At 42.8% G+C, this 57,671-nt stretch carries 61 protein-coding genes and 1 pseudogene (1 of these 62 running past the window's edge); 3 read left to right on the top strand and 59 right to left on the bottom strand.

Annotated elements, in window-relative coordinates:
* Positions 1–389: the start of a rhodanese-like domain-containing protein gene (locus tag KV40_RS29215; RefSeq protein ID WP_036488721.1), read on the bottom strand. 1,006 nt of this gene lie to the left of the window's left edge; 389 of the gene's 1,395 nt are visible here — the first part of the coding sequence; it begins with the start codon at positions 387–389; the stop codon falls past the left edge of the window.
* A gap of 22 nt (positions 390–411) precedes the next feature.
* Positions 412–861: a beta-lactamase hydrolase domain-containing protein gene (locus tag KV40_RS29210; protein ID WP_036488719.1), complete on the bottom strand. Its 450-nt coding sequence runs from the start codon at positions 859–861 to the stop codon at positions 412–414.
* A 651-nt stretch (positions 862–1,512) separates the two neighbouring features.
* Here KV40_RS29210 and KV40_RS29205 point away from each other — a divergent pair.
* Complete coding sequence (locus tag KV40_RS29205) at positions 1,513–2,820, top strand: phosphatidylserine/phosphatidylglycerophosphate/cardiolipin synthase family protein (protein WP_036488716.1); 1,308 nt, start codon at positions 1,513–1,515, stop codon at positions 2,818–2,820.
* A gap of 77 nt (positions 2,821–2,897) precedes the next feature.
* Here KV40_RS29205 and KV40_RS29200 read toward each other — a convergent pair whose 3' ends face one another.
* The 57 genes and pseudogenes from KV40_RS29200 to KV40_RS37075 all read right to left on the bottom strand — a co-directional run bounded on the left by KV40_RS29200 (position 2,898) and on the right by KV40_RS37075 (position 55,237).
* A complete protein-coding gene (locus KV40_RS29200) occupies positions 2,898–3,485 on the bottom strand; it encodes a general stress protein (protein WP_052056066.1) in 588 nt (195 codons plus the stop codon).
* Positions 3,486–3,636: 151 nt separating this feature from the next.
* Positions 3,637–4,272 carry a hypothetical protein gene (locus tag KV40_RS29195; protein WP_036488714.1) on the bottom strand — a complete coding sequence of 212 codons (636 nt, stop codon included), beginning with the start codon at positions 4,270–4,272 and terminating at the stop codon, positions 3,637–3,639.
* Positions 4,273–4,349: 77 nt separating this feature from the next.
* The gene (locus KV40_RS29190; RefSeq protein WP_036488710.1) at positions 4,350–4,874 is read right to left on the bottom strand and encodes a hypothetical protein; all 525 of its coding nucleotides are present in this window, start codon (positions 4,872–4,874) and stop codon (positions 4,350–4,352) included.
* Between the two features lie 6 nt (positions 4,875–4,880).
* On the bottom strand, positions 4,881–6,128 hold the full coding sequence (locus KV40_RS29185) for an NAD(P)/FAD-dependent oxidoreductase (protein WP_036488707.1): 1,248 nt from the start codon (positions 6,126–6,128) through the stop codon (positions 4,881–4,883).
* A complete protein-coding gene (locus KV40_RS29180) occupies positions 6,118–6,756 on the bottom strand; it encodes a class I SAM-dependent methyltransferase (RefSeq protein ID WP_036488706.1) in 639 nt (212 codons plus the stop codon). Before KV40_RS29180 ends, KV40_RS29185 begins: the two co-directional genes overlap by 11 nt.
* 34 nt (positions 6,757–6,790) lie before the next feature.
* Positions 6,791–7,750 carry a bacteriorhodopsin gene (locus tag KV40_RS29175; RefSeq protein WP_052056064.1) on the bottom strand — a complete coding sequence of 320 codons (960 nt, stop codon included), beginning with the start codon at positions 7,748–7,750 and terminating at the stop codon, positions 6,791–6,793.
* Positions 7,751–7,815: 65 nt separating this feature from the next.
* On the bottom strand, positions 7,816–8,199 hold the full coding sequence (locus tag KV40_RS29170; RefSeq protein WP_036488703.1) for a hypothetical protein: 384 nt from the start codon (positions 8,197–8,199) through the stop codon (positions 7,816–7,818).
* A 113-nt stretch (positions 8,200–8,312) separates the two neighbouring features.
* Positions 8,313–9,665, bottom strand: a complete 1,353-nt coding sequence (locus KV40_RS29165) for a permease (protein ID WP_036488952.1) — start codon at positions 9,663–9,665, stop codon at positions 8,313–8,315.
* A gap of 325 nt (positions 9,666–9,990) precedes the next feature.
* On the bottom strand, positions 9,991–10,488 hold the full coding sequence (locus KV40_RS29160) for a DUF1269 domain-containing protein (RefSeq protein ID WP_036488701.1): 498 nt from the start codon (positions 10,486–10,488) through the stop codon (positions 9,991–9,993).
* 54 nt (positions 10,489–10,542) lie between these two features.
* Positions 10,543–10,950 (bottom strand): VOC family protein, encoded by a 408-nt coding sequence (locus KV40_RS32765; RefSeq protein WP_052056062.1) that lies wholly within the window; start codon positions 10,948–10,950, stop codon positions 10,543–10,545.
* A 67-nt stretch (positions 10,951–11,017) separates the two neighbouring features.
* Complete coding sequence (locus tag KV40_RS29150) at positions 11,018–12,088, bottom strand: potassium channel family protein (protein ID WP_036488698.1); 1,071 nt, start codon at positions 12,086–12,088, stop codon at positions 11,018–11,020.
* A gap of 18 nt (positions 12,089–12,106) precedes the next feature.
* The gene (locus tag KV40_RS29145) at positions 12,107–13,018 is read right to left on the bottom strand and encodes a hypothetical protein (RefSeq protein ID WP_036488696.1); all 912 of its coding nucleotides are present in this window, start codon (positions 13,016–13,018) and stop codon (positions 12,107–12,109) included.
* A 28-nt stretch (positions 13,019–13,046) separates the two neighbouring features.
* Complete coding sequence (gene fldA, locus KV40_RS29140; protein WP_036488693.1) at positions 13,047–13,559, bottom strand: flavodoxin FldA; 513 nt, start codon at positions 13,557–13,559, stop codon at positions 13,047–13,049.
* A 74-nt stretch (positions 13,560–13,633) separates the two neighbouring features.
* Positions 13,634–14,971: a glutathione-disulfide reductase gene (gorA, locus tag KV40_RS29135; RefSeq protein WP_036488692.1), complete on the bottom strand. Its 1,338-nt coding sequence runs from the start codon at positions 14,969–14,971 to the stop codon at positions 13,634–13,636.
* A 304-nt stretch (positions 14,972–15,275) separates the two neighbouring features.
* Positions 15,276–15,821 carry a hypothetical protein gene (locus KV40_RS29130; RefSeq protein ID WP_036488689.1) on the bottom strand — a complete coding sequence of 182 codons (546 nt, stop codon included), beginning with the start codon at positions 15,819–15,821 and terminating at the stop codon, positions 15,276–15,278.
* Between the two features lie 3 nt (positions 15,822–15,824).
* Positions 15,825–17,045 (bottom strand): hypothetical protein, encoded by a 1,221-nt coding sequence (locus KV40_RS29125; RefSeq protein ID WP_052056060.1) that lies wholly within the window; start codon positions 17,043–17,045, stop codon positions 15,825–15,827.
* A gap of 71 nt (positions 17,046–17,116) precedes the next feature.
* Positions 17,117–18,883, bottom strand: coding sequence for a DUF4396 domain-containing protein (locus KV40_RS29120; protein ID WP_036488688.1), 1,767 nt, complete (start codon positions 18,881–18,883; stop codon positions 17,117–17,119).
* Between the two features lie 105 nt (positions 18,884–18,988).
* Positions 18,989–19,705, bottom strand: coding sequence for a bacteriorhodopsin (locus KV40_RS29115; protein WP_052056058.1), 717 nt, complete (start codon positions 19,703–19,705; stop codon positions 18,989–18,991).
* A gap of 59 nt (positions 19,706–19,764) precedes the next feature.
* The gene (locus KV40_RS35415) at positions 19,765–19,989 is read right to left on the bottom strand and encodes a hypothetical protein (protein ID WP_156114239.1); all 225 of its coding nucleotides are present in this window, start codon (positions 19,987–19,989) and stop codon (positions 19,765–19,767) included.
* Between the two features lie 386 nt (positions 19,990–20,375).
* The gene (locus KV40_RS29110) at positions 20,376–20,627 is read right to left on the bottom strand and encodes an HAD family hydrolase (protein WP_036488685.1); all 252 of its coding nucleotides are present in this window, start codon (positions 20,625–20,627) and stop codon (positions 20,376–20,378) included.
* 181 nt (positions 20,628–20,808) lie between these two features.
* A complete protein-coding gene (locus KV40_RS29105) occupies positions 20,809–21,147 on the bottom strand; it encodes a four-helix bundle copper-binding protein (RefSeq protein ID WP_036488682.1) in 339 nt (112 codons plus the stop codon).
* Positions 21,148–22,224: 1,077 nt separating this feature from the next.
* The gene (locus tag KV40_RS29100; protein WP_156114238.1) at positions 22,225–22,737 is read right to left on the bottom strand and encodes a hypothetical protein; all 513 of its coding nucleotides are present in this window, start codon (positions 22,735–22,737) and stop codon (positions 22,225–22,227) included.
* Positions 22,738–23,104: 367 nt separating this feature from the next.
* On the bottom strand, positions 23,105–23,479 hold the full coding sequence (locus KV40_RS29095; protein ID WP_052056056.1) for a hypothetical protein: 375 nt from the start codon (positions 23,477–23,479) through the stop codon (positions 23,105–23,107).
* Positions 23,480–23,643: 164 nt separating this feature from the next.
* A complete protein-coding gene (locus KV40_RS29090; RefSeq protein WP_036488679.1) occupies positions 23,644–23,898 on the bottom strand; it encodes a DUF1816 domain-containing protein in 255 nt (84 codons plus the stop codon).
* 420 nt (positions 23,899–24,318) lie between these two features.
* Complete coding sequence (locus KV40_RS29085) at positions 24,319–25,326, bottom strand: L-lactate dehydrogenase (protein WP_036488678.1); 1,008 nt, start codon at positions 25,324–25,326, stop codon at positions 24,319–24,321.
* 175 nt (positions 25,327–25,501) lie between these two features.
* Complete coding sequence (locus KV40_RS29080; protein WP_072013937.1) at positions 25,502–26,719, bottom strand: MFS transporter; 1,218 nt, start codon at positions 26,717–26,719, stop codon at positions 25,502–25,504.
* A gap of 258 nt (positions 26,720–26,977) precedes the next feature.
* The gene (ftsH, locus tag KV40_RS29075; protein ID WP_036488675.1) at positions 26,978–28,912 is read right to left on the bottom strand and encodes an ATP-dependent zinc metalloprotease FtsH; all 1,935 of its coding nucleotides are present in this window, start codon (positions 28,910–28,912) and stop codon (positions 26,978–26,980) included.
* Between the two features lie 55 nt (positions 28,913–28,967).
* On the bottom strand, positions 28,968–29,630 hold the full coding sequence (locus KV40_RS29070; protein ID WP_036488674.1) for a DUF1326 domain-containing protein: 663 nt from the start codon (positions 29,628–29,630) through the stop codon (positions 28,968–28,970).
* Positions 29,631–29,857: 227 nt separating this feature from the next.
* On the bottom strand, positions 29,858–31,948 hold the full coding sequence (gene glgX / locus KV40_RS29065) for a glycogen debranching protein GlgX (protein ID WP_172657362.1): 2,091 nt from the start codon (positions 31,946–31,948) through the stop codon (positions 29,858–29,860).
* Positions 31,949–32,023: 75 nt separating this feature from the next.
* On the bottom strand, positions 32,024–32,386 hold the full coding sequence (locus KV40_RS29060) for a ferredoxin-thioredoxin reductase catalytic domain-containing protein (RefSeq protein WP_036488671.1): 363 nt from the start codon (positions 32,384–32,386) through the stop codon (positions 32,024–32,026).
* A 29-nt stretch (positions 32,387–32,415) separates the two neighbouring features.
* Positions 32,416–32,610 (bottom strand): heavy-metal-associated domain-containing protein, encoded by a 195-nt coding sequence (locus KV40_RS29055; RefSeq protein WP_036488669.1) that lies wholly within the window; start codon positions 32,608–32,610, stop codon positions 32,416–32,418.
* Positions 32,611–32,731: 121 nt separating this feature from the next.
* Positions 32,732–33,865: a class I SAM-dependent methyltransferase gene (locus tag KV40_RS29050; RefSeq protein WP_036488668.1), complete on the bottom strand. Its 1,134-nt coding sequence runs from the start codon at positions 33,863–33,865 to the stop codon at positions 32,732–32,734.
* Positions 33,866–33,966: 101 nt separating this feature from the next.
* Positions 33,967–36,354, bottom strand: a complete 2,388-nt coding sequence (locus KV40_RS29045; protein WP_036488667.1) for a phosphoketolase — start codon at positions 36,352–36,354, stop codon at positions 33,967–33,969.
* 97 nt (positions 36,355–36,451) lie between these two features.
* On the bottom strand, positions 36,452–37,744 hold the full coding sequence (locus KV40_RS29040) for a hypothetical protein (protein WP_036488665.1): 1,293 nt from the start codon (positions 37,742–37,744) through the stop codon (positions 36,452–36,454).
* Between the two features lie 305 nt (positions 37,745–38,049).
* Positions 38,050–38,907, bottom strand: a complete 858-nt coding sequence (locus KV40_RS29035) for a polyphosphate kinase 2 family protein (protein ID WP_036488664.1) — start codon at positions 38,905–38,907, stop codon at positions 38,050–38,052.
* Positions 38,908–38,967: 60 nt separating this feature from the next.
* The gene (locus tag KV40_RS29030; protein ID WP_052056054.1) at positions 38,968–41,007 is read right to left on the bottom strand and encodes a heavy metal translocating P-type ATPase; all 2,040 of its coding nucleotides are present in this window, start codon (positions 41,005–41,007) and stop codon (positions 38,968–38,970) included.
* A 309-nt stretch (positions 41,008–41,316) separates the two neighbouring features.
* Positions 41,317–41,514 carry a HAMP domain-containing histidine kinase gene (locus tag KV40_RS29025; RefSeq protein ID WP_036488661.1) on the bottom strand — a complete coding sequence of 66 codons (198 nt, stop codon included), beginning with the start codon at positions 41,512–41,514 and terminating at the stop codon, positions 41,317–41,319.
* Positions 41,501–42,203: pseudogene (rppA, locus tag KV40_RS29020) on the bottom strand (two-component system response regulator RppA). The gene KV40_RS29025 and the pseudogene rppA (KV40_RS29020) overlap by 14 nt, the downstream one beginning before the upstream one ends.
* A 166-nt stretch (positions 42,204–42,369) precedes the next feature.
* Positions 42,370–42,729 carry a MerR family DNA-binding protein gene (locus KV40_RS29015; protein WP_052056053.1) on the bottom strand — a complete coding sequence of 120 codons (360 nt, stop codon included), beginning with the start codon at positions 42,727–42,729 and terminating at the stop codon, positions 42,370–42,372.
* Between the two features lie 26 nt (positions 42,730–42,755).
* Positions 42,756–42,929, bottom strand: a complete 174-nt coding sequence (locus tag KV40_RS35880; RefSeq protein WP_172657361.1) for a hypothetical protein — start codon at positions 42,927–42,929, stop codon at positions 42,756–42,758.
* A gap of 61 nt (positions 42,930–42,990) precedes the next feature.
* The gene (locus tag KV40_RS29010; protein ID WP_052056052.1) at positions 42,991–43,323 is read right to left on the bottom strand and encodes a DUF5676 family membrane protein; all 333 of its coding nucleotides are present in this window, start codon (positions 43,321–43,323) and stop codon (positions 42,991–42,993) included.
* A 34-nt stretch (positions 43,324–43,357) separates the two neighbouring features.
* The gene (locus KV40_RS35405; protein WP_156114235.1) at positions 43,358–43,552 is read right to left on the bottom strand and encodes a hypothetical protein; all 195 of its coding nucleotides are present in this window, start codon (positions 43,550–43,552) and stop codon (positions 43,358–43,360) included.
* A 60-nt stretch (positions 43,553–43,612) separates the two neighbouring features.
* A complete protein-coding gene (locus KV40_RS29005) occupies positions 43,613–44,029 on the bottom strand; it encodes a saccharopine dehydrogenase NADP-binding domain-containing protein (RefSeq protein ID WP_052056051.1) in 417 nt (138 codons plus the stop codon).
* Positions 44,030–44,064: 35 nt separating this feature from the next.
* Positions 44,065–45,930 (bottom strand): alpha-glucan family phosphorylase, encoded by a 1,866-nt coding sequence (gene glgP, locus KV40_RS29000; protein ID WP_036488659.1) that lies wholly within the window; start codon positions 45,928–45,930, stop codon positions 44,065–44,067.
* Complete coding sequence (locus KV40_RS28995; protein ID WP_036488656.1) at positions 45,923–46,633, bottom strand: class I SAM-dependent methyltransferase; 711 nt, start codon at positions 46,631–46,633, stop codon at positions 45,923–45,925. Before KV40_RS28995 ends, glgP begins: the two co-directional genes overlap by 8 nt.
* A 58-nt stretch (positions 46,634–46,691) precedes the next feature.
* Entirely contained in the window at positions 46,692–46,868 is a 177-nt protein-coding gene (locus KV40_RS35400) for a hypothetical protein (RefSeq protein ID WP_156114234.1), read from the bottom strand.
* Positions 46,869–46,905: 37 nt separating this feature from the next.
* Entirely contained in the window at positions 46,906–47,604 is a 699-nt protein-coding gene (locus tag KV40_RS28990; protein WP_036488653.1) for a TVP38/TMEM64 family protein, read from the bottom strand.
* A 31-nt stretch (positions 47,605–47,635) separates the two neighbouring features.
* Positions 47,636–48,112 carry a DUF1622 domain-containing protein gene (locus KV40_RS28985; protein ID WP_052056050.1) on the bottom strand — a complete coding sequence of 159 codons (477 nt, stop codon included), beginning with the start codon at positions 48,110–48,112 and terminating at the stop codon, positions 47,636–47,638.
* Positions 48,113–48,127: 15 nt separating this feature from the next.
* The gene (locus KV40_RS28980) at positions 48,128–48,778 is read right to left on the bottom strand and encodes an isoprenylcysteine carboxylmethyltransferase family protein (RefSeq protein ID WP_036488651.1); all 651 of its coding nucleotides are present in this window, start codon (positions 48,776–48,778) and stop codon (positions 48,128–48,130) included.
* The gene (locus KV40_RS28975) at positions 48,775–49,017 is read right to left on the bottom strand and encodes a DUF2933 domain-containing protein (protein WP_036488648.1); all 243 of its coding nucleotides are present in this window, start codon (positions 49,015–49,017) and stop codon (positions 48,775–48,777) included. The genes KV40_RS28980 and KV40_RS28975 overlap by 4 nt, the downstream gene beginning before the upstream one ends.
* A gap of 12 nt (positions 49,018–49,029) precedes the next feature.
* Positions 49,030–50,499: a multicopper oxidase family protein gene (locus tag KV40_RS28970; RefSeq protein ID WP_036488646.1), complete on the bottom strand. Its 1,470-nt coding sequence runs from the start codon at positions 50,497–50,499 to the stop codon at positions 49,030–49,032.
* Between the two features lie 112 nt (positions 50,500–50,611).
* A complete protein-coding gene (locus tag KV40_RS28965) occupies positions 50,612–51,535 on the bottom strand; it encodes a cupredoxin domain-containing protein (protein ID WP_253274421.1) in 924 nt (307 codons plus the stop codon).
* Positions 51,536–51,641: 106 nt separating this feature from the next.
* Positions 51,642–53,915, bottom strand: a complete 2,274-nt coding sequence (locus tag KV40_RS28960) for a heavy metal translocating P-type ATPase (protein WP_081942965.1) — start codon at positions 53,913–53,915, stop codon at positions 51,642–51,644.
* Between the two features lie 52 nt (positions 53,916–53,967).
* A complete protein-coding gene (locus KV40_RS28955) occupies positions 53,968–54,213 on the bottom strand; it encodes a heavy-metal-associated domain-containing protein (protein ID WP_036488641.1) in 246 nt (81 codons plus the stop codon).
* Between the two features lie 58 nt (positions 54,214–54,271).
* On the bottom strand, positions 54,272–54,547 hold the full coding sequence (locus KV40_RS28950; protein WP_253274420.1) for a hypothetical protein: 276 nt from the start codon (positions 54,545–54,547) through the stop codon (positions 54,272–54,274).
* Positions 54,548–54,923: 376 nt separating this feature from the next.
* On the bottom strand, positions 54,924–55,121 hold the full coding sequence (locus tag KV40_RS35395; protein ID WP_036488637.1) for a hypothetical protein: 198 nt from the start codon (positions 55,119–55,121) through the stop codon (positions 54,924–54,926).
* Positions 55,109–55,237, bottom strand: a complete 129-nt coding sequence (locus tag KV40_RS37075) for a hypothetical protein (protein ID WP_256381178.1) — start codon at positions 55,235–55,237, stop codon at positions 55,109–55,111. The genes KV40_RS35395 and KV40_RS37075 overlap by 13 nt, the downstream gene beginning before the upstream one ends.
* Positions 55,238–55,586: 349 nt before the next feature.
* Here KV40_RS37075 and rppA (KV40_RS28940) point away from each other — a divergent pair, with 349 nt between their 5' ends.
* Both rppA (KV40_RS28940) and rppB read left to right on the top strand, forming a co-directional pair.
* Positions 55,587–56,291, top strand: coding sequence for a two-component system response regulator RppA (gene rppA / locus KV40_RS28940; protein WP_036488634.1), 705 nt, complete (start codon positions 55,587–55,589; stop codon positions 56,289–56,291).
* The gene (gene rppB, locus KV40_RS28935; RefSeq protein ID WP_253274419.1) at positions 56,218–57,630 is read left to right on the top strand and encodes a two-component system sensor histidine kinase RppB; all 1,413 of its coding nucleotides are present in this window, start codon (positions 56,218–56,220) and stop codon (positions 57,628–57,630) included. Before rppA (KV40_RS28940) ends, rppB begins: the two co-directional genes overlap by 74 nt.
* Positions 57,631–57,671 lie beyond the last annotated feature (41 nt).

Here is a 57,671-nt window from a genome sequence, read left to right as displayed (position 1 = left end):
TTTCCCTGTTGAGAATCGAACACTAGTAAAGAGATATGTTCGGGGGTATGTCCTGGGGTATGCAGAACTCGCAGAGTAACCTTGCCCAGATGTAGTTCGTCTCCCTCGTTTAGCTGCTCGCAGTCAAACTGATAGTCATCGCTTTTGCCAGTATAAATCGGTGCGCCAATACGAGCCTGTAGTTCGTGAGAACCCGAAACAAAATCCGCGTGGATATGACTTTCAATGATGTGGGTAATTCTCACACCAAGCGAGCGTGCCATTTGCAGATACACATCCACATCGCGACGGGGATCGATTACGGCTGCTACTCCTGCTTTGTCGTCACCTACTATATAGGACAACTGAGCGATACCTTCAACCTTTATTTGTTCTAAAATCAATACCATTGTTTCTGCTCCTGAAACTTACTTATGCTGGCTGATGTTGAGAGATATACTGTTTGAAAAACTCTTTCATTTGGGGAGACTTATCACAGTCAAAACCCATCGCTTTCCCTTTTTCCATTGCCTCGTCTGCTGACATTCCTTCTTTGGTGGCAAGATACATCAGAGAAAATGCTCCCGAACGTAGACCGCTCTTACAGTGAGTTAATAAAGGTTTTGGCAGACTATCTACTTGCTGAAGTACCCGATCTGCCAAGTCTTCGTTTATGTTGTCTGGTTTGACGGGGATATTAACGTAATTTAGTCCTGCTGCCTTTGCTCGTTCTCCTTCGTCATCTAAAAATCCTTCTTCTTCGGGCGAGCGCAAATTTAGGATTGACTTATATCCTTCCGTTGCTGCCTGCCGTAGCTGTTGTGCGGTTAACTGCTCTGTAGCTACAGCCAGGTTTTGGTTAATCTTTTTTACGTTTTCCATGATTGTGAAATGTCATTTACTCTGTAGCTTTTTTTGAAGTAGACAAAAAAAATCTTTTTTAAACGTCAAACTTTTATTTGACCTATAATTTGATATTCGTTTGGAATATCACGTAAATAAAACAACAATACTTACGTTGCCAAGCTAAATGCTTCATATCGCCAGCTATAAGCTTGGTATCGATGCTGCTTTTTGAAATATCAATTTTTTTGCTATTAACAAAGCTAAAGAATAATTATTGATATCACATCTTACTTTAGTAGTAGAAAAAATTTACAACCAAAGCACTACTTCAATTTCATAGCTATTTCATTTTTATGTGTAAATGATAATAAATAGCGACCCTAATATTTATTGCTCTAGAAAACTTTGAAGACATAATTTGTAACTTATGTGCGGTTGAAATTATAATTATCAGCCAATTTCTATATGACTATTAATTACCAGGCTCGTTGTCCTTGCTGTCATGAAAAAATGCTAAGACACATCAGCCGTAATGAATTCTATTGGTTTTGTACTAAATGTCGCCAAAGGATGCCTTCATTCAAAGAAAATACCGACAATCGAAGTACAAAATATCAGAAACATAACGATAGAGCTATTACAAAATAAATCATGATTTTTAATAAAAAAGGCAGCTAGATATAGTTTATGTGGAATGTAATTTTATCAATTCTATTTTGGTTATCTGTTGCTCTGCTGATAACGATACTAATTGCCTTTGTTGGTTTCTATCTTAGAGGAGCATTTCGCGATCGCATTGTTTATCGAGTAAAAAATGCACCAAAACCAGATGAACCACACTATGCCTTTGCTCTAGCTAGCATCACCAATTCATTTATTACTAAAGGCATAATTACCGACTTTTGGAATGAACCCGCTCGAATTCAAAAAGCAAGATTAGATGCCATAAGTCAAGCTAAACATACCATCAACTTTGAAACCTTCTTTATGACTCCTGGCAAAAGAGCTGATGATTTTGCAGCAGCGTTGGCAGAAAGAGCATCGGCAGGAGTAAAGATCTGCTTGGTTGTAGACGACTACGGCACAAAAGATATTTCCCAGCAATATTGGAAACGGTTGCGTAGCGCAGGCATTAAAGTCTCGTTCTTCAACTCTTTCAACTGGAAAGCTCCTTTAGACTACGCTGGACGTACTCACCGTAAACTACTACTAATCGATAGTAAATTTGCTTTAGTCGGTGGTGCTGGTATTTCCGATCTTTGGGATGGCGTAGAAAAAGGCGATGATACTCAACCCTGGTTAGATGTAGAAATACGTCTTGAAGGAGAAATTATTGGCATCTTAGAGGGTGTTTTCGCCCAGCACTGGACTTTTGACGATGGTACAGCAGACTTGTCTAGGGAAAAATTTACGATAGAGCGCGATCGAAAGGGCAATTTGAATCCAATATTAGTCGTACCAGGGGCTAATCCTGAAGTTCGCTTTTCACCAATTCGCTCTTTTAAATACAATCACATTATTTGTGCTAGAAAAAAAATTTGGCTGGCTAGCCCCTACTTTCTTCCCGATCGCAACTCTACAGAGCTATTAGTCGCAGCAAAACAGAATGGAGTGGATGTTCGTATTTTAACAACAAGTAAACGTAGCGATAAGAAACCCGTTTACTATGCTTCATACGAACACTATGGAGGTTTATTGAAAGGTGGAGTAAAAATTTATGAATATCAGCCGAGTATGACCCACGCCAAGCTACTTTTGATAGACGATCTTTGGGCAGTAACGGGTAGTGCGAACTTCGATCCTCGCAGCTTCGTTCACAATGAAGAACTAGATATATGTAGCACTCAATCCATTCTGGTAAAAGGGATTTACAATACATTTGAACGGGGCTTTGAACAGAGTAAACGCATTACCTATGAAGAATGGAAACAGCGTTCTTTGATTAAACATCGTATATTAGGCAACGCCGTAAACTTTTTTCGCTGCCAGCTTTAAATCCAAATCATACATAATGTTTAGCGGCTTGCAGCGATCTCGATTTAAGCCAGCACTTATTTTCGACTACTGAAATTCTATATGATGCTCCTACCCGTAGTAGGGTCAATAGTTCCCATCGTGCCATAGCCGTACACACCCCAGTCTTGAATGCGTCTGTTTTTAAGAATAGCTTCTGCACCGCTTATTTCTGCTTGCGTTCCTTCCATTAGAACCACATATTTACCTTGTGAAAGCATTTCATCATAATATTTAGCTCGATCTTCAGGAACACCCCAGCCGATTAATGCTCCAACTAAACCACCACCAGCAGCACCAATACCGCTACCAAGTAAGGTGTTTGCCAAAACTATTCCCAATTCAGCTACCGCACCGACACCTGGAAGAGCAATTACRCCCAAACCGCCAATCAAGCCCAACAACCCACCTGTAGCTGCCCCTGTAGCAGCTCCTGCTGCCGTACCTCCTTTCACTTGTTCGCTGGTAGTAACTTCTGTACCGCCGATACTATCTCCTCGTTCGGGATTTTTAGCGATTACAGAAACTTTATCCATGTTGAAACCTGCACCTTGCAGTTCGCGCAAAGCATACTCTGCATCTTCACGAGTGGAAAAAGTACCAACAGCGTGTCCGATATTATTATTAGAATTGTCATTAATATTCATCAAGTTTTCTCCTTTTTTTCTACATTTCTATTTTCTTATAGTCACTACCTTCTTGTCTCTAGCATTAGTTATATTTGCAATTAAAAAACAAAAAAAGTTTGATAAAATAAACAGCTTTTTATTACTTTGCTAGTTTACATTTCAATAGACATTAGTTTTCAAGGTTTTCTTGCTTTTGTTGCATATTGTTTTCAACAGATTGATGTTCAATTGCCGAATTGTAAATAAGACTAAAGCTTAAAATAATCCCAGTTGTAATTGCTGAAACTTTGATTAACTTTTTAGAAGGTCGATGATCGACTATTTTTTGCCAAACCTTTTGAAACCGATTGGATTTGCTGCCCGACTGTAAATTGGTTTTATTCTGTAGGTTTTCCTGCTGTTTTTCTAACAACTTATAAACACGTTCAGGAGTGAGACTATCAATTCTTTCTTCTTGTATAGCTTCTAAACGTTCTTTCAGCGCAAGCAGATTCTTCAGTCCATCGTCTAAAGTCGTAAGATAGATAAATATTCCTTCCAAATCATTCACTATAGAATCTAATTCAAACTCGTTCGTCTCCGAGATTAGTTGTGAATCAGAATCTGCTGAATTTCTAGACTCTTCGAGAGACATTTCCAGGTCTATAAGTTTAGCTTGGTTTTGTAGTAGTTCCAGCTCTGTAGGAAGAAATTTTAATTTGGCCTGAGTTTTATTGAGCTTTTTTATTAGAGGTAAACAAAGTTCAATAATCGGAATTAAATCGGCGATTTGTCGTTGTGTATTTTTGCGTTGATTTTGTTTCATGAGATTATTAGGTATCTTATATAGTTAATTTTCTAAGGGAATAATTTTATTTTGTTCGCGCCAATTTTAATAAACAATTAGTGTGAATGATCCGATTCTGTTGATTCGCTGTGACCACCCGATTCAGATTCGGTTTTAGCGGGAACGAGAAAAGGAATATCTCCCCTGACTTCGGTATGTCTGATAATTCCTCCTTGAAGTCCCGTCCACGACACTAAACCCGTAGCTGCGATCGCCACTAAAAAGATAATCGCCACAAAGGAATTTATCGCTTTTTTTGACCGCAAAAACAATAAGCCGACTAAGCTTAAAGCCCCCAAAATCTCGATCGCGATCAAAGACCAGTTGGCAACTTCGCGGTGTTCGTGAATTATTTCTCCCCTAACTCCAGGAAGTCCGCTTACTACTGCTGAAGCTTGCGTGCCAGAATAATATACGGCGATCGCAATTAAAGCAATGATTACAAAAGTCCAGTAACTAGCTCGTTTGAGTTCTTCACTGCGTTTGAACATAGCGTATAGCAGCAATAGCAAACCGAAAAATGCCCCGACAATGGGAAAATGATTGAGAAGTAAATGTATATGCGCCCAGTTTAAAGTCATCTTTATTTATATATTTATGTTTTCTAAAACCTCTTCAGACAGCCATTGAGTAGTCGCCTTAAAGTCGTGGACTGGAGTAGGCAGAGTGGTTGTATATCTACCCTGACGCAGTAGATGAGCGGTTTTGCCTTCAATTAATAGGCGATCGAATAAATCCGCAGCAGCATCGTTTAGCCCTAGCTTGAGCATCGTTCCCCGCATCGTGACATTAGCTACGTCAGGAGTCTTATTAATAGATAATGCTTGCAGGTTATTAGCAATAGCCGAGCCTTGTTGATAGGCAGCCTGAGCAGTAGCGGGTACAGATTTATCCCAGTTAACCGCGCAGTCACCACCAACGAAAATTTCAGGGCAATCGATTAACTGCATGGTAGAAAGGACTTTAAGCCTGCCTTTTTTATCTCGATACTCATCGGCAATGGGTAAAGCTTTGACTACGGGATTGACGGTAGTACCCGTCGTCCAAACGATAGTTCCCGCTTCTAAAGTTTCCCTCTGATTATCTCGTTCAAATTCTACCTGCTGATGACGAACGGCAGTAACGGAGGCGTTTAGTTCTAGTTGAACTTTAACAGGGAGTTTGAAGAATGCTGCTTTGGCTGCTTGACGCAGGCGATTGCTGGCATTATCTAAAATTTGCTCTCCGCGATTGATTAAAATCAGTCGTAGTTGCTCGAATGCACCCCCTTGTTTGACATACCACTGAGGTAAAACATCCGCTAAAGTGGCTGCTAGTTCTACTCCTGTCGCTCCTGCGCCGACAATAGCTACCGTTAGCAGTTTTTGTTTTTCTTGTGGGTTATCTGTTTCCAGAGATCGCTTCAAACAGTCTTGAAGGTGGTTTTTAAGGGCGATCGCATCTTTACGATTCCAAAAGGGAAAAGTGTGTTCTTTTGCTCCTTCGATGCCGAAGTAGCCCGTTTGCGAACCTAAAGCAATAACTAGATAGCGATAAGCAATACTGCCATTGTTGGCTGATTCAACCTGTTTCCCGTCAACGTCAATTTTTTCTACTGTATCTTTGGCAAATTTAACCTTCGAGCCTGATAAAAGTTCTTCATAACGAGGATTAACCTGACTATCGTTCATCTCTTCGGTGAGATAGTCATATAGTAGGGGTTTGAAGACAAAACGCTCGGCGCGATCGACTAGAATAACTGGATCGCGATAATCTTGCTGACTCAAATGCAGTGCGGTAAATAAACCCGTAAAGCCACCGCCAAGAATAACTGTAGGTTGGGAATCATTCATCATTTTTTGTGGGTAATGTTGCTTCAGCTACCATAAATTGCCAAACGATGCCATGACGAAATTTAGTAGCGCGATCGATCTTAAAACCTGCGGTAGTTAATAGATTATGAAATTCATTTTGGGTATAACTTTGCTGATGGGCGCGATCGACAACTTTGAGAATCAAATCCAAGATCCGAACACCCCAGTAATCTTTACACCAGTCGAGAATGATTACTCTACCGTTAGGTTTAAGAACTCGCTGGATTTCTTTTAGCGAACCCTGCGGATCTTCAAAATAGTGAAATGAATTAGCACAAATTACTACATCGAAACAGCTATTGCAAAGAGGTAATTCCGAAGCACTAGCAGCTTTCCAAGACACTTGAGAATATTCGGACAGTTTTTGCCGTGCCACCTTTAGCATCTCTTCGGAAAGGTCTACGCCTGTAATCCTTTGTTGAGGATTTTGCTGTAGTAACAATCTTTCTAACTCTCCCGTACCGCAAGCTATATCGAGAACGGTTTCATGAGGAGAAATCTGTACCCAAGCTTGTAAAAACGTAAGAGTTTTATTAAGATAACCCTGCCAACGGCGATCGTAGACCTTTGCTTTCTGGTTGTATTGTTCTCGAACTGGGGTTTCTTTCATTTCTGTTCTTGCCTATTCTCAGCTTCGGTCGGTCCTACTCTAGGTTTTGAGCGGGAGATTGAGTATACACTTCCGAACCAGTACCATTGCCTGGCTGTACTTTAAGAGCGGGTTCGTAGCCTTCCAGCGCGCTGCGAGTTTGAGCGATGTTACTCAAAAGAACTCCATAGATAACTTTGGAAAAAATGTCTGCCATGGTAAACAGAAATTGTCGGGTAACTCCAGCCCAACCGCCCCAGGCAGGATATAGTTGCCAACCCCAGGGAACGAGATAAGCAAGAGGATAGAGCGTCCAGGAAATCAGTAATATCCACCATACCCCCATAAACATCTTCTTCGGTTTGTCTGGGAGCTGTTTGCGAGGACGACCCATAAGTTGACCGACCAAAAAGACGATATAGACAAAAAACACGGTACTAATTGCCCCCCAAATCAAGAAAGTGGTAAGATTAGCAACTTCAAAAAATTGTCCGATGTATCCCGTGTAAATCATCAACAGCCCCGCGATGATGAACTGAATTCGCAGCCTTCTTTTGTGTCCTTTGCTCAAATCAAATAGAAACAGCATCTGAGTTAACAATAAAGGCACGTCAATCGACCAGTTGAGATAGCGATAGCCATTACTAAAGGCACTTTCGGTATAAGTTCCCAATTCTTCCACTGTCAGTCGCCAAACTTGCCCGTCAAATTCAAAGGCATCGAGCCAGCCATTAAGCTGTCGAAACAAAATTAAAAATGCCGACACCATAACTACAGCTGATAAGACTGAAGAAGGTTGATAGCGTGGTGCGGAGCGTTTAATTGTCAGTAGAAAATAGACGAACCCGCAAGCCATTGCACCAACGCCAAGAGTTAGTAAATGTGAAACAATCTGACGCTGAATTGGCGTATACACCAGCCAGTTTTCCATATTGATACCTGGTGGCGCATTTTCTGGTATCGTCTGAGCTAAAAATGTAAATTCCTGCAATGAAATAGATAAGTCAATTAGCATAATGTTGTGTGTTCTGAGTGAAGTGGTTGGGTTTTGATAATAAAGCTGAAGAAAACGAAGCTGTATCAAACATCTTCATCTTCTGAGTGACTCTTGGTTTCCAGTCCTGGCTCGTAATCCCAGCAGTCATGAGCTTCCTTTTTTAGTACCGTACTGGGATGAACGGCGCACTTGAGATAATGATTGTTATCAAAAAAACGACATTTGGTGCATTTACTTTGGGAAGATTTCTCGAAACCTTGGGGTACGTTGTTTGAAGCTTTTTGAAAACACAAACGCCAAAGCAAAAAAAAGATTGTCGCAAAGAAAATAGTACCGATGACAATTAAATCTAAAGTGTTATTTGCTTCTACCGTGTTTTGTTTTGTTGAAGAGAGTTCGCTAGAAGATACTTGGGCGTAATAATTTGTGTTTTGAGCTGAGTTATTAGAATATTCAGGTAAATTCATCGTTGTGATTTGAATTAGCTGGCATAGAGAAATTCATTAGTAATAGAAATAGATTCATGAATTAAATAAAGCGACTCATATAATTTTCAAACGAAGGTTGAAGACTACTTCTGTTATTGACCGCTACTGGTAACAAAAAAGGTGACAATAATCCCGCCAGCAAGCCAAATGTAAGAAAGAATCGCTATGTAGAAAAGCAATTTTTCTACTATTCCTTCATTGCCACCACCGTGGTCATGTCCGCCACCGCTATCGTGATGTTCGCCACCACCGTCGCCGTCATTACTATGCTGATGTTCGCGGTTATCTTTGTGATGCTGGTGTCCGCCCTTTTGATGCTGTAGTTTCTGTTTTTGACTGTTACCGCCAAAACGCAGCCAGGTTAGAACTCCCGTCGCAGCTAGGAAGACTATGTTGAGCCAAAAAGTATAATCAATGGCAAAGCGTTCGGTTTCGGCTGCACTTTGTGAATTTGCTCCCTGGGGTAGAAGTCCAAACAAAGAAAAACCGTAGTGCATGACGATCGCTGTAGATACTAAAGACGCTAGAAAGATCCCGACGATGTAAAGTGCTAGCTTCCAGCCATAGTATTTGGCGTTAATGCGAATCAGCGGAAACACTACCAAATCGCTAAAAATAAAGGCTATTACCCCTGCAAAGCTAACGCCATTGCTAAAGAGAATCGAGGCGATCGGAATATTGCCCATCGAACCAATAAAAGTGAAGAAAGCTAAAACTGGTCCAATCAGAGTATGCTCCAAAATGGCGAAAAAGCTTGGATTGTTTCCCTGTCCCGTACCGATAAATAAGGTTTGAAAGAATGAATTGGGAACAAAAGCAGAAATAATGCCAGCTACGGTAAAACCAAAGGTAACATCTTTCCAAACCATACCCCATTCCATGAAGTATTTTTTGGCTACCTGTCGCCATCCCTGGATGCTGGTTATTTTGTCTTTCCAGTCGGGAGCGTCATCATCTTGTTTGTCTTCTCCTTCGCGTTCGTTTAAGCGTCTTTTGGCTTTTCTAATCAATTCTTTAGGACGGGTATAGCTAACAAATAGCCAGGTAAACAAAATCAATAAAATTCCGCCGAGATATTCACCAACTACAAATTGCCAACCTAGAAAGATTGCAATTATAAAGCCTAGTTCGATTACTAGGTTAGTTGAAGCCAACAAGAAAGCTAGTGAAGGAACGAACCCCGCACCCTTCTTAAATAAAGATTTGGTAGTAGATAAAGCTGCGAAGCTACAGGAACTAGAAATAAAACCAAAAAAAGTACCGATCGCAATACTCTTTTTACCTGCTTCTCCCATAGTCTTTTGCATCCGTTCGCGGGTAACGAAAACTTGGATCGCGCTACTGATAATGTAGCCGATGATAAATGCCCATAATGCCTTCCAAAAAAAGCTTAAGGAAGTAAGCACTGCATCACTATAAAGTTGCCAAAAGCTAGCGTCATTCATAACAAAAATAGCATTATTAATAAGCAAGACTGTCGCATTTCTTATCGAAGATTTCATCCCGCGAAATATACTTCGACTAAATGCATTCAAAGCAAAAGGACTATGAAAACACCACTTTTTAGTAAAATTGTTCTACAGAATATTAGCTTCTTGCAGAAAAATATATGTTTTCCCTTGATGTTGTCGCTTTATACTAACTTCAAATTAAAGCTATTCGATGCTTTACCCATCTATCAAACGGAGTAGTCTAAAAATCTATCTAATAGCCTGTGAGCATTTCATCCTGATTTCATTTTCATGAGTTATGTCTGCGTTGGAAAATTCATCAAATTTCTGCTTTTACCTTGTCTATCGCTTCCTTGAGACTCGCTTCATCAGTCTTTGACAGCGAAGTATGTAGAATCTTGCCATTTAAAGGCTGTAGTTCTTCAATTACCTTATCCATTGTTGCCTGCCGAACCAAAATAAACAGTGCCGAACATCCCGGCTGGAGAGTTTGACCCAATTCTTTCATAAAGCTATCGTTGACACCGATATCTTGTAACGCTCCTCCTAACGCACCACTAGCAGCTCCTATTGCCAAACCCAACAAGGGTTCTAGAAACAGTAGACCGATTAACGCGCCCCATAAGCTTCCACTAATAGTACCCTCACTAACTAAATCGTTAGTTTGTTTAATTTTTACTTTACCTTTTTCATTTTTGACGACAATTGCTGCATCTTCTAAATCGATTAGATGCTCTTTCTCCATTTTCCGCAGAGCTAAAAGTGCCTCTTCTGCTTCAAACTTGTTTTGAAAACCTACAACTATTAAATCGCTCATTATTCCCTCCAAAATTATTGTTACTTTATTGTTGTTTGTCCTAAAAGTACGAACTCAACCAAGCCCAAAGTTACCTAAGATAATTTCTCTTATTTCGATTAAATTATTATCGGGATCGCGGAGATAGGTCGATTTATATCCCTGATTGGGAAAGGAAAAGATATCTCCTTGTAAATTAACCTTCTTTTCTTTTAAATATTCGTAGGCTCTATCTAAACTTTTTACCTTCAGGGTCAAAACAATGCTGTCACCGCCTTCAGCAAATGACATTAGCTTTGAGCCACCGCGATCGAAAGTTAGTTCATCTCTTTTTTGCAAGCTGATTTTGGTATTACCTGTTGCTAGTTCAATACTGTTTTCATTCTCAAATTCTGTTTCAAAACCTAAAACTGTAGAATAAAAGTTTCTGCATTCTTCGTAATTTTGTACGTTAATTCGAGTGTAGATATATTCAAATTCCATGATGTTCGATCTTAATAATTAATAGTTTTGTTTCTCAATCTTTAATAGGAGAAACAAAGATTTTGTTTTATAGCTCGGTAGGGACAATTTCGTGCCACTTGAATGACATATGTTTGGCAAACGCTGCTACTTCACCATTCCACTCTTGACGCAGAGAAACATAAAAATTTGCCCCTGCTTCTATATGTTCTGGGGTTTTGATTCCAGCCGAATTCAGCAATTCAACAACTTGGTAGTACCATTCGCGCCATTCCTTTTTCTGAGAATAGGTTGCTTCACAACTTCTGGTTAAGAAAGAATCGGCTAATTGCTTTAGCATATATAGTCCACCTGTCTGCAACTCCGTTACCGCAGCAGAATTAATCAAAGTCTGATTGTGCTGCGGATGCAACGCGCTTTGGAGCAATGCAGCCGTATCCATCGCGATAAATGTCATTCGCGCCAGAGAATATTTTGGTTCTCGAAAGCGAAAATAGTGCAGGATAGGATAAGAATGATGGGACTCTAATAACTGAAACAGATCGCGAGCAATATTGGTAATGTCTGTTTTAGCGTTATTCAATTCACTATTCAAACCCCAACCTTGAAGCAGTCGGGCAGCATTAGCTTTCCCTCCCATACGGTGATGCAAACTCAAAGCAAAAACGTTACGTTGAGTTAAAGCATTAAGTACGGAAAGTAGATAGGTCAAGGTGACGGTAAAGGTTGCAAAACCCATTCCTGCTTCAAGGATAGTTACCAACCGACAAACAGTGCTTTTAGGTACTAAATCTCCTACACCCAAGGTAGTAAAGTTAAATCCACTGTAGTAAACAGCTGTACCGAAGCTTGTTGGAGTTTTACCCTGACTGGCGACAATTTCATCTCCCAAAACGGGCCAGAAAATTAGGGCAAAACCGATGATAAATAAAGCAATCCAGAATATAGCTACAAAAACTAAAATTACCGAACCGCAGTAGGATAAAAGACCGTCACTTTTGCTCCAGCGCGATATCTGCCGAAATGCATTCCACGTTCCTTTGCTAACGGGCATACTCACAAGACTTTTGCCCGTGCGGGGATACAAAACGGTCATAAAGATATCTATCATCGCGATCGCTATCAGCACTACGCCTAATGTTCGAGTCAACCAAGCCATTGATTTATTTTTTCCTTGTTAAATATAAGTATTTGTTTCGTCAAATTTAGAAGCAAAACGCGCTGCCCTTCTAGCTATTGGAAGGGTAGACAATACCAGCAGTGCGTAGTACCAGCTAGCAAAACCCGCAGCGAGCGTAGCATCTAGTAAAAACACGCCGACCCAAAAAGCGTTAGAGGCGATCGCGATGATTTCAGGCTGAGGTTCGTAAAGCGATTTAAAATAAGGTGGCAGTATCTGTCGTGCCAGGATAATTATAAAGAGCAAAGCTTTGAAAATATCGTAGCCAGGCAGACTGTAAATCAAAAACAGGCTTTCAAATACCACTAAAATTAGTAGGATGACTGGTAGTTCGCTAAACAAACTCGATTTATCGGCTTTTTGCTCGTATAGAACGGCGATCGCGAGGTAAATAACTGGAATCAGTACCAGATACCAGCGTTGCTGTATGGCAGTAGGAATAATGCTAATTCCTAGCAAGATAGAGCTAGCATGATAAAAAGCCAAACCCAATAGCCCGTAAAAAGGATATTTTGTCGTCAGCCAACTATGAACGAAAGCAGTAATCGCGATCGAAGTTACCAGGAAAGCTGCTTCATAAGATATCCACATTGATGTCAAGGTAGTTTGACTCAGAAGTAAAATTGCGAACGCGATCGAATATTTGTACTTAGAGCGAATTACTTCTGTCAGCCACTGCTCTGTATCTTCCCCTTCAATTGATAGCAGGAAAGCTAAGATTGCTCCCAAGCCAGATACCAACCCAGCCACTACCAACAGAAAAACCAGAGGTGCTATTAGCTGTATTGGTTTCCCTTGCAACGCTCCTGAAATAGCGAAGCCAGTCAAAATATCTGCCCATCCTAAAATAATTAGTTGGGGATAAATAAATTGCTGAATCGTCTGCTGCCTCAACTGTTTAACATCCATCGGTTTATTAGTTCGCGTTGCCAGTTGTCTACAGCCCAAATTCCTGCTTTAACTGTGCAGTCCAAGATTTAATTCTGGCTTCGCTCAAATCTGATTGATTGTCTTCGTCTAGTGCCAAACCGACAAGCTTACCATCTCGAAGAGCTTTAGAATCCTCAAAATCATACCCCTCAGTAGACCAGTAGCCCACAGTTTCTCCCCCCTGACGGGAAATCTTATCTTCCAAAATTCCCATAGCATCCTGGAAGCTATCGGGATAACCAGCTTGGTCGCCCTCACCAAAATAGGCTACTTGTTTACCAGTAAAATCAATATCGTTTAGCTCGTCGTACATATCTTCCCAATCGCTTTGCAGTTCTCCTACATTCCAGGTAGGACAGCCGATAATAATTTTGTCAAATTCAACAAGGTCACTAGCTTCAGCTTGAGCGACATCAATCAGTTCGACCACCGATTCGCCTCCCAATTCTTGTTGAATCATTTCGGCTGCGGTTTGAGTATTACTAGTTTGCGTACCGAAAAACAAACCAATTTTTGACATATTTAACTCCTATTATTTTGTTTCAGTTAGCCTTGTGTTCGCAGCAATGAATAGAATCTTTCCAAACACCGACATCAGCTTATGGCAAAGAATTCTTCTCCTATAGAAGGATGAATGCCAATAGTACGGTCAAAGTCGCGTTTGGTAACGCCAGATCTTATCGCTAGAGCTATTATCTGAATGATTTCTGCTGCATAATCCCCCACCATATGCGCTCCTACAACCCGCTCCGATTCACCTTCTACGACTAACTTAAGCAGAGTTTTTTGCTTTGATTCAGCCATCAAATTGTAAAGTGGTTGAAACTTCTTGGAGTAGCAACGCACATTATCATATTTCTCCTCTGCTAGAGACTGGTTGAGACCCACCGTGGCAGCTTCGGGTTGGGAAGAGATTACATAGGGAATATTGTTGTAATCTACAGCGCGTGTTTTATTACCAAATTCTGTATCGGCAAAAGCTCTACCAGCAGCGATCGCTACAGGTGTCCAATGAGGCTTTGGGGTACAGTCTCCTATGGCAAAAATATGCTCCTGGGAGGTACGAGCATACTCGTCAGTAACGATAGCCCCGTTGTCTGTTTCGACATTAGCTCGGTCGAGATCTAAACCATCTAAGTTAGCAACTCGCTCGGTAATAAAAACGATGGTTTCTACCGACTCTAGTTGTCTAATCTGCGATAATTTCAGGCTTAAATGGTCAGATTGCTTCTTTATTTTTTCGACTTTACTATTGCGGTAAAATCTAACTCCTAACTGCTTCATTTGCTCTCGAATAGTCGTGCGAATCTCTTCATCGACATCTGGTAATATGTCTGCTTCGGGTACGATTAAAGTAACCTTAGAAATCAGACCATTAATAATTCCCGCCAACTTAACCGCAATATGATTGCTGCCGACAATTGCCAGATGTTTTGGCTGTCTTTCGAGGGTTAGAAGTTCTTTGCTAGAAATCGCAGATTCAATTCCTGGTATTTCAGGTTTGACCGACTTTCCACCCACTGCAATCAAAATTTTCCTGGCAGTGTAGTGCTTTCCTTCAACGAAGACAGTATTGGCATCCCAGAATTTAGCGCGACCGTGTATTAGCTCTACCCCCGCTTCGCGCAGGTGGTTGGTGTGTACCTCGACCAGATGGTCGATGTCGTTGTTTCTGGCTTTCATAAATTGATGCCAGTTAAAATCTTCTTTGACTTGTCCCCAACCGTATTCATCGGCATTGCGAAAAACCTCTGAGAAGCTAGCTGCATAAGTCATCAGCTTTTCGGGGATGCAACCGTGAACCACGCAAGTACCACCAACTCTATCTTGTTCGGCGATCGCTACTTTCGCGCCATAGTTAGCAGCGCGTTCGGCAGCAGCAATACCTCCAGGACCCGCGCCAATGACCAAAAGGTCGTAGTCAAAATTCATAACTCCTATAAAATCTAATGGTTAGGTTAAAGAGAAGAACTAGGACGGCTAGCAGTTGCACTCCAAAGTCCTAACAGTAAGTTAAAACCGCTAGCCGATTTAATCTGCGATCGCGAATCGTTCCTCATGATATTTTCCTTAAAATTAAATTACTCGTGAAGCAATCTCATGTTTCCACCATTATTTAAAAGGCAACCTGTAGCTCGATCTTGAATCGCGATGGCACAGATTTTACTTCAACTATTTTCATTGTTTATCTCAAAAATGAAATCAGAATGAACTGAGAAGGAGACCACGACTTTTTTTATCCTTGGTCGTACATAATTTCTTCGGGATTTTCTACATCAATAACCGATAGAGCTTTGCGAGCCAGCATCCGCTCCACCTCAATTATTCTGTATGGAGGTAGAGTAACTCTAAGTTCGTATTTGGATGCAGAGGAAGAAGACTGAAACAGACGAATTAAAGCCCCAATCAGCCAGCCGATACAGGCAAAGATACCCGCCCATAAGAAAATAACTACCACTAACCCGCCAGAAAGGGTGGGAGCAATAATTCCAGGGATGGGGATGCGTCCTGAAAAAGTAAACGCACCCCAAAATGCACCGAGAACACTACCGATAATTAATCCCCACCAAGCCAGGTTGCCGATTTCTACCACTGAAACTCCAGCTCCAGCTTCGGCGATCGCTTTTTTAGCTCGTTTACCAGACACTTTCTCGACTCGAACCGAAGTTGTATCGTCAGATAACCGTTTGGCAATTCTTTCTGCCTGGGATTGGCGGTCAAAGTAAGCCACAATTGCCCGCTCGGACTGTTGCGGAATAGTAGATCGATAAATAGTAGACATATTTTATGCTCCTTCGTTTGGTGCTGCAACTGCTTTGGGCTGCATGAGATTATCAATTTCTGCCTGGAGGCGAGTGCTGATGGCTTCGCTGTTACCCACAATGCTGCCATGATTGAATAACTGGTCGCGAGGGGCAGTGGGACGGGGTCGCACCGTATAGTCGAGATAGCCCCGAACTGATTCGGGAATACTATCTTGCTGCACCAGTAGCATCGGTCCGTGCTTGCCTCGGTGAGAAAGAATTGAACCAGCAACGGTTTCTGCCCAGTTATCGGGGTTGGCAATAGTAAAGTTGTGTCCTGGTTCGGCTATACCCCAGCCCACCATACGGGGAATGCGCCAGATCCAGTAGCCGAAGTTGTTACCCAGATCGGCATAACCTGCAAAATAGGCAGATAGTTGATAGGGATCTTCGGCTGAAAGTCGCTGTACGTGACCGAACTGCGACAGATCCTGCATTACCTGTTCCGATACCGCCGATTCAGGACCCATGATGTACATATATGCCGGTCCATAACGACGCTGAAGCATTTTCTTCGTCTGTTCGGGAATGCTGTCTCGCTCTACAAAAGCAATATTACTCATGGCGTGTGCCAAAAAAGCCGTCGCGGGGAGAGCAAAGGCGGGTTCTTCTAAAGAGGCGATAAACACTACGTCGGGATGGTTGCCCATCATGGTTGCCCTGTAGTCGTCGATCGCCACAGCCAAATCTACTGGGTCGTTGCTTTCTGGGCTGATGCGTCGGGTCTTAAGTCCCATTGCCTCTACCTCACTAACTACTGTATCGGAAATTTGCCCGACTACAAGTACCTGCACGTTAGAGTCGTAAGAAACACCCTCTGGTTTTAGAACTTCTATCATCGCTTTGGAGACGGGGTGTAACTCGTTATTGTCTGTGTAGAGGATTGGTGCATCGATCGGCATATGAATTAACTGCTCGACCGTCATCAATCCCGCTTCTAGAGTGGGATTGGCTAAAATCACCGCATTAGGACGGCTGATATCGCTAGTAGAGGGAAAGGTAATCTGAGCCAAGGTTGCAGCAGTTTCATATACATCCTGCCCTGCATATCTGGCAGTGAAGCCCGTAGTTTGAGTATTTTCAGCAAAAATACTCAAAGTTGCTTCTGGCTGTTGCGCCCGAACTCGATCGCTCAGACCCAACCCTAATGCCATTATTATCGCCAGTATTAGCCAACTGGCAAACCAAATATATCGTTTCATAGTTATTAGTTACTAGTTATTAGTAGTTAGTTGTTAGTTAATACTTCTGCCTTCTGCCCTCTGCCTTCCAATCACATATCCCCTGGTTGAATATCGTGCTTGACCAGCAAGGCATCAAAAGGTAGTGCTACCAGCCAACCGACGGCGATCGATAGTACTGTAGTTCCCCACCAGAGGAGTTCGTCATCGTCGGGCATCGAACCCAAGTTGACCATTTGAATCCACCACATGAAGCCCATCATGCCTACAGCCATTGCGGTCATCGATACAAAGGCGGGCAAAAAGGCTCGCTTGACTGCCTGACCGTAGGAGCGATCGCTGCCCATCATAAACATCCCAGCGTGCATCACCAGCCAGTGGAGTAACAATGCGCCGAAATAGGAAATATAAATACCCCACATCATCGAGTTACCCAGCCAGAACCAGGGACCTTGAAACACCACTAACGGCAGCCCCAAAAACGTCACAATCCAGGAAATCACTAGCATCAAAGGACCGTCAAAACCTCGGTTCATTGCCGAAGCTGCCATGACCGCATTAAAGCTCGGTCGCTGCCAAGATGCCATCATGCCGTCTTTTTTCCAAGGTGCTTGGTCGTAGCTCATCGAGTAAATCCAAACGCCAATTGGTCCAAACACCAAACCCAGCAAACCCCAGGTAACTAACATCATGGTGCTAATTTGGGGCAATCTTCGCCAGCTATAGAGAACTAGCCAGATCGCGCTGACAATCCCCGCTACAATCCAAACAACTAGAAGCATTTCCAAACCTGAGAGTCCATAGTCTCCCTGAGAGCGATATTCGCTGATTTCCTGGCTGGTATTGGTGCGTCCCTGTACCGCAGAGTCAATGATGTCGTAATCTCCCAAAATCCAGGCATGGTTAAAAGGACCTTCTACGGGATTAGTGTAGTATTCGGTTTTTGCTTTCCACAGATATTGATTTACTAAGGTGGGTATGCGATCGCGATCCGTCCACAGCAAAGGTCCAAACTTACCGAAGCGTCCTAAAGATACCCCTGCAATCGCCATTTCGGGTAATTCTTGATTTGCCAGCACGAAGTTATAGTGAGCGTTGACGCGCCAGCCGAAATTGTTGAGGTCAAAACCCCAGCCAAAATCGTTATCTTCGTCATAAAACTCTGCCATTTCTAATGCAGCAGTAATTTTGTTGTTAGCAGATAAATTTTTGTAAGTGCCAAATTCATCCAATCCCAGAGCAGCACCATCTACCCCTAAAGTATAAATCCGAGCCTCACCGTTACGTCTCGATAAAGCTTCGCGGGTAGCTTCGGGTAACTCATCGTTGGCAAACAATACCGTATCGCCAGACTGGGCTGCCCAATAAGCCGCGGGAATGGCAAATCCTGGATCTTCTGATACTAGTAAGATATTGGTAGTGGGCGAACCTGCGATGATTGCAGTAGCAGTGTCTATCTGAGCTGCTAAACTAGCAGGATCGGATTCAGAAAATTCTCCAGGAACATCCTGTGTGAAAGATTCTACTCTAACTGTAGAGATACTTTCATCCACAATCAAAGGTCCATTTACCCAGCGTATCAGCGGTGCTGCTGCTACTCCCGCCTGCCACTTGTCAGCGGGTACGCGGATCGTACCACCAGGAGCGTTGTTCCCAGCTTCGGGGAACAGGGCGTTGGCAATTTCATCGCTTAGATCGGCTGGATTTGACGCTAAAAACCGACTGGTATTAGTAGTGTTGGGCGTAATCATTGCGGGAATTGGTTCTGGTGGTTTCCAGGTAAGCCAAAGAATGTACCCTGGAACGAACAGAATAAAAAAGGCGATTATCAACGCAACTATGACAGTAATTTTACGCATATTTATATTAGTTCCTAAAATCTTGACAGGTTTATAAATTCAATTAACTACACTGTTAACTGTTTCTCGTCTTTTCGTGGTGAGAAATTTTTAAACGGATCGAAGCTACGCTCGCTGGGTGTATCCCTCCGTAGACGAAGAATAAGTCATTCCGTTGGATTCTAATTTAGTGAAAGAATTAAGCGACAAAAAGCCAAACCCTACCTTGGCAGCAATATCAAGCAAAGTATAAAACATGGCTTCCCAGCGATCGCCAATCAAAGCAAAACCCGTATCCCCTAGTATCCAAACCAAAGGATAACAGCTCCACAAAACCACATGAACCGTCAACAATTTTTTGAAAACTTTGCGTCCTACTGGCTTTGGAGAGTTATCGATCGCCTGTTGGCGATAGGGTTTGAGCAGTAAATAGAGAATTCCCGCAAAAGCCCCGCAGCTAACGAAATACCAAACAAAATTAAGGGGAACGGGGGAGATGGTTGCGATAAAGCCCGTGACTAACATATAGCCATTGGCACCGATCAAACCCAAAATTGTAGATAGTCTGGTACGCCCGAGATAGGTTAGCACCAATAGCAACAATGGGGTGGTCAAAAACCAAGTGAAATAGCGTATCCAATAAACCTGTCGTTCTCCAAAGTTCGCATATCCCTGAGAAAAAGCCATTGCCAAGTATAGTCCTGCTGCGATCGCAGTAATAAAAAAGTTGAGGGTAAATAAAATTCTCAGGGGTTCACTTTTACCCGTTGCTGCACCAAATCCAAAAATGAAGGCAGCAATCGTCATGGTGATTACTCCAGTCCATAACCAAAATTGAGTCATTGTTTTGTCCTTAATAAATCTGTCTGAATTTTTTGATGTCGCAATAACGTCTGAATGAATTAACGATGCCAAAATCTACGGCTGTCATGTCGCCAATAATCGGGACAGTCTCGTGCTTCGATCTTGCCTACCCGAACTGGATGCACCGCACATTTGAGATGAGAATTATGGCTGAAAAAACGGCATTTCTTACAGCTAGGTGAAGCAAACCTATTCAGGATATTAGGGCGATCGCTTTTTGTAGCCAACTTACTTTTCTTGACTAAGAACCAAATTCCTATCATTGCAACTATGGCGACCGATATTGCTGTAACTTCACTATATTCAGCCGTCTCTCGCCTCTCTACTCTTTGAGATGCGGGGCTGATTATCTCGGTAAATTTTGGTGCATTCCTCTATAAATATTCCTGTTTATCCATATCGTGTAGTTTCCAGTTCGGCTTTCGATCTGCGGCGTTGCACAATTAGAAGATGATTTTAATCGCTATTGACTAACTTTACTTTTATATAAGGCTTAGAGCTCAAAGCTTAAAACTTAAAGCTACGAACTATAGCATTAAGTACGTCATCTCTCAAATTAGCGACGCCCGCTCTGCATACTTTTTCTTTCTCTACTGCAACTATGCAAGTTTGGCATTTCCCATATTGGCCTATAGCAGCACTGTTGATACTACCGCCAACAAAAGCTGTAGGTTTTTTGTTTTACCTGTTTGATAATGTTGACTTTATCTTCGGGTAAGACACGAGCATGGTATTTATCAATCCACAGCTCGTTGGCAATAGTATGGGCAAAGGCTCCTACATCTCCTATAATCATTACGGATCGGATGTTTTCGCTCTGTAGCTTGCTAAGAGCTTCTTTAGTTTTTTCTCTGACTTTATCCCACAGGAAAATTACCGCTACAGCTTGTAACTTATCCAATAGTACTTCTGCACTTGAGAAATTTCACACTGCTGTCACGAGAAAAACTGTATTACAAATAGTCAGATAAAAGTAGATAGCTAAATGAAACTACGCTTTAACCGCAAGTGTTTTCAACTATCGTTTTCAACTATCATTTTCCAGACTTATTCAGATCGATTTGAATAAAACTTAGCTTTGTTCAACCAGCAGCTACGTTAACTATTTTTTGAAATGCATCCACCGCTTCGCGACAGGCTTTGGCGCATTTGGCACAATGTTCGTTGTTGTGACTTTCACACTCTTCGGCACAAGCCTTACAGATTTCAGCACAAGCTTTAGTTATTTGAGGAACAAAATTAGAACCGCGTACCATATAGGTAGCAATAGTACGACATATCTCAGCGCAATCGAGGCAAAAACGAACGCATTGCTTCATTTTCTCACTGCCCATACAAGCCTGAGCACAATGTTCGCATTCGACAGCACATTTCATTGCTGTATCAAAACTAGATTGATATTGTTCGTGTACCAAAAGCATAAGTATTTTTTCCAATAATTTAGTTCGACATTTAAAACTTATTCTTTTGTGGATTAAAAGATATCTATCTTCAGGTATAAAAAATATTTTTCTACTTAGAAAGGAATTTCACGACTATTTCATAAACGTGTGATATGTATCTTTATTTAAGACAAAACAGTAAAGTTTCTTATGAAAACCATTTCATTGTGATTTCATATTTATAATCAATAATAGAAGATCGCTCGATAAAATATTATTGAGATAAGCTTTAGGAATATTGCAAAAATAATCTATATTCTTGTTCTTCTGTTTAATCTCAGCTGTACAGAAAATGTAAACGCAGATATAAGAGGACATCTGAAAAGTGATTTCTTCAGAGCATAAATTTTATTCTTGCCCCCCCGATCCCCTAAAATTAGGGGGAGAAAGTTTAAAAAGTCCCCCAGAATGGGGAGACACGGGAGGCGGGGTCTGCCCGCTATTCCATATGCGAAGCGGTCCACCTCCTGCAGGATCGAGATATCCGTGATAGACACCTACCCGAAGGGAGCATTAAGGTAATAATTTATACTTCTCAGACAACCTCTAAGAGCGATAACAATTGCTCCTGTCAATACAAAACTCTGACAAGTTAGCAATATTCTCACTGCACGCACTATCAAAGCTATTTACTTGCCAGGCTTACAAAGCCAAGTCATCATTAGCTTTTGTGATTTTGGCGTTCGCTCCTGCTTTATGAGTTTGGGTTGGATTTACCCTGCATCTCGATAGCGAAGAATCGATCTTTTATAAAAATAACGACTGACTTGAAAACGTTTTGCCAGTCTTCTTTGTAAACCTATATACTATATGGCTATATGGGTCGCGGTATCTTTTAAGAGAGCCTCTGTTTTGCTTCACAGGCATTGATTATTCTAGTGAGGCGAGGCTTAAATAAAGTCACTATTAAAATGGGTTCGATTTGTGAATAAACCGACTTTACTAATGGTATCGATATTTACGCCCATGACTACTAGGCGCATAAATTAATCGAATGGACAGTAAACATCAAACTTTTTATTTCTATCTACTCTTTAGCTTGTCCAGTTTGGCGATTTACTCACTAAAAACTACTGTCTGTTTGTTCTCACCAGTAATATGGCTTTCAATAAATCGCTCCTCGCTCGAAGTGTTGAAAATAACGCTAAAACCAAAGATAATTCCTGCTGTGACAGCTGTAGTTATAGCTATTTTTTTTGAATATTTATATTTAAGCAATTTCTGCCAAACTCGCCGAAGTCGGTTAGTTTTGGTAGGTGAAATAGCATATTTATCTTGTGATTTTAGTTGCTGCTGTTTTTCTAATAATTTGTAAATACGGTCTGGAGTAATACAATCGATTCTTTCTTCTTGCACTGCCTCTAACCTTTCTTTAAGGGCAAGCACATTTTTCAGCTGGCAATCTAGATTAGTTAAATATACTAATATTCCTTCTAAATCATCTACTATAGAATCTAATTTGTAGTGGGTCGCTTCTATTGGCGATCGTAAACTAGATTCAGCTGAATCTGAATTTTGAGGCTTTTCAAGAGATAGCTTTAGGTTCAACAATTCGGCATGTTCTTTCAATTTTTCTAGCTCAACAGGAAGCAACTTTAATTTAACCTGAGCTCGGTCTATTTCTTTAATAAGTGGTAAACAAATCTCAAGAAGAGAAATTAAATCGGCAATTTAACGCTGTAAATTTTGACGTTGGTTTTTCATTAGATTTTTTTAGGTTTTATAAAATTAATCTTTGTTTTTTACTCGGTCTTTTAATTTGTTAAATTATTAGTTAATACAAGCTATAATATGTAAATTAATTGCCTTTTTTGAGCGTAGAGACAGTAAGCCAACTAAGCTTAAAGCCTCTAAATCTCAATCGCAATCGAAGACCATTCAGCAACTTACCAATGTTGGTAAACGATCTCTATTGGTTCTAAAATGAGTATCACAACTAAACTTCCTCAACTGTTTTACCCCTCTCATCCTCATAGTCCAAACATTCTTGAGCTTCACGTTCGAGAACTTTGGTTGGATGAACGGCACACTTAAGATAAGAATTATTATCGAAAAAATAACATTCAGTACATTTGATTTGAGTAGAATCCTTGTGAAAAAGTTTAGGTAATTTGCTCAAACTTTTTTTTGAATGGGATCGCCATACCAAAACTGAAATACTTATCAAAGCGATTGCAACAACCGTAATCAAGCTTAAGGTAGTGTAAGCTTCTACCGTGTTTTTTCCTTGTTTGGGTAATTCATTAGAAGATACTTGAGCTGAATAGTTCTGATTCCCATTTAAAGTGTTGAAGTATTCACGTGTATTCATTGTCTTAGTAAGAATTTGTCTGCATATTTACGCGGATTGAGATAGTAGCTTTAGACATCACCTGCTTCTCAAGTCGATAGAACATTAATTGATGCTTGGTGATGGTTTGGTTAAAATCGCTTTTTTTTACTAATCAATATTTGCTCGACAATATCAGATTGAATTTAAGGATCGACTTTCGCTTCATCTTCAAAAATCGTCATCTCAACTGGCTGACATCGTTTAATTTCGACAGTAATCCCTTGAGCTTTTTCCTCAACTAAATCATCAATATACCCATCCTGCGCAAGTTGAGCTTCTCGAAAAGTATCAAAAGGTCCAAAATAGTAAATACAACTTGGAATGGCAGTGCTAATTTTTACCCCCCAAGATAATGTCGGTTTTTTAAAGAAAGGTAAGATTCTAGGAATCAATTTCATTGGATTATTATCTATTTAAAAGTAAAAGAAGATAACTTGTAAATTAAACAGAATATAAAGTTAAAATTTTATTTTCTAAGAATAAGATTAAAATTCTTGATAAGATCATCAGGAAAATATTAAACTCAGGAAATTACTCTTTGACTTGGCGCTCTAAATAACCGAACCAAGAATGTGAGAGATCGCCATGCTTGTTTGCCATCAACTCCACCACATCATCCATCTGTCGATCGGCTACGACCCAACCATTTTCGAGATCGGGAAAGTCTAATTGGCAATTTTCACACTTTTTGCCGTCGTCAAAACGGATCGAACACCAAAAAGATTCAACATTTCATGGTTATTTTGGGCTTCTAGGTCAAGAATCGATTGTCACGATCGAGTTTTTAAACTTTGTGAGATTTTGCTACTTTCTCAACCTCAGAGATTTAGTTGGTTAACAACTTCTCGTAAGACGAAGGCAGAATTTTGGAATTGTTTTTCTTCCTGCTTACTGAGAGCAAGGTTAACCGTCTTGAGTACGCCTTTTTCATTGACTACCGTTGGTAAACTAAGACAAATGTCATAAATCCCATATGCTCCCTCGACAAGACTGCTAACGGTAAGAACGCGTTCTTGACTGTGCAAGATAGCCTTGACAATATCAGTAACCCCTAAGCCAATTCCATAAGAGGTGTATCCTTTACGCTTAATAATTTCATAGGCGGCATTTTTGACCTGTTCAAAAATAGCAGTTAATTCTTTCCGTTCAGCAGCAGACAGATTTTCCCAACTATCTGGGCAGCTAGCTGGGAGCAATCTCATGCCAGCCACATTAGCCGTACTCCAAACAGGAACTTCACTATCCCCATGTTCGCCAATGATATAAGCATGAACGCTACGAGCATCGATATTCAAGTTTTTAGCTAGCAGGGAACGAAAACGAGCGGTGTCTAGTACCGTTCCCGAACCAATTACTCTAGAACTGGGAAAACCAGAAAGTTTGAGAGTAACATAGGTCATTATGTCAACTGGATTGGTAACAATCAGCAAAATAGCATTGGGACAGAATTTAACTACATCTCCCAAGATGTTTTGGAAAATAGCGACATTGCGTTCTACTAGGTTTAAACGGCTTTCTCCTGGCTTCTGGGCAGCTCCAGCAGTAATAATAACTATGTCTGCGTCCCGTCCTACGTCAGCCACGGTTCCTGCTTTGAGTAAAGTAGGCGTAATAAAGGACATGCCGTGCACTAGATCCATGACTTCCCCTTCGACCCTTTCTCTGGCAATATCTTGAAGAATCAATTCATCGAAACAGTCTTGGATTAGTAGGGAATAAGCGCAAGCCATCCCCACTTGACCAGCCCCAATAATTACCCCCTTACGAAGATGAAGGGGAGCGGGAGTTTCTGCCGCCGAGTTAAAAGTAAAAATTCGCTCGAACATAAAACCTCTATGTTGAATCTTTCGTCGTCAGCAATTGCCAGCAGATCGTCTATGGTTATGCTATGCCGCTAGCTTGTTCTCTTCTTCATGGTTCTAAGAAATAATGAAATCAAGATGACATTAGCTAACCCTCTTAACAAATATCAATACAGAGCTTTTAGGGAAAAACACAACATTAACGGATTTTGACAGTTTTTTCTTGCCAACCGAGGGTTAAACCGATTCCCAGCAAAATGATTCCAGCAGATAGATAAGGCGCACTTGCCTGCCAGGTAAACAAAAATCCTCCCAGCATTGGACCGCTTACCTGTCCCAGACTGTTGGCAGCATTTTGCATCCCCAAAACTCTACCAGTACGTTGACCTCCCCGCCTTGAAATTAAGGCTGAGAGATTGGGAGCGATTAAGGAGAAGCCAAACGCCAACAACCCAACGGTGCTTAAGACATGGGGAAATGTTCGGACCATCGACAGCAAAACACTGCCCACTCCCATCAAGCTAAAACCTAAAGCAATTTGCTTGCAACTGCTGAGTCGTCCCGAGAAATAGCTGACAGCAACTGTCTGAAAAACTGCCATAACTAACCCGCACACCATAAAAACAAATCCAGTTTCTATCGGTCCATAGCTCAACTTTTCTCGAGCATAAAGCGCAAATGTTCCTTCAAATATCGCCAATCCTAACTGCCCGATTGTCGTCAAACCCAGCAATATTACCAGCTTATTCCCTAGGTTGAACCATCTAGTAGTCGAGCGAGTGAGCGAGAGAGCAACTCGTTGAGATGCTATGGTCTCTGGCAGCCAAATCAGAGCTGCAAAAAACACGATCGACATTGATGCTGCCGCTATTAAGAACGGTATCGAAAAACTATTAATTGCCAGGTGTGCGAACTTGACATCAAAGTGGAGATCTCGACGGGTTGTTAATCCCCCCACTGCTGGACCAGCGACAACGCCCAAACTAACAGCAGTACCGAGCCACGCCATGCCACGGTCGCGATCGCCCTCAGTTGTGATGTCAGACACATAAGCTGTCGCTGCGGGTAGAGCGGCGGCGGATAAGAGACCATCAATTCCCCGAACCATGTAAAGCATCCCCAAGGAGGTAGCAACGCCAAATAGCACTTGTGCGATCGCAGAACCGCCAATACCCAGCAACAACAATGGTTTTCGACCCAATCTGTCAGACAACTTTCCCCATAACGGTGCAAAAATAAACTGCATCAAGGCATAAATGCTGGTCAAGAGACTGACGTGGACGACCATGGTTTCTCGGGATACCCTACCTGCTGAGTTAAGACGCTCGGCATAATAGGGCAGCACTGGCAAAGTGATGCCAAAGCCCACCATAAGGATAAATAAACAGACAAGTAGCAGCAGTAAGTTTTTATTCACAACAAGCCGCAGCTATTCGGAAATAAGAAGGAAAAGTATTGACTGGAAGAAATCTTTAATAAGCGATTGCAAAGTAGCGTGATACCATGTATGTCGACGCTAGGAACAACATTAGTGGAGATCCAGACTCGTTCGAGAGAGGTCGTTTCCATAAGTAATATCAGGTTAGTGATAAAAATATTGTTGAATATCTGCTAGATAGTATATAGACGCGCCTTCAAAAGTAATTCAGAATAATAAATAGGTTTGATAAATTTTTCAACTAGTTGACAGATAATAATTGCCTGTATTTAACCAAGCCGCTAATTCCTCGGGCGATCGCACCTGCTCTAAATATTGGCGTAGTTGCTCTCCTTCGAGTATTTCTTTCTGCAAAAGCTGTTGGGTCATCTCTTCGAGGACGGAACGATTGGTTTCAAGTATTTTTAAGGCAGTCTGATGGGCTCTATCGAGAAGCTGCTTGACCTCTCCATCAATCTCCTCTGTAACTTTGGGACTGATTGGGCGACGCGGGTTAGAAAAACCATCCAAAAATTGCTGCTGCATTTTTTCAAGAGCGATCGGTCCTAGCTTCTGGCTCATGCCATAGAGCGTGACCGTCCGTTCTGCTAAATCCGTTGCTTTTTGAATGTCGTCGCTGGCTCCGGTGGAAATCTTACCCAAAACAATCTCTTCGGCAGAGCGTCCTGCCAGGAGAGTCGCAATTCGACCGCGAATTTCATCTTCTGCCATCAAGAAGCGGTCTTCTTCGGGAAGCTGTAGAGTGTACCCCAACGCTCCTATTCCTCTGGGAACGATCGAAATTTTCTCTACCTTGCCAGCCCCAGGCATTAAGGTTCCGACGATCGCGTGTCCTGCTTCGTGGTAAGCGACAGTTTTCTTTTCCATCTCATTGAGAACGCGGGATTTTTTCTCCAACCCAGCGATAACGCGCTCGACTGCTTCGTTAAAGTCAGCCATCGTTACGGCTTCTCGATTTTGCCGAGCTGCCAAGAGTGCCGCTTCATTGACCAGATTGGCTAAATCTGCCCCAGCAAACCCTGGGGTGCGGGCGGCAATAGCTCCCAAGTCCACATCCGCAGCTAATTCAACTTTCTGAATATGTACCTTCAGAATTGCTTCTCGCCCCAGCTTATCTGGACGGTCGACAACTATCTGGCGATCGAAACGACCGGGACGGCGCAGTGCGGGATCTAGCACTTCGGGTCGGTTGGTTGCTGCTAGGATAATAACCCCCGTATTCGCTTCAAATCCATCCATTTCGGTTAAAAGCTGGTTGAGGGTTTGCTCTCGCTCGTCATTGCCCCCCATCAAATTTCCGGCACCCCCTCTAGATTTACCCAGGGCATCCAATTCATCGATAAATACAATGCAGGGTGCTTGTTGCTTCGCCTGTTTAAACATATCTCTTACCCTAGCAGCCCCCACGCCAACAAACAATTCAATAAATTCCGAGCCTGAGATGCTAAAGAAGGGAACGACCGCTTCTCCAGCAACTGCCTTGGCTAAGAGGGTTTTGCCAGTCCCTGGTGCTCCTACCAACAGTACTCCTTTGGGAATTTTTGCTCCCACACGAGTATACTTGTCTGAATTTTTGAGAAATTCGACGATTTCTTGGAGTTCCTCTTCAGCTTCATCGATTCCCGCAACATCGGCAAATGTTACCCCCGTATTGCCTTCAGAATAGATTCGGGCTTTGCTTTTCCCTACCGTTAGGGCAGTTCCCGACCCAGCTTGGGCGCGGTTGAGCATCCAACCCCAGATGCCCAAGAAGATTAGGGGAGGAACGATCCATCCCAAAAGAGTAGTTAAAACACCGCTATTGTCGGGCGGAGGGGCACCAAATTCCACATTTTTTTCTGCTAATAACTGCGACAGAGCGGTATCTCCAGCGATGGGTCTAGTAACATAGGTTTTGGGGGGAGTTGAATTATCCTCCTGAGTTGACTGCATTTTGGATAGATCTGACTTGAGTGTATATTGAATTTGTTCTTCTCCGACTAAAGCTCTGCCAACCTTGCCGTCTTTTACCTCTTTGAGAAATTGACTGTAGAGAACTTCATTGGCTCGGGGACGAAAAGCAGGGGCGACGAAAAAGTGAAACAGGAATAAGAATAGAAATAACGTCACAAAGCTACTGCCGAAATGCTCGGGCTTGGGAGCTTTAGAGTTTTCATCTTTTTCAACAGGCATAACGACTTTCCTAATTCGAGTAAAAACAATATGGTGCGGATCGTCCCCATCAAAACTATGACGGCATTTTCCAATCAAAGGGAATATGTTTGCTCGACTGCCCTTCAAAAGGATGGGAATAATCAAAACCAGAAGCGGAACTCTCCTTGACAACGCCCCAGGTTGCAATCTGTCCTGGTCCTGTTTCCGAACCAGGGGGATTGAATAACTGCACCCGTTGATTCGGGTCTGCTGTAGGACCGGTAAGAGCTTCAACCGCTGCTACTACCTTGCCTGGAATCTCAGCCCGCCAATAGCTCAGGTCTTCAGCAATTACAACTTCAATCGGTACGTATGAAATCCCGCGAATATCGCTAAACAGTTTGCTAAATTCACCTGGCCAACCTCCAGCTTGACCGGTAAATAGCTGTTCGAGAGCCTGGCGCTGAGAATCGTTAGCCCGTTCGTCAATGTAAAACAACAGTTTCATGGAGGGAACGAGATCCTCTACCCACTGATTTCCCTCAACTTCACCAATTGCAACTACATTCAAATTATCAAGTCTGACATCGCCATATTGACCTTGATGTATTTGCCACACTAGGGTAAACAAGCAATCGCCATAAGTTGGTTCCCGTGCAAATGTACATGGACAAGGTAGTTTGCAACTACATACGTCAAACCACTCGCCCTTCAGATACCACTGAACATCAGTTTTTGATTTCTCAGTCACAATCATAATTAAACTCCTTCTATGAAGCGAATTGCTTTAAGTATAAACTCTCAAGTAAACTGTAGGGTCAAGAGTACTTAAGCTAAAAAAAATTCAAACACCCTCATTACTCTTAGATCGACAACCTCCGCAGAGTTTCCATCTTATTCAACGTACATCATGGCAAGGCTCTCCTAATTCGAGTAAAAATAATAAAAAGTAGCTAATGCTGCTGGCTTTGCCGTGTAAAGCAGCTATCTAGAAATAAAAATACTAATACTGCGTCCTGTAACGGGATAAATACTATCTTCGAGGGCGCTTTCTTGACCTGGTTTGGCAATATCTAGGGGAGAAGCTCGAGCTGTGTCTACTGCTGCGTACCACCTCCTATCTCGAAGCGGAGGGATTTCAAAATCGAGTGTTTCTTGGTACATATTGATCGTGACATGCAAATCTGCCGCTCCCTTAAAACCTCCCAGGGTAAAAGCGAGGGCGCGGGCATTAGGATCGTCCCAACCAGGGCTATATAATTGACAACCATGCCAGGAGATATCAGCTAATCCCCGCTCGTTAATTTCATTCCCAGTAAAATAATCAGGGTGTTGAAGAGTAGGATGACGCTTGCGGAACTGAAGCATCAGCTGCCAAAACCGCAATAGATGACCGTTTTTCTCCAGCAGATCCCAATCAAACCAGCTAATCTCATTATCTTGGCAGTAGGCATTGTTGTTGCCTTTCTGAGTGCGTCTAACTTCGTCTCCAGCTAGAATCATCGGAACGCCTCGAGAAAGCAACAGAATCGTGGCAAAGTTCTTAATTTGTCGTTCTCGTAATGCCTCGATCTCTGGATCGCCTGTTTCGCCTTCGACACCGTAATTCCGACTCAGATTCTCATCTGCACCATCACGATTATCTTCCCCATTTGCTTGGTTATGCTTTTGGTTATAGGACACGAGATCGTTGAGGGTAAAACCATCGTGACAGGTGATGAAATTAATGCTATTAATTGGCAAATGCCCCCGCCATTGATAGAGGTCGGCACTGCCAGCAATCCGCGAAGCTACCATACCAACAAGTCCTGGTTCTCCTCTAATAAAGCGGCGAATATCGTCTCGGTAGCGTCCATTCCACTCGACCCAACGATATCCTGGAAAATAACCAACTTGATAGAGTCCAGCAGCATCCCAAGCTTCAGCAATCACTTTGGTATCAGCTAAAGTCTCATCCAGTTCAACTTGCCACACTACTGGCGGGTATTTCATCGGCAAGCCGTCTTCACCTCGGGACAACACGGAAGCTTCATCAAAGCGAAAGCCATCCACATGAATCTGTTCGACCCAGTAGCGCAAACATTCTACAATCATTTTTTGAGTGACGGGATGATTGCAGTTCAAAGTATTTCCGCAACCCGTATAGTCTGCATAATATCTCTCGTTTCCAGGGACGAGATAGTAGTAAATGCTATTATCGATGCCTTTAAAGGAAAAGACTGGTCCTTGACGATCGCCTTCATTCGTGTGATTAAAGACGACATCTAAAATCACTTCTATTCCCGCTCTATGTAAAGCTTTAACCATGTCTCGAAACTCACGGACATGACAGCCTGCTTCGGGTTCAGTGCAGCAATGAGAATGAGGGGCAAAAAAACACATGGGACTGTAACCCCAGTAGTTTGTTAGAGATTTCCCATTAACAGACCAGAATTCTGTATCATTGAACTCGAAAATCGGCAAAAGTTCCACCGCTGTAATTCCTAACTCTTGGAGATAGGGAATCTTCTCAATCAGCCCAGCAAAAGTTCCCGGTCGCTTAACCCCTGAAGTAGGTGACTTGGTAAATCCACGAACATGCATCTCGTAGATGATGGTTTCGCCCATCGCACGGTTCAAAGGGCGATCGCCCTCCCAGTCGTAGTCGGATGTATCGATGACCGCGCTACGTAAAGAAGTGGCTACATTATCACCAGGTACGCAAGCATCAGCTCGGTTCCAAAGTGTTTTGACGTTACCTCTAGCGTAGGGGTCAATTAAGACCTTCTGCGGATCGAAATGATATCCTGCCTGGATATTTTTAGGGCCATCAATCCGATATGCATAAAATGCACCTGATTTAAGACCTCGAACATAAACATGCCAGAAGTGAAAGGTTTTATTAATTTTGCAGTCTAATTCAATAGTTTGGATGGGTTCGGGATCGTCATGCCGACTAAACAGTAACAGTTCAACAGACGTGGCATGTTCTGAAAAAATCGAGAAATTAACTCCGTTGCGATCTGGGATGGCACCTAACGGGTGGGAGCGTCCCTTCTCCGTTTTATAATGAATTTTGGGTTTACCTGTTGTCATTTCCATCTTTAGCTCAGCCTCAAGAACCAGAAGTTTCCCCTGCTACTCCGTTGACAATTAAAATTTTTTTATCGGTTACAAATTCTGCCTCACTGCTGCTAGTGCTTCTCGATCTACTTCCTGCTCGTCCCCTGCAAATTCGTGGTCTGGAGTAAGAAATAACAAACAATGGCATTCTTTACGCTCTCGCATCGGCACGCAGGGACAGTTCCAATAGGCTGCCTTGACTTCTGCTTCCTTGTCTTCGTAATGACGACAGGGACACAAGGGAGAACCCAATTCGTCTTTGTGCTGGGCAAGTCCTTCAATTACCACGGCAGTCACAGATGGATCGATACAATAGTATGTGTCAGTTTGCTTGGCATAGGTTTCGGCAAACCTAATCATTACTTCTAAATTTTTTTTACTGCCAAGTTTTTGATTAGTTTTGGCGTTCATCTATCTATATGCTAGTCAAGGATTTTGATTTAAGCAGCGGGATAACCAGCAGCAGCGATCGCATTTCTTACTGATGTAAGAGATGCGATCGTTTCTACCGTTACTTGTTTGGTTTTAGGATCGGTTTGTACTTCGGCATTCGGATCGATTGACTGAATTGCTTTAGCGATGGTTTTGCCACAAGCACCACAAGCCATATTAGGGATTTTTAGTTGTATAGTCATGATTTTTAATTTTCTAGTTTATTTAGTTCTGCAATCAGCTGGAACTCTCTAGCTGACTAAAGAGTTAAGGAAAATCTGAAAATTGATTGGGATTTGTTGTCGAGCATTTTTGAAATGACCATCAAGCTTGAGTTAGCAGATATTGACCTAAGCCCAAAATTTCTCCATCGCAACTTTCAAAATAGGAGATACACCAAAGTAAATAGAGTCTCCAAATACGGCGAAATTTATTGTATTTCATTCGGTAATTTAAATTGCTAATTTTGGCTTGGTTTTTATCAAAATTTTCGAGCCAAATATGCAAAGTTTTTGCGTAATTGATTCCATTCAAGTACCACTTGTCAATAGTTTTCAAAGCTCGGTCGCAATTAGGAATCGCTTCGTAATTCCAAATTCGCGCGTTTGGGAAAATATATTTGTTCAGAAAAGGACTATAGATATTGTGAGGTAACCGAGTACTGATTAAGTGAATCAATGCCATGCCATCTTCCCTGAGAAAAGAAGCTAACTTTTTCAAGGACTGCTTTAAATTCCCGATATGTTCAAACACACCAATGGAGATGACCTTATCAAACTTATTATCGAAGCTAACCTCATTAAAGTCAGCTTCGTAAAGAGAAAAACGGTCTGAGCTAAGGTAACTATCGGGGTCTTTCATTTTCTTGCGGATATACTCGCATTGCTGATTACTTAAATTTAGCCCCGTAACCTTGACATGGGGAAACTTAGAAAGAATGTAGTTAGCAGCAGAACCCCAGCCGCATCCCAAATCTAAGATTTCGTCTCCATCTTCGATCCCTACTTTTTGAACCAGATCGTCTAGCATGTGCCTTTGGGCTTGCTCGAGATTTAAAGCTCCTTGTTCCCATAAAGCCATACTGTACTTGGGATATAACAGTTTACTTTCTCCCAACATCAGCATAAATAGTTCTTCAGGCAGATCGTACTGAATTTCCATTAGCTCTCGCGCTCCTTGTGCGAGTTGCTCGCTCGGTTTTAATACCCATTCATAGGGAACGAGGAGAGCAGGAAAATGCCGATATAAAATTGGCAAGACAGAGTCCAAAAATGATTTGACAGTGGGATCGGGAATTTCTAACCCGCTGATATAAGCCTCTGCACCTGCCATTTGTACGCCATTGAATAACGTAGTAGCCATACGAGTCATTTGGTAAGCTCCTGGGCTTTTGAGGTTGATATCTCCCACTAGCGGCATATGCTTTTGAAATTCTTGTAGCTCAGAGGTAGAAATCATAGTCAATCTCCAATAGGTTTTTAAATTTTGTGCTACTCAACAAAAACCAATAGTGTCAAACAGAGATAAAATTTCCTCAATCGCATTGAGGGTGGAGTAGTTTAAAAGGGCCATTGCCATTGAGAAATTTCGGGCATATCCCGACCGTATCTAGTGATGTACTGTTGGTGTTCGATAATTTTGTCGCGGATAAACTGTTTGGTGTAAGCTGCTTGAGAACCCAGTTGGGGTAATCGATCGATTACATCGCCAAAGAGGTGAAAGCGATCCAAGTCATTGCGGACGACCATATCAAACGGCGTAGTTGTCGTTCCTTCTTCTTTGTAACCCCGAACGTGGAGATTTTTATGGTTTGTCCGACGATAGGTGAGACGATGGATCAGCCAGGGATAACCGTGATAGGCAAAAATGATTGGTTTGTCAGTGGTGAAGATCGTATCGAAGTCTTTGTTGGACAGACCATGGGGATGTTCTTCCTCTGGCTGGAGTTTCATCAGGTCAACTACATTGACCACTCGAACTTTCAAATTGGGAAAGTGCTGGCGAAGCAGAGCAACCGCAGCAAGAGTTTCCAGGGTCGGCACGTCTCCAGCACAAGCCATCACCACATCTGGTTCGCTATCGCGGTCGTTACTAGCCCATTCCCAGATCCCGATACCAGCAGTGCAGTGTTTGATGGCAGAATCCATATCTAGATACTGTAGTTCGCTTTGCTTGCCAGCGACAATGACATTGACATAGTTTTGGCTGCGCAGGCAATGATCGGTTACGGAAAGCAGGGTATTGGCATCAGGGGGTAGGTAAACTCGGATTACATCAGCTTTTTTATTGGCTACATGGTCGATAAAACCGGGATCTTGATGGGAAAATCCATTATGATCCTGCCGCCAAACGTGAGAAGTTAGTAGGTAGTTCAGGGAAGCGATAGGTCGCCGCCAAGGAATTTCCTTGCTAGTAGTTTTGAGCCACTTGGCATGCTGATTAAACATCGAGTCTACAATGTGAATGAATGCTTCGTAACAGGAGAATAAACCGTGGCGACCAGTGAGGAGATATCCTTCCAACCAACCCTGGCAGGTATGCTCGCTCAGAATTTCCATCACCCGACCGTTGGCAGCTAAATGCTCATCTTCAGCCATTGTCTCAGCTGTCCAGGCTCGATCTGTTACCTCAAACAAAGCACTCAATCGGTTTGATGCTGTCTCGTCTGGACCAAATACCCTAAAATTTTTCTGCTCTAAATTTTTCTTCATTACGTCCCGCAGAAAATGACCCATCACGCGCGTTGCTTCAGCGGTGACAGTTCCAGCTTGAGAAACATCAACAGCATAGTTCCGGAAATCGGGCATTTTCAAGTCTTTTAGCAATAGTCCGCCGTTAGCGTGAGGATTAGCACCCATACGCCGCTCGCCCCGAGGAGCCAATTCCGCGAGTTCGCGAATTAAGGTTCCATTCCCATCGAAAAGCTCTTCAGGCTTATAACTTCTCATCCAGTCTTCCAGTAGCTGGACGTGTTTTGGCTTAGCTGCCATCTCAGCTAGGGGAACCTGATGCGATCGCCAGTACCCTTCGGTTTTGTTACCATCAACTTCCTTGGGACCCGTCCATCCTTTGGGAGTTTTCAGAATAATCATCGGCCACTGGGGACGTGTGGTTACTCCCGTACTGCGAGCTTGGTGTTGAATTTGCTTAATTTCGGCAACAACCGTATCCAGGGTAGCTGCCATCTTCTGGTGCATTACTTCAGGGTCAGAACCCTCTACGATATAGGGTTTGTAACCGTAACCGATAAATAAGCTTTCTAATTCCCGAGCGCCAATTCGGGCTAAGACTGCGGGATTGGCAATCTTGTACCCATTTAAGTGGAGAATGGGTAACACCGCTCCATCGCAAACGGGGTTGAGAAATTTATTAGAGTGCCACGCTGTAGCCAGGGGACCAGTTTCCGCTTCCCCATCCCCAACGATACAGGCAGCAATTAGCTCGGGGTTATCAAAAGCAGCCCCATAAGCATGAGCCAGGGCGTATCCAAGCTCACCTCCTTCGTGGATCGAACCAGGGGTTTCAGGAGCTACATGACTGGGAATCCCCCCTGGGAAGGAAAACTGTTGAAACAGCTTTCTCATCCCCTCTTCATCTTGAGAAATATTCGGGTAGTATTCACTATAGGTTCCTTCTAAATAGGTGTTGGCGACCAATCCAGGACCCCCGTGACCTGGACCTGCAAGGTAAATCACGTTCAGCTCTTGATTCTTAATCATTCGGTTGAGGTGAACGTAGATAAAATTAAGCCCTGGAGTAGTTCCCCAGTGACCGAGTAGCCTGGGCTTGATATGCTCCAATTTCAGCGGTTCTTTCAGGAGGGGATTGTCATATAAATAGATTTGCCCCACAGAAAGGTAGTTAGCTGCCCGCCAATAGGCGTTCATCTGGCGTAATTCTGCACCGTCAAGGGGTTCTTGCTTCACTTCGGGGGCAGTTTGAATCATAATTAACTCCTAGTTTTTCCGATCGCAATTGAGAATATCAATGAGGACGCGGGCAATTTACCGTTCCCGCAGGTAATTTGCTGGCAAACAACTTCGGTTAGGATAAAAGATGCCGACTATCGCTATCAGTTCTATCCAGGCGTTCGATTTCCTGCTCTAAAAGTTCTGTTTCACTGGTGTAGGCTAAGTCTTCTTGAGTAACAACAGATTGGATGGCAAATTGCTGGGCAAACTGTATCTTATGTTGCAGATTAGCGTCGGCTCGATTTAAGGCCAAAGCATATTTCTGCCGCTGTTGATTCCTTCGTTCAATCTGACGATTGCGTCTCTGAATCCAGAAATACCGAACTAGAGGAACACCTAGAAAACCGATGCCGTATCCCAAGAGAAGCCAAAAGATTGATTGTACAAAGGCCACTAAGCCCCCTAGTTGAACGGCGATCGCGCCGTCGCTCAGTAATGATCTAAGAATTAAAGCTCCAATGAGGTTGAGAAAGCCAAGACCAACCACTAACAAAGTTTGCTCTGTTCCGACTCGACTAAAGTTCCAGAAAAATTCTCGCAAATAAGCAGCCAGAGAGTTCTCCTGCTTATTTGCTGCTGTCGTTTGTAATGCAGGAAAACGGTAAACAATATCTCCTGTGGGACTGACTTCTGGGCGACCGTCGAAACGAATCAGAACTGGCAGCATATAAGCCTCATCGATCGCTTGAGTTGGGGAAATATCGAGATGGGGAGCTATTTGTTCTGCGACCACAGCTCCTCCATGATTATGAATAACGCTACCAATGTTATACCAACGACGTTCTTCCAGATTGGCATTGGGGTTGCCATCTCCAAACAAAAACGAGAAAACCGCCTCAAAAAAGTTCAGTTGCTCGGCAGCACGATCCTGATGATGCTTTTGCTTTGCCGAACGATTTTGTACCTGTCTGTGAGGATTGCGGTTAAAAAAGGAACCAAACCAAAAATGGGGCAAGAATAGGGGCATACCGCCACCGTGCCTACGACTGTTTGAATTTCCTCCACGACTACTACTCATGGCAATCAGAGCGATCGTCACAAATATGAGAATAATTGATATTACCAAGAAAATGCCAAAGGAAATTCGGATTAAATAGAATAAGACCTGCCAAATCCTTGTTCCCCATTCCTGCAAACGCAGTCGCAGAGACTTGTTGCGCAGAATTGTTCGTAAATTTCGTGGAAAGAGGTAGGCAATTTCTCCCCTTTCAGAAACCTGCAAATGACCGTTGGTTTCAGAAACCAGAGTCAACAAACCTCGTTGTGCCAGACTAATTTCTAAACCAGCACGGGTAGCAACATCGCCAACGGTAACCCGATAGTTCAGTTGCTCTACAGCTTGCATGATTTTAGGATCGAATTTCATATCGAATCGTCCTGGATTGAGAACAAATATAAGGTTTGAAATACTCGGTTCAGCTCTTAGAGTCCGTGGATGAAGAAACTGTTGGTGCTTGTTTAGCTTCATTACCGCTAGGAAAAAAACTTCTTCTAATCGGTTTTGCTTCTCAGAAATCTGCCCTAATTTTATAGTTTCAGGAAATTATGAAATCAAAATGACATTATCTCTATCAGTTTACAAATATCTATATTGACTTCTGAGGTTGGCGATCGCATAACAAAAAAGATTAGTGTCTATTGCTTCAGCGTGGTGGTGCTGACTTCCCGAGTCTAGTTGTTTTCAAGCTTTTCTTTGGCTTTTAAAAGCTGTTTTTTATCCACTTCACTTACTTTTGGATAGGATAATTTTAGTGATGCTAATCTGTTGCAGATAATGTCAGCAACTACAAGACGCGTAAACCATTTGCGATCGGCTGGGATGATATACCAAGGAGCATACACAGTACTGGTGTGATTAAAGAGCTCTTCATAAGCATGCATATATTTATCCCAATAAGCCCGTTCCTTAATGTCAGAAAACTTCCAATTTTTTTCTGGTCTATTGATACGGTCTAGAAATCGGCTTTTTTGCTCCTCCTTAGAAACATTCAGGAAGAATTTAAGAATAATAATGCCATTTTGTGAAAGATATTTTTCAAAATTATTAATCTCCTCAAAGCGAGATTCCCAGATCCGATCGGTTTTCACCTCTGGCGGTAACTGTTGTCTATTCAGTAATTCTGGATGAACGCGCACGACAAGGACTTCCTCGTAATACGAACGATTGAAAATCCCAATTCTCCCTCGTTCTGGTAATGCCTTCACATAGCGCCAAAGATAGTCATGATCCAGTTCTTCAGCAGAGGGGACTCTAAAGCTAAATACCTGGCATCCTTGTGGATTGACCCCTGACATCACATATTTGATCGTACTGTCTTTGCCAGCAGCATCCATGGCTTGAAAAACGATCAGCAATGCAAAGGTATTTTGGGCATAAAGAACCTCTTGATGCTTTGTCAGATGCTCAATGTGTTCTTGTAGTTCATGTTTAGCTTCAGACTTATGTTTGAAATGTCCTATATACTCTGAGTCATATTGCTTCAGTGCGATCTTGGTACCAGGAGCAACGATAAAGTCCTCATGTTTCATTGCAGTTATCAAATGGTGGTTGTATGATTCATAATTTCTTAAAATTGTCGAATCTGCGACCTAATTCAACTTCACTCGGCGCAGGGTCACTGCATTGATGGACACAATCACAGTAGAAAGACTCATAAATACAGCTCCTACTGCGGGGGAGAGCACAAAGCCCAAGGGATAAGCAACACCAGCTGCCAAAGGGATGGCAATAACGTTATAGCCCGTTGCCCAGAACAAATTCTGTATCATTTTGTTATTGGTTGCCTTGCCAAGTTTTAAGGCTCGCCCTACATCCAGCGGGTTATCCTTAACTAAAACCAAATCGGCAGATTCAATGGCTACGTTCGTTCCCGCACCGATGGCAACTCCCAGATCGGCTTCTAATAGAGCAGGAGCATCGTTGATCCCATCTCCTGTAAAGACTGTGCCTCCTTCAGCTTTTAGTTCTTTCACAATTCGTACTTTGTCCTGGGGCAAAACCCGAGCGTAATAACGCTTGATACCCAAGTCAGTAGCAACAGCCTGGGCCACTGCCTTAGCATCCCCTGTAATCATCGCTGCTTGAACGCCAATCGAATCTAGACTGTGGACTAATTTTCTGGCACTATCGCGTACCCGATCTGCCAAGGCAAACAAAGCTAGGGTTTGCTCTTCATCCATTAAAGCAATGACGCTTTCACCTCTAGATTCTGCTTTTGCCAAACCACGTTCGAGTTCGGGAGAAAAATAGAACCCCAGCTCTTTGGGCCACTCTGGTCGTCCTACTCGGTAAGTTTTGCCGTCAATTATTCCCTCTACGCCCATGCCTGGCACTGCTTTAAAATCGCTGACGGTAGCAGGTTGAACCCTTTGTTGTTGGGCTGCTTCTACGATTGCATGAGCTAGGGGGTGTTCGGAGAGAGATTCTAATGCCGTAGCAATTGCCAAAGCTTGCTCATCGCTTAAGCCTTCGGTATAAATCCGCTGTACGCCAAACCGTCCTTCTGTCAAAGTACCAGTTTTATCGAAAGCAGCATACTTAATCGTTTTAGCTCGCTCGAAAGCTTCGCGGTTACGGACGAGAATCCCATTTTTAGCAGCGATCGCAGTTCCATTAACAATCACCAGAGGAATCGCCAATCCAAGGGCATGGGGACAGGCAATAACTAATACGGTAACCGTTCGATTAATCGCAAACACTAGTCCCTCGTTAGTTGGTAGCCAAACTACAAAGGTCAAAGTTCCTACAGCAATGGCAATCAAGGTTAACCAATAAGCCGCTTTGTCGGCCAGAACCTGATACTTACTTCTCGAATTCTGAGCTTCTTCAACCAAACGCATAATCTGACTGAGGGCAGTCTGGTCTCCAGTCCGAATCACTTCGGCTTTCAAGGCTCCCTCACCGTTGACCGCACCAGTTACGACTTCATCTCCTTCCCGTTTATTCACTGGGCGAGATTCCCCAGTGAGGAAAGCTTCGTTAGCACTTGATGCACCTTCAACAACAACCCCATCAATGGGAATTTGCTCCCCAGGACGAATCAAGATCAGATCTCCTTCACGAAGTTCCTCTAAAGGGACATCTTCAATCTCACTGCCTATCAGTCGATGCGCTGTCGAAGGCATTAGCTTGGCTAATTGTTCTAAAGCACGGCTGGCTCCCTGAACTGATGCCATTTCAATCCAGTGACCCAGTAACATGATGTCGATTAAGGTGACCAATTCCCAGAAAAATGGCTCCCCTTCCAAACCGAAGGTTACTGCCAAACTATAGACAAAAGCAACGGTAATGGCTAGGGAAATTAGGGTCATCATGCCGATTTTCCCTTTTATTTCCCGCCACGCACCTCGAATAAAGACCCAACCTCCGTAAAAGTAAATAACGGTCGCCAAGATGGGGTTGATCCAGTTCGAGCCTGGAAACTGAATAGCTTGATAGTTAAACCAAGCTTGAAAGGCTGGAGAAAAGTAAAGTACGGGAATGGTTAGAACTAGACAGATAAAAAAGCGATTTTTGAACATCTCGGGACTGTGTCCCGCGTGCTTATCGTGTCCTCCGTGACTTTCACGATCGTGATGATTGTGTTGGTGTTTGTGTTCCTGAGTATGGCGAGTATGTTGATGCTGCATAACTAAAATTTACTTAAAAAGCAAAACTATAATTGGAGTTTTTAACTTATTGATTGGGATTGTGGATCGTTCGCAGATCAGATCGAATTTCCTTAGCTCCTGGCAAATCGCTGTTTAGCTTCTCCAGTTGTAAATTAAACGGCGATCGCTTTTAGTAGAAGCTTGAGTAAAATTAGCCATGACATTCCTTAGACGTAATGACATAATCTAAATATTTTTATCCCTGAAAACTTTTAATAAATTCATCCTTCCAGGCAAAAATGACATCAAGATGAAATTGAAGAAGTATTTAATAAATATCAATAAAAGCTAATTGCTAGTTGGAAGCTTGATTGTAAACGTACTGCCCTTGCCTAGCTCGCTTTTAACTTCAATACTGCCTTGGTGAGACTCGGCGATCGCTTCCCAAACCCCAAACCCACAGATAGTTAGTAGCAAACCTATTACCCCAGTATAGATAGCTGTCAGCCGCCAGCGAGTCGAACGAAATATACTATTTTGGTTCATTGGTAGTTTGGAGACGATATCCTATGCCATAAACGGTTTCAATTAAAGGCTCGCAACCATATTCGGTCAGTTTGCGTCGCAGTCGTCGCATATGTGCTGCTACCACATTACTATTAGGTTCTACTCCCACTTCCCATAACTGATTTAGCACCTGATTGCGGGTAACAATCTGATTGGGATGTCGTATGAAATACTCCAACAGCAGCAACTCTTTATTGGTTAACTCGATAATCCGCGTCTCTTGTGGGGATTTTTGAAAAGAAATTGTATGAGTACCCAAATCTAAGGTGTACCCGTTCACCTGAAGCTGCTGGGGTTGAAATTGAGGCACTCGCCGACTTAATGCCCGCAATCGCGCTAGTAGTTCCTCCGTGCTAAAAGGTTTGATCAAATAATCATCAGCACCAGCATCCAAACCAGCCACCTTATCTTCCATCCGATCTTTAGCAGTTAGCATCAATACCGGCAGAGAACTATGCTGCGAGCGCAACCATTTACAGAGTTCCAATCCCGATTTACCAGGCAGCAGCCAATCGAAGACAGCTATGCTATACCCATTACCTTTAGTTTCTAGATACCATTCGGCTTCAGTACCGTTTTGTACCCAGTCTACAATAGGCTTCTCGGTCTAATGACCGTTTGATAGCTGCACCTAAATCTGGCTCATCTTCTACAAATAGAATTCTCATAGCAATACAATTCGCTCGATACCCTAGACAGTTTTCCAAAAAGTCGCTTATCAAAAATTTCTTCTACTACTTGATTTAATTAAAAGAAAAAAAGTTGAAGAAACCGTGAGGTTTTACCGAGCTAGCAACTTTAGCGAACAAAATATTAACTTATGGCAAACAATACCTACTCTGAAAGGAAACTTTTTAACTCGCCTTGTAAACGTTTTAACTGCTCAATCTGGCAGTCAATTTCGCAGATTTTGTCTTTCAGCTTCTGTTTGACCCCACAGCTCAGAGGTTTTCTTTGCTCGCAGATTCTAAGAAGCTCTCCAACTTCCTCAAGGCTAAGACCCAGTCTTTGAGCCTGCTTGATAAAAGCTAGACGAGAAAATACTTCTTCTGAAAACTGTCGAAAGCCGCCTCTGCTTCGCCCAGATAATTTTAGTAAACCTAGTTCATCATAATAGCGAATTGTTTGAATGGGAATACCGCTTTGAGCGGCTACCTGACCGATAAACAGTAGGTTATTGTTTTTGGTTAACATAGACTTAATTTCAGATTCAAATTTACTTAACCAGAGAAATGGCTTAAGGCTTGATGAATTAATCCAGGAGAATGACAGACAAGTAAACAGGCACCAAACATTGCCACCATTCCCATAGCTGTTTTGACTAGCTTATTGGTGCCTGTGAAATAGCTTTGGGAACTGGAAGTATCTGTCATCTCAAAAACTTGTTTATTCATAGAATTTACTCCCGATCGGGGTTGCTTAGTTGGTATGAAACTCTCGGTTTCTCAATGCTTCCTATACATCTCGAATTTTCGATTTGACTAAAAAACGGTTATAAAGCCAAACTATTAAAGCAGTGTAAAAAGCAGTTCCCAATGACCAAAATAGAATACCGACAATAAAACTGCCCCAATTAACTAGTAAGGGTAGATTGGTCAAGTCGATGTGAATTATATAGCTGAAAAAAGCCATAGTTGACTGGGGTGCTATTAAAATAAACAGGAAGCAGATTACATAGACTACGCCCGTTATGGCAGCAGTAGCTATAAAAAGCGATCGCACATTGAGCTTCATCACCAAAAATCTGCTAATACGATGATTATTTCTGGGTTGAATGTTGGATTTCATTATGTAACCTCCGATGTTTTAAAACTTTACTAAACTAAATTACTTTTGAATCGACCGATTCTGGCGATTCTGGTTTCAACTCACTGCGGCTGAGTATCAGACCATTCCCCTTCAAATTCTCTATAAACTCAAGGGGATCGAATAGCTGCTCGATATGGAACACACCAGATGGCAACGAAGAAGTATAAAGATGTTCGGCAACTTTTGCTGCCACCAAACCCGTTATCACTGCTTCTTTTTGCCCTCGTATTGAAGGTTCGTACCAGGCAAGCTTCCCATCAATAATTCCTCAGCTAACTAACAAATTAGTCAATCCTGGAGCTAATCCGACACTAAGCACTATAGTATAACCGTGCTTTCTAGCTTCAGAATCGAGGGCTTCAATCTTAGAGAGAAATTTATAACTGGCTGAAATATCTACATAGTGAATTCCTCGGCGTAAGCATTGCTCCACGAACTGAGTATCCCCTTGGTCTATACAAGTCACTACCACAGCTACATCCCTCAGCTCGCTTTCCCGTACCTTATAAATATCCAATGCCAAGGGCAGTACTTGTCGCTGAGTTTCTGACGACAATTGTTTTGCTTTGTGATAATTTCTCCCAGCAGCTACAACTCGACTGGGAAACCGTTTGCCCAAGGTAGTAGCAATAACTCGACCAACGCTACCGTATCCTCCTACTACTAAAATTCTGCCATTTATCATGGTTTTCCCTCCAATATCCTAGAATGGGGAATTGCTCAAGATCGCGATAGATAGGCATTGGTAACATACTGCTGCACCATGCGATGGGTGTTGAAAAAGGAGGCGTTCAGGGCAATAGACTGTCGCATCAGCTCGATCCATCCTTCGCGATCGCGATAATACATGGGTACGATCTGATTCTGTAGCTTATGGTATAAGTCCTCCCCATCCTCTTGGTTGAGAAATTCCGAACTAGAGGTTTCTGACTCCCTCGAACCGATCGACCAACCAGTAACCCCTTCGATACAACCCTCAACCCACCAGCCATCCAACACGCTAAAACTGGGAACTCCGTTGTGCGCTGCTTTCATGCCAGAGGTGCCAGAGGCTTCTAAGGGTCGCTGGGGCGTGTTAAGCCAGAGGTCAACTCCCGATACGATTGTCCTGGCGAGATCGAGATCGTAGTTCGGCAGAAAAACTACTGAAATTTCACCCTGTAACTGACGGGCAACCTCAAAAATTCGTCGGATCGATTCTTTGCCAGGATGGTCTTGGGGATGTGCCTTCCCCGCAAACACAAATTGTAGTTGACCTACTTTGCTGACAATCTCCCGAAGACGATCGAGATCTGAGAATACCAAATCTATTCGTTTGTAAGCAGTAGCCCTGCGAGCAAATCCAATTGTCAAAATATCCGTTGCCAGGGAGACGTTAGTTCGCACCTTAATCAATTCGAGCAGCTGAGTTTTAGCAGCAAGATGAGCCTGCCAAATTTCATTTTGGGGAATATCGATTGCGTGCCTGAGCATCGCAGGATCTTTGCTCCAGCCAGGAATATAGCGATCGTAAAGAGTTCTGAAACTATCGCAAGTCCAAGTCCATGAATGGACGCCGTTGGTGATGTGGTGAATCGATTGAGCCGGAAACATTTTTTGGGAGACTTCTTCGTGTCGCTTAGCTACCCCATTGACATAGTGACTCAGGTTGAGTCCCAGCACTGTCATGTTTAAGCGATCGCTCCCAGCCAGCATTTGCAGGACATCTAAAGGGATAACTTCTTCTCCAACAGACTGCACTAGCTCGTACCCAAATCGATCGTGTCCTGCGGGGACGGGGGTATGAGTGGTAAAGACGCACTGACTTCTGATGCTGTTAAAGTCCCATTCTGCCGCTCGTTCCTGATGCTGTCTGTTTAAGAGTTCCAAAACTAGCAAACTGGCATGACCTTCATTCAGATGAAATCGCTCGATACCGCGATAGCCGAGGGCATTCAGCATTCTCACTCCACCGATGCCGAGCAAGGTTTCCTGGGCAAATCGATATCTTTCATCTCCACCGTAAAGGAAGTCAGTCAGAGTGCGGTCGTAATCTGTGTTTTCTTCCACCCCAGCGTCTAACAAAATCAGGGGAACGGTATAACCACTGAGTCCGATGATATCGTATTGCCAAGCTCGAACTCGAACCAGTCGCTGCTCGATTGTGACCTCGATGCTTTCAGTCAAAGGGCGCAAAAACCGCTCTGGTTCCCATTGTACGGGCTTTTCCTGCTGATTTCCCCACTCATCTAGTACCTGCTCGAAATAGCCTTGGTGATAGAGTAAACTCACCCCGACAATGGGGACTCGCAAATCGGCACAGGACTTTAAGGTATCCCCAGCCAGAACGCCTAAACCGCCACTATAATTGGGGATAGCAGAACCAACTGCCACCTCCATTGAAAAATAAGCAATTTGCCGATTCTCTTTTGCTTCATCGTAGCCATTAGCAACCAGTGCCGTGGCGTATTTCTCTGGATGCTCAAAGAACTTGTAGCGACAGAATTCCGAGCAGAAGTGGATTTGCCGCTCCTGATAGAAAGCACTTAGTGCCCTTTCTCCTTGAACGGTCATTCCACAAACTGGATCTTTAAAAATGCTATTCATAATACACTTTCTCCTCTTTTCTCTGCCCGACAGCAATATAAGCAAAGCCCAGCAATAGCTCGGTAAAGGAGATATTTTGCAAGTATTTATCGAGCGATTCCCAGGGGTGTCGGCTTGCCATTTGCAAGTTGCCGCCAAAGGGACGAATAAATAGGAAACTCAACAGAGGCGCAAACCTTGCCAGCCAATTGTCTGGAATCTTAAAATCTAAAATTACCCAGCGTTCTCCAGGGGAAAGTGCCTGAGAACCATTTTGGATCGCGAGATCGCATTCAGAAACCAGGGTAATGCCCCAGGTGGAGATAATGCCATCTACACCAATGGGAAATTGATAGAAAGTTACATCACTCTGCATTAACTCGACATTTGACCAACCATTTTTTTCCACTCTTTTTTGAGCTTGTGCCAGCATCGCGTCGGTTAGATCGACACCAATGATTTTTCCCTCTGAACCAATAGCTTTTTCCAATAAAGGAAAATTCAAACCCGTCCCGCAGCAGAGGTCTATAACCGTATCTCCAGGTTGTAAATTGAGAGAGGCGATCGCTTTTTGACGATAGCTCCCATAGCCGAAGGGACTAAATATCATACCAAGTAGGTATTCGCCGAGAAAATCGTAATTTTTGGCAATCTTTTGGTAAATATTTGCTATTCTTTCGCTTTCATTTTTATTATGAATATCTTGTTGTTGATTTAAATTCATTTTTACCTCCTTGAGTAGTGAGGTTAATCTTTAACAGAATTTTGTTATTTCACTAGCTTTAATTTCTCGGCAGTTGGCGAGGATAGTAATTTTCGCATCTTCCTCGAAACCATCCATCCATCATTCCCCACCTACCCCACATCATGCCTGACATTCCGATAAAGCCAATTAAAATAGTGAGAATAACGCCAGATATGAAACCAATTGCTCCGTAAATTACAGGTTTATTGTTCATAATTTTGTCTCCATTATTTGGTTTAAATTTTCTGGTTTTATTCGATGCGAATAATATCTTGCAAACCGAACCAGTTGTAGCGTCGAATGCCCCAAGGCAAGCCAATCAGTAAAATTAAGAAAATTACTAGCAAGGCAATTCCTAAAAGTTTTCCCACCTGAAAAGCTGCTCCCATATAAGTTAGAAAAAAAGTAGAAGGAATCATCCCCAGCAGTGTGGAAGTGGAATAGATCGGCAGAGATAGTCCCGTTATCCCCGCACCATAACTGATTAAATCAAAAGATAAAACAGGTAATAAGCGAGTAATAAAGATTAGCCAGCCTAAATAAATTTCTCCCCGATTTTTGCTGAAATAAATTACTTTTCTCGTCAGTGCATAAACTGCGGATCTGCCTAAAGTTCTGCCAATAAAATAAGCAATTAACCCGCCTAAAAAACCGCCGATGATGCTATAAATTCCTGCGGCTAAAGTCCCCCAAACTGCCCCAGCAGCTACGGTTAAAGGTGCGCCTGGAATGGGACTCATGACCACAGCTAAGGCAATCAGGCTGATATAAACGATTATTCCCAGAGAACCCAGCTCCTGAATTGCCTCTCTTAATCCTTCAGGATCGAGCAAGTTAATCTCGGATTTTTCCCTCAACCACCAATAAACCAATACAGATAGTATTAACACTGCCAGAGCAATGCTGTTTTGACGATTAAATAAAATTTGCTGCTTCTTTGGTTTTTTCATCGAATCTCTGGTATTTTAACCGCAACAGAAGTCAAAAGTCTGTTTTCTTTCCCCGAATGACTTTTCTTTCGTGGGGGTGTGTCTTTGCTTCTAGCTGGTCAACCTCTTTATGTAGGAAAAAGTTGAGAAAAGTACGAATTCCAGTAACAGTAGCCAGTTTTCCCAGATCATCCCAACTGGGAGAGACAGCAGTACTGACAATATCAGCAGCTAAGAGGAACTCTAGGGATAGAGCAAGTGCCAATCCTAGATCGAGGCGGATCATTACCCAATTTTGTTGATGACCACTCGATTTTAAAGAACGGAGGAACTTTAAAAGCGTCCGCACTGCGGCAATGACAACGATCGAGATCGCGATTCCTTCCAAAAAAACTTTTACAGCAGCTACCACGTGATAAAGTAATCCTTCTGCCAATTGGACGAACTCAGAACCGGGTCCTGGAAAGGCAACCCAAAAATAGTAATTAATGGGGAACGCTCCATAAAAGTTAACTTGCAAGGCTAGCATGGCACAGGGCTCAATTCAGCTTTTATCCTTGACTGCATTACCGAAACGCGGGAAAAAGGCTGGAGTAGTTGCAGCATAGCGATCGTACTTTTGACCGAATTTGAACCGCATTTCCCGTTCTTCTTGTAATGCCAGTCTGGAGTACATAAAAATTAGTATGGGAAACATTAGTAGGGTCAGAATGGTGGGCCATTGAAGTAAAAAACCAAGCAGAATTGTAATAAAAGCAACGTATTGAGGGTGGCGAATTCTGGCGTAGGGTCCTGCAAGAGCCAAGGTTTTACTGCGTTGGGCTTCATAGAGTACTTTCCAAGCAGAAGCGAGTAAAATGAAGCCTAGTAAAATAAAGACATTACTCAGAATATGAAGGAAATTAAAATGAGGATCTCCTTTCATACCAAAGATTGTCCACCAGAGATGCCCAGCATCATGAGACAGGATATCCAACTGGGGATAGCGAGTTTGCAGCCAACCTGAGAGCAGATAAATGGTTAGAGGAAATCCATACATTTCCGTAAACAGTGCCACGATAAAAGCAGAAAAAGCACCAAACAAACGCCAATCCCGTGGGCTTTGGGGTTTGGTGAAGCTAAAAGCAAAGATGATAAAAACCAAAGAGTTAATAATTACTACAAACCAAAGTCCGTAGGCAGGGGGATGGTTCATCGTTGACCTCCTTCAGAATCTTTGTTATGACTGCTCCCGTGACCGCCATGACCGCCATGACCGCCGTGCATAAATAGATGCATAAAAGGGCAAGCTAGTAACAGCAACCAAGGCAAGACGGGAATTATGTGTACCCAGTGTTCGGCTACGAGAAAAAATGCAGCAATACCTAGAAAGACTAAAAGAGCGATGCCAGAAGGCGATCGCCACCGCCAAGCAGTTCGAGAATGATGAGTCATAAATACCTCCTCTTAATTTGTAATTTCCATAGTGCCCATCATGCCCAAGTCCTCGTGATCGAGAATGTGGCAGTGATAGACGGTTTTTCCTGTAAAATCGGCAAACCGAGTGCGGATGCGGACGGTTTCCCCTGGGGACACGACAACCGTATCCTTCCAAGCCCGATAGGGCGAGGCTCTGCCGTTACGCGAAACGAGCTGAAAGTTGTTGACGTGGATGTGTAGGGGATGATCCATCACCCCTGTATTGACTAGCTCCCAATCTTCAACTGCGTTGAGACGCACCCGAGTATCGATGCGATTGGAGCTATAGGTTTGACCGTTAATAAGAAAAACCATACCCATCCCAGGAGCCATGCCGTGATTAATCTGAAAGCGTCTTACCGTCTCGGGTTCTGGTAGTTCTTCTACAGGAATGAGCTGCTGGGGTAAGGGGAGTGAAGCAGTGGAATTGCTATAGGTAAAAGTCGCCAAAGTCTCAGGATTTCTCTGGGTAAAACTTCCTCCTCTCATGCCCCTGCCCATCATACCGCCACCCATCATGCCCATCCCCCCACGGTCGTAAGGCAGATTCAATAAACGGTATTGTCCTGGTTCTCTCTCCCCTCGCACCAAAACCTCAGTTCTTTCCCCAGGAGATAGCAGTAGTTGTCGAACTTCTACTGGTTCTGAGAGGGCACCTCCGTCTGAAGCAATTAAATAAAAAGGATGGTTTTCGAGTTCCAGTCGGTAAAAGCGAGATGTTGAAGCATTTACAATACGCAGACGTAACAAATCACCAGTAGCAATGGAGAAAGTGGGCTTAACTCGACCGTTAATTGTCACCAACCGCCCTTCTCTGCCCGTCATCCGTGCCATAGGGGAAGGCTGGATAATCCGTCCGTTTCTGTCTAGCTCGAAATCCTTGAGAAGTAAAAATTCTTCTTTCGCTGCTTTAATTTCGGGAATTTCATCTAGTTCTCCTCTAACGATAAATAATCCTGCCAAACCACCAAATAACTGTTCGGCTACCAAACCGTGCAGGTGGGGATGATACCAAAACGTTCCCGATGGGTGATTAGAAGGTATGGTAAATTCGTAGGTTAAAGTTTCCCCAGGAGGAATCACTAGAAAAACATTGTCAGCATTCCCAGTGGGGGTGACATGTAAGCCATGATAATGCAGGTTAGTGGGTTGAGTCAGGCTATTGGTAAAGCGAAGACGTACCGTATCCCCTGGTTTAGCTTCCAGGCGCGGTCCAGGAATCTGTCCGTTGTAGGCTAAGAGATAAGCCTGAATACCTCCTAGATTTACAGTACGGTAACTGGCTTCGAGGTCGAGAGCTAAAACTCCGTCAGTGCTAGCATGAACTTGAGCCAGGGCTATCTGGTTATCGCTTGAAATTTGCGTTCTTCCCGACTGTTGCTGGGAAAGTAAGACTGCTCCTGCACTAGCAGCACTGAGGAAGAAAAATTGTCGGCGGTTAAATTTAAGTTTATCCATAAGAATTAGCCTCAATATCCAGCCATCGCTCACACTTATTTTTCAAGAAATATGTATGCACGCCAGCGTCAATCTTTAGATTGCTGCTAGTTAGTTATGCTGTTCGCGAACCTCAGTTTCGGTCATGGGTAATTACTTTTTCACCTCTATTTTGTTGGCTAGCAGTTCCAGATTCTCGGACTTCGACAATGCCATGGAACATTTCCATGCCACAGGTAAATCGATATTCCCCTGGTTGATGCGGCGTAAACTCCAGCGAGATCGCCTGATTCAGTGGCAAGTCTGCCTTAATATTGAAATCTGGTAGCAAAACTTTCCCCAGACAATTATTAGGGTCTTGCCTGAAAAAGTTTAGTCGCACGGGTAAACCAGCTTGGACGATAATTCGCGCTGGTTCGTAGCCCCGTTCAACTTTAATATCCATTTCTTGAATCCCTTGATGCAGTTGAGCTGATAAAGCTTCGGGTTCTGCGAGTTCTCTAACCGCAGGAATATGACTGTTATGATTAACTTGGGAAATATCTCGATCTGCTCGATCTTCTGTATTCTGAACCTCTACCACTCCACGAAACATATTCATGCCACAGTGAAAGGTGTAACTTCCTGACTTTTGGGGGGTGAATTCTACGGTCGTAGTTTGATTCAGAACTAGATCCGCAGCCTGGTGAAAATCGGGAAACAAAACTTGTTCAAGGCAACTGCTAGGATCTTGGCGGAAGAAATTTAGTCTTACTGGTTGACCCAAATTGACCACAATTCTATCTGGAGCATACCCGCCATCGACGATAATATCTAGTTCCTGAACTCCCTGATGAGTTTGCGCTTGTTGAGATTTAGTTTTACTGAAAACAAACCACCAAACTTCAGCCCCAATTAACCCCAAGCCTCCTAATGTGACTAATAGTTTTAAAGATAAAGGTTGTTCGATCTGAGGGAATTTATTGCTCGATTCTGCTTGGGCATGAGAAACTTGAGCAGTACCAAACATCAAACCAAAACTTAATAAAAAAGTTGAAATTATTGTTTTTTGATTCACTTTGTTCACCTAATGATTAACTATAAATACAGCAGGATTATTGAGATATGCTAAAAAAATATTGAGGAACCAATCTTGCTATAAATTGATTTCCTACACATCAAAATTAGACGTAAGTTTTGGGTTTAAAATTGCGTAATCTCAAAGCATTTGTAACCACAGAAACTGAACTAAAAGCCATAGCAGCACCTGCAATTATTGGATTTAGTAACCAACCAAAAAAGGGATACAAGACACCTGCTGCAATGGGAATACCGAGTGTATTGTAGATATAGGCAAAAAAGAGGTTTTCTTTAATATTTCTCATGGTGGCATGACTCAGTTGAATCGCCGTGACAATTCCCCTTAAATCTCCAGAAATTAAGGTTAAATCGCTAGCTGCCATCGCTACATCTGTACCCGTACCGATCGCAATGCCCACATCTGCCTGTGCCAAGGCTGGAGCATCGTTAATGCCATCTCCAACCATAGCTACGATTGTATTTTTATGTTTTCGGCTTTTTCTCTCTTGTTGAATTGATTGAATAATACTGGCTTTTTGGTCGGGACGCACTTCAGCAAAAACTTTTCCGATACCTACTTCAGATGCGATCGCTTCTGCCGTTTTCTGATTATCTCCCGTTAACATTACCACTTCTAAACCCATTCTTTGCAGGGTTTTAACGGCTTCAACCGAAGAATGTTTAATGGCATCAGCAATGCCCATTAAGCCTTCAATTTTTCCATTAACAGCTATTAAGGCAGTGGTTTTGGCTTCAGTTTCCCATTGTTGGCGGTTTGATTCTAAAGTTTGGGTATCAATTTTTAAGGCATCCATCCAGCGTTGTGTGCCAATTTGGACAAAATTTCCCGACACATTTCCTTGTACTCCCATTCCCGCTACAGCTTCAAAATTAGTAACTTCAGGTAGGGGTGTTTGTATGCCTTGAGATTGGGCATAATTAACCACTGCTTCTGCTAAAGGATGTTCGGAATTTTTTTCCACCGCAGCCGCCATGGCTAACAACTTAAGTTCATTATTATTAGCATTACCTGTTACAGTTATATAGTTGGTAACACTGGGTTTTCCTTGAGTAATTGTTCCAGTTTTGTCGCATACAATTGTATTTAGTTTGTGTGCCAATTCCAGACTATCTGCACCTTTAATTAAAATCCCATTTTCTGCACCTTTACCCGTACCCACCATAATCGAAGTCGGGGTTGCTAAACCTAAAGCACAAGGACAGGCAATGATTAAAACTCCTACTGTAGTAATCATCGCTAGAGTGACATTGCCTATTGTATTGAACCAGATGAGAAAAGTGAGAACTGCAATGGCTATTACTACGGGTACGAACCAACCCGTTACTCGATCTGCTAAATGTTGAATGGGAGCTTTACTGCCTTGTGCATCTTGTACTAACTTCACAATTTGCGCCAAGACTGTATCTTTACCGACTTTAGTAGCTTTAAATTTAAAACTTCCTGTCTTATTTATGGTCGCCCCAATTACCTCATCCCCTGTTTCTTTTTTAACAGGAATCGGTTCCCCCGTTACCATTGATTCGTCAATTGCAGAACCACCTTCAATTACCTCTCCATCTACAGGAATTTTTTCTCCTGGACGAACCACAATTACATCTTCTACTACTACTTGTTCGATAGGAATATCGATCTCTTGGCGATCGCGAATAACTCTGGCAGTTTTTGCCTGTAACCCCATTAATTTACGAATCGCTTCGGAAGTTTCTCCCTTTGCCCGATTTTCTAACAATCTTCCTAAGAGAACCAAGGTAATAACTACTGATGATACTTCGTAGTAAACTGCCACCTCAATCCCCTGAGATTCTAGAACCTGGGGAAAGGCAGTAGCAAATAGAGAATAAAGATAGGCTACAGCAGTCCCTAAAGCTACTAAGGTATCCATGTTTGCCGAATGGCGTTTAAACGCTTTCCACCCGCCTACAAAAAAAGCTTTTCCAACCCAAAACTGGACAGGCGTTACCAAAACTAACTGCACCCAAAAATTCTGCAACCATGCAGGAACCCAAGAGATTTCTGTCCCGATCATCATCGGTAAAACGCCAATCACTAACAAAATGCTAATAATTGAACCTACGATCACTTTCCGAGTAATCTCTTGTTGTTCGGCTTCTCTGGCTTTTTTCTCCTCGTCTTCTTCTCGCTCCGATTCTTTAAAAGCAGCATATCCTGCTTCTGATACTGCTTTTTGAATACGTTTCAAGTTAGTTTTTTTTGTATTATAAGATACCGTAGCTTGAGAGACAGCAAAATTAACATTGCATTCAATAACGCCAGGAACGTCTTGAATCGCTTGCTCGATACTATTGGCACAAGAGGCACAACTCATGCCTTTCAAACGTAAATTCTCTGTTTCCATAATTTACTCCCATGCTGGTTGAGGATTGATTTGTTCAGAGGCTACGGTATTGCTACTGAACCTTGGTTGAGTCAGGTTGTTTGTCGAAGGATCGAGAAGCGTATCCAGAACTAGCAAGAGCTTTTTGAATTCTCTCTAAATTCACGCGCTCTGAGTTGTGGTGAATAGTGACTTGTTTGGTTGCCATATCGACCTCACATTTATTCACCCCAGGCAGACTTTGAACTGCTCTTTCGATAGTCTCGGCGCAAAATTCACACATCATATTTTCCAATTGCAGATAGCTTGTCTTGCTCATGACTAACTCTCACTAATAAAAATTTCAGGATGGAGACTTGAGATTAATGCGGTAACTATTACTCTGCTGTTTGCTCGTTCATTCCCCGCTCGGGGTGGTGGTTAGGATTCCCAGACATCCCAGAACCATCTTCTGTCATGGAGTTATCCTGCCCCATCATGTTGTCCATCTGTCCCATCATCTGTTCCATGTGTTCCATCATTTGTTGATGATGCTGACGCAGCTGCTCTGGGGTCATCTCAGCCATCATTTGATTCATTTGACCCATTCTCTGTTGCATCTGACCCATCATTCGTTGTTGCTGTTGCCGCATTTGCTCTGGGGTCATGGGCATTTCCGACGTTGTTTGCGCCCAAGATGGAGTTGCACTCAGTATTAGCCACGCCAGTCCAGCTAACGCAGCGCTATTAAAGGTTTTACCGATTAGGTTCATTTACATTCCCCTTAAGATTATGATAATCTCTCTAGTTAACTAGAGAGTTTGCTTACTGTAATAAAAGTTTAAAAAACTCGGATTTACTCTCCGCTCGAACATCTACTATTCACATTTCCAGATAAAAATGACTTCAGGATGAAACGAGCCAGAGAGCTTAACAAATCGTCAAAAGCTATTATTGCTTAAGGGTTCAATTCGGCTTTTATCTCGACAATTAACTCGATCGCCTCTCTAACTACCGCCTCTCCAACCACATTGAATGGAAAAACCTTGTTTATTTATCCTCGGTGTTAGGATTACATTCCTTACTTTTACTTCGATCCCGTTCTTGGGTTCGATACTGATATCTTGGTTCTGGAGATACCAGATTGGACTGTATAAGAACGTCAACTGTCTCATCGTCCGCGTTCAACCGCAGATTTATACCACCAGATATCCCTCCTATTAACGTAAAAGTATCTACGCCAACCATTTCTCCGCTGATGGTTTCAATGCTATTGGAATCGTATATTCTGCCGTACCAAGAGCCTTAATACAAGCACCACTCCACTGCTTGCCAGAACGCATCATAGAACTTTGCCGAGCCATCCATTGTGGGTGCTGTCGCTCGAGCTGAGATTGATTGGTTGTCATCTTAGGAGGAACAACCCCTTTGTGCAACAACGCCGTTAAATTAAATTAATCATAATGAAGAAAGGAATTGCAGATCGAAAAAAACTTATGTCTACATCGGAGGCTATTTTAGCTTTTTCTAAATCCCATCATATCATCCTGATTTCATAATCATCTGTCAGTATTTGGTATAGAAAATTACTGAAAACTATCGAATAAATTTGTTGCGATTGCGATTATTTGTGTCGTGTAGATGCAGAAGTAATACTAATGATCTAATTAATACTTTTAGAATTTACCTAAGTCCGATTGGGAAAAATGTACTATGCGAATATTATTAGTTGAAGACGAGCCAGATTTGGGTGCAGCAATCAAACGAAATCTCCACCAAGAAGCCTATATTGTAGACTGGGTGCAAAACGGTACTGAAGCCGAATGGTATTTAAGAGACAAAGCTCAAGAATATACCATAGCTATTTTTGACTGGCTGCTGCCTGGACAGACGGGTATCGAACTCTGTCGCAAGCTAAGGTTGCAAAAGAACACTCTGCCAGTATTGATGTTAACCGCTAAAGACAGCATCGAAGATAGGGTAGCAGGGTTAGATGCGGGTGCTGATGATTATCTAATCAAGCCTTTTGGTACGAGCGAACTACTAGCAAGACTGAGAGCTTTACAGAGGCGATCGCTTTCTATTCAACCCCAACAGCTACAGATAGGAGATCTGACTTTAGACTGCGGTACTCATGAGATTAGCATCGGTAAAGATTTAGAACGGGGGCAAACCATATTGCTCACCAATAAAGAGTTTCAGATACTGGAGTATTTTATGCGCCATCCCAATCGAATCGTGACTCGCGACCAGATATTAGATCGGCTATGGGAGTACGGTACAGAACCGACGAGCAACGTAGTAGCTGCCCAAATGCGAAGGTTGCGACGTAAGCTAGAGCAATATGGTTGTCAACTACCAATTGAAACCATCTACGGCATCGGATATCGTCTCAGCACCAATGATGAACCAAAATAATATTTTTCGTTCGACTCGTTGGCGACTGACGGTTTTTTACACGGGCGTAATTGGGTTTCTTTTTTTAGTATGTGGGTTCGGTGTCTGGCAGGCGATCGTTCACGCTCACCGCGTTACTTTAGAACGGGAATTAAAATCCGTTGCGGGAAATCTACACGACAATCTCGAATCGACTCTCCGACAGCCAGGAAAGCTTGAAAATGCTTCCTTACGATATTTGCCCAGTTTGTATATTTATCAAAATTCTAACTGGGTTGAAATAAAACCAACCGAACCGCATCGACTCAACCCAATCGATCGGGGCGATTACTATATCAGGTTGTTAGATGCTGGGGGCGATCCCATCGCTCAAGCTGGAATAGAACCCAGCAGCTTGCCTCTACGAAGATTGGCAGCAGACAGCCAGTTAATCGAAGATCGCCTGGGCGATCGCTACCAGCAAATTTCTCTACCCCTCTCCTTACACGACCTTGACGGTAAAAATTCACTTTGGGGCTACATAGAGGTGGGGCGTTCCTGGCAAGAATTTGATAGCTATCTCACTTCGATAAGACTGACAATTTTATGGACAACGCCAATTATTATCCTGTTAGTAATCGCAGTCAGTTGGTATTTAGCTGGTTTGGCAATGCGACCACTGTATCAGTCTTATCGCCAAATCCAACAGTTTACCACCGATGCCGCTCACGAACTGCGAACTCCTCTAGCTGCCGTTCGCGCCACACTTGAATCTCTTACCAGAATGGCTCATTTTTCTGAGGCTGAAGCACGGGATATCCTTAAGGTTATCGAACGTCAAAATCTCAGATTATCGGAACTAGTAAGCGATCTATTATTTCTCTCTCGCTTCGACAGACAAATAAAACTAGGCGATCGCTATCCTTGCTCCTTACAAGACATTCTTGGCGATATCGAAGAAGAGCTTGCAGCATTAGCTCTGCAAACAGGAATAACGTTAAGTAGTAGCTTTGAGTTGACTACTCCGATAATAGTTATGGGCAATGAAGAACAGCTATATAGAATGGTGTTTAATCTGGTTGCCAATGCCATAAACTACACTCCTACTGGCGGTCGGGTAACGATTTCTCTTGGGTATAACAACCAGCACGCTCTAATTCGGATCGCAGACAATGGCATCGGTATTACTCCCGAACATCATGCTAAGATTTTCGATCGCTTCTATCGGGTTGGCGGCGATCGCTCTCGTCATTCTGGTGGCTCTGGATTGGGGTTGGCAATAGCCAAAGCGATCGCTCAATCCCATCGAGGTAGCATTCACGTTCAAAGCGAGTTAGATAAAGGTAGTACCTTTACAATTCAACTTCCTACGTACGGCTAGTAAATTCTATGTATTTCAAGCGCAGAGAAATTCTCTTTTGA

The sequence above is a fragment of the Myxosarcina sp. GI1 genome, from assembly GCF_000756305.1.
Taxonomy (GTDB): domain Bacteria; phylum Cyanobacteriota; class Cyanobacteriia; order Cyanobacteriales; family Xenococcaceae; genus Myxosarcina.
Note: the sequence above shows the minus strand (reverse complement) of the source record. Positions and strands in the feature narration are given on the sequence as shown.

Excerpts from the sequence above, each read along its gene's own strand:
- KV40_RS29210 (WP_036488719.1), bottom strand. The coding sequence starts at position 861 with ATGGAAAACGTAAAAAAGATTAACCAAAACCTGGCTGTAGCTACAGAG.
- KV40_RS29205 (WP_036488716.1), top strand. The coding sequence starts at position 1,513 with ATGTGGAATGTAATTTTATCAATTCTATTTTGGTTATCTGTTGCTCTG.
- KV40_RS29195 (WP_036488714.1), bottom strand. The coding sequence starts at position 4,272 with ATGAAACAAAATCAACGCAAAAATACACAACGACAAATCGCCGATTTA.
- KV40_RS29190 (WP_036488710.1), bottom strand. The coding sequence starts at position 4,874 with ATGACTTTAAACTGGGCGCATATACATTTACTTCTCAATCATTTTCCC.
- KV40_RS29185 (WP_036488707.1), bottom strand. The coding sequence starts at position 6,128 with ATGATGAATGATTCCCAACCTACAGTTATTCTTGGCGGTGGCTTTACG.
- KV40_RS29180 (WP_036488706.1), bottom strand. The coding sequence starts at position 6,756 with ATGAAAGAAACCCCAGTTCGAGAACAATACAACCAGAAAGCAAAGGTC.
- KV40_RS29175 (WP_052056064.1), bottom strand. The coding sequence starts at position 7,750 with ATGCTAATTGACTTATCTATTTCATTGCAGGAATTTACATTTTTAGCT.
- KV40_RS29170 (WP_036488703.1), bottom strand. The coding sequence starts at position 8,199 with ATGAATTTACCTGAATATTCTAATAACTCAGCTCAAAACACAAATTAT.
- KV40_RS29165 (WP_036488952.1), bottom strand. The coding sequence starts at position 9,665 with ATGAATGACGCTAGCTTTTGGCAACTTTATAGTGATGCAGTGCTTACT.
- KV40_RS29160 (WP_036488701.1), bottom strand. The coding sequence starts at position 10,488 with ATGAGCGATTTAATAGTTGTAGGTTTTCAAAACAAGTTTGAAGCAGAA.
- KV40_RS32765 (WP_052056062.1), bottom strand. The coding sequence starts at position 10,950 with ATGGAATTTGAATATATCTACACTCGAATTAACGTACAAAATTACGAA.
- KV40_RS29150 (WP_036488698.1), bottom strand. The coding sequence starts at position 12,088 with ATGGCTTGGTTGACTCGAACATTAGGCGTAGTGCTGATAGCGATCGCG.
- KV40_RS29145 (WP_036488696.1), bottom strand. The coding sequence starts at position 13,018 with ATGGATGTTAAACAGTTGAGGCAGCAGACGATTCAGCAATTTATTTAT.
- fldA (WP_036488693.1), bottom strand. The coding sequence starts at position 13,559 with ATGTCAAAAATTGGTTTGTTTTTCGGTACGCAAACTAGTAATACTCAA.
- gorA (WP_036488692.1), bottom strand. The coding sequence starts at position 14,971 with ATGAATTTTGACTACGACCTTTTGGTCATTGGCGCGGGTCCTGGAGGT.
- KV40_RS29130 (WP_036488689.1), bottom strand. The coding sequence starts at position 15,821 with ATGTCTACTATTTATCGATCTACTATTCCGCAACAGTCCGAGCGGGCA.
- KV40_RS29125 (WP_052056060.1), bottom strand. The coding sequence starts at position 17,045 with ATGAAACGATATATTTGGTTTGCCAGTTGGCTAATACTGGCGATAATA.
- KV40_RS29120 (WP_036488688.1), bottom strand. The coding sequence starts at position 18,883 with ATGCGTAAAATTACTGTCATAGTTGCGTTGATAATCGCCTTTTTTATT.
- KV40_RS29115 (WP_052056058.1), bottom strand. The coding sequence starts at position 19,705 with ATGACTCAATTTTGGTTATGGACTGGAGTAATCACCATGACGATTGCT.
- KV40_RS35415 (WP_156114239.1), bottom strand. The coding sequence starts at position 19,989 with ATGATAGGAATTTGGTTCTTAGTCAAGAAAAGTAAGTTGGCTACAAAA.
- KV40_RS29105 (WP_036488682.1), bottom strand. The coding sequence starts at position 21,147 with ATGCTTTTGGTACACGAACAATATCAATCTAGTTTTGATACAGCAATG.
- KV40_RS29095 (WP_052056056.1), bottom strand. The coding sequence starts at position 23,479 with ATGAATACACGTGAATACTTCAACACTTTAAATGGGAATCAGAACTAT.
- KV40_RS29090 (WP_036488679.1), bottom strand. The coding sequence starts at position 23,898 with ATGAAATTGATTCCTAGAATCTTACCTTTCTTTAAAAAACCGACATTA.
- KV40_RS29085 (WP_036488678.1), bottom strand. The coding sequence starts at position 25,326 with ATGTTCGAGCGAATTTTTACTTTTAACTCGGCGGCAGAAACTCCCGCT.
- ftsH (WP_036488675.1), bottom strand. The coding sequence starts at position 28,912 with ATGCCTGTTGAAAAAGATGAAAACTCTAAAGCTCCCAAGCCCGAGCAT.
- KV40_RS29070 (WP_036488674.1), bottom strand. The coding sequence starts at position 29,630 with ATGATTGTGACTGAGAAATCAAAAACTGATGTTCAGTGGTATCTGAAG.
- glgX (WP_172657362.1), bottom strand. The coding sequence starts at position 31,948 with ATGACAACAGGTAAACCCAAAATTCATTATAAAACGGAGAAGGGACGC.
- KV40_RS29060 (WP_036488671.1), bottom strand. The coding sequence starts at position 32,386 with ATGAACGCCAAAACTAATCAAAAACTTGGCAGTAAAAAAAATTTAGAA.
- KV40_RS29055 (WP_036488669.1), bottom strand. The coding sequence starts at position 32,610 with ATGACTATACAACTAAAAATCCCTAATATGGCTTGTGGTGCTTGTGGC.
- KV40_RS29050 (WP_036488668.1), bottom strand. The coding sequence starts at position 33,865 with ATGATTTCTACCTCTGAGCTACAAGAATTTCAAAAGCATATGCCGCTA.
- KV40_RS29045 (WP_036488667.1), bottom strand. The coding sequence starts at position 36,354 with ATGATTCAAACTGCCCCCGAAGTGAAGCAAGAACCCCTTGACGGTGCA.
- KV40_RS29040 (WP_036488665.1), bottom strand. The coding sequence starts at position 37,744 with ATGAAATTCGATCCTAAAATCATGCAAGCTGTAGAGCAACTGAACTAT.
- KV40_RS29035 (WP_036488664.1), bottom strand. The coding sequence starts at position 38,907 with ATGAAACATGAGGACTTTATCGTTGCTCCTGGTACCAAGATCGCACTG.
- KV40_RS29030 (WP_052056054.1), bottom strand. The coding sequence starts at position 41,007 with ATGCAGCATCAACATACTCGCCATACTCAGGAACACAAACACCAACAC.
- KV40_RS29025 (WP_036488661.1), bottom strand. The coding sequence starts at position 41,514 with ATGAACCAAAATAGTATATTTCGTTCGACTCGCTGGCGGCTGACAGCT.
- KV40_RS29015 (WP_052056053.1), bottom strand. The coding sequence starts at position 42,729 with ATGTTAACCAAAAACAATAACCTACTGTTTATCGGTCAGGTAGCCGCT.
- KV40_RS35880 (WP_172657361.1), bottom strand. The coding sequence starts at position 42,929 with ATGAATAAACAAGTTTTTGAGATGACAGATACTTCCAGTTCCCAAAGC.
- KV40_RS29010 (WP_052056052.1), bottom strand. The coding sequence starts at position 43,323 with ATGAAATCCAACATTCAACCCAGAAATAATCATCGTATTAGCAGATTT.
- KV40_RS29005 (WP_052056051.1), bottom strand. The coding sequence starts at position 44,029 with ATGATAAATGGCAGAATTTTAGTAGTAGGAGGATACGGTAGCGTTGGT.
- glgP (WP_036488659.1), bottom strand. The coding sequence starts at position 45,930 with ATGAATAGCATTTTTAAAGATCCAGTTTGTGGAATGACCGTTCAAGGA.
- KV40_RS28995 (WP_036488656.1), bottom strand. The coding sequence starts at position 46,633 with ATGAATTTAAATCAACAACAAGATATTCATAATAAAAATGAAAGCGAA.
- KV40_RS35400 (WP_156114234.1), bottom strand. The coding sequence starts at position 46,868 with ATGAACAATAAACCTGTAATTTACGGAGCAATTGGTTTCATATCTGGC.
- KV40_RS28990 (WP_036488653.1), bottom strand. The coding sequence starts at position 47,604 with ATGAAAAAACCAAAGAAGCAGCAAATTTTATTTAATCGTCAAAACAGC.
- KV40_RS28985 (WP_052056050.1), bottom strand. The coding sequence starts at position 48,112 with ATGCTAGCCTTGCAAGTTAACTTTTATGGAGCGTTCCCCATTAATTAC.
- KV40_RS28980 (WP_036488651.1), bottom strand. The coding sequence starts at position 48,778 with ATGAACCATCCCCCTGCCTACGGACTTTGGTTTGTAGTAATTATTAAC.
- KV40_RS28975 (WP_036488648.1), bottom strand. The coding sequence starts at position 49,017 with ATGACTCATCATTCTCGAACTGCTTGGCGGTGGCGATCGCCTTCTGGC.
- KV40_RS28970 (WP_036488646.1), bottom strand. The coding sequence starts at position 50,499 with ATGGATAAACTTAAATTTAACCGCCGACAATTTTTCTTCCTCAGTGCT.
- KV40_RS28960 (WP_081942965.1), bottom strand. The coding sequence starts at position 53,915 with ATGGAAACAGAGAATTTACGTTTGAAAGGCATGAGTTGTGCCTCTTGT.
- KV40_RS28955 (WP_036488641.1), bottom strand. The coding sequence starts at position 54,213 with ATGAGCAAGACAAGCTATCTGCAATTGGAAAATATGATGTGTGAATTT.
- KV40_RS28950 (WP_253274420.1), bottom strand. The coding sequence starts at position 54,547 with ATGCCCATGACCCCAGAGCAAATGCGGCAACAGCAACAACGAATGATG.
- KV40_RS35395 (WP_036488637.1), bottom strand. The coding sequence starts at position 55,121 with ATGGTTGGCGTAGATACTTTTACGTTAATAGGAGGGATATCTGGTGGT.
- KV40_RS37075 (WP_256381178.1), bottom strand. The coding sequence starts at position 55,237 with ATGGCTCGGCAAAGTTCTATGATGCGTTCTGGCAAGCAGTGGAGTGGT.
- rppA (WP_036488634.1), top strand. The coding sequence starts at position 55,587 with ATGCGAATATTATTAGTTGAAGACGAGCCAGATTTGGGTGCAGCAATC.
- rppB (WP_253274419.1), top strand. The coding sequence starts at position 56,218 with ATGGTTGTCAACTACCAATTGAAACCATCTACGGCATCGGATATCGTC.